This window comes from Streptomyces sp. NPDC006335, from assembly GCF_040612795.1.
In the GTDB taxonomy this organism is placed as follows: domain Bacteria; phylum Actinomycetota; class Actinomycetes; order Streptomycetales; family Streptomycetaceae; genus Streptomyces.
This window is the reverse complement of the sequence record NZ_JBEXQX010000034.1, coordinates 1-44,221: the sequence shown is the minus strand read 5'-3', so window position 1 is coordinate 44,221 and position 44,221 is coordinate 1. Positions and strand designations below refer to the sequence as shown.

The window sequence follows — 44,221 nt, the reverse complement described above, 5'->3', positions numbered from 1 at the left end:
GTGCTCAACGAAGCGGTAGCGCACGCTCGCCGTGGCGGGCACCGCGCGGGCAATGACGGGGCGAGGGTCGATGCCGCGGGCCCGGTCGGCGGCCAGGCGGCCGGCCTTTCCGCCCAGCAGGCGCTGCACCGTGGCGGGCGGCAGTGCCGCGAGCAGGCCCACGCAGTGGACGCCGTAGTCCCGCAGCACCGTGGCCTGCCGTGGGCCAATGCCGTGCAGGGCGTCGACGGGCAGCGGGCCCAGCCAGCTCGCGACCTCCTCGGGGGTGATCGCGAGGACCCCGCCGGGTCGGGGGATCTGGCCGGAGGCGGTGGCGGCGACCGTGATGGTGGGGCCGATGCCTACGCGGACGTCGACGCCCAGGCGGGAGATCGTTCTGATCCGCAGCACCTCCCCCAGCCTTACGGCGTCGACGCCGTAGTAAGGCAGGGCGCCGCGCAGGTCCACCAGGGCCGCGGTCGGCGGCAGCGCCTGCACCACCGGCGACAGCCCGGCCTGCTCTTCCAGGACCTGCCGGTAGGTCTCTTCCGGCAGCCGGTCCGGGCAGCGCACGTGCATCACCACGCCCTGCGCGCCGCCTGCCGTCGACTGCGTGCTCATCGTGCTCACCTCCCCCACCACGTTATCGAACATAGAATCGAACACGCGAGGGGACGAGGCGTGATCATGAGCATAGAATCAAAAATGTGTTCGATGACCTGCCGCCCGACCTGGACCGACTGCACACCCTGCGGGTGTGGCACGCCCTATGGCTGCACCGCATCGACGCGAAAATCGCCCGGCTCGAGCGCCGCAAGGCCGAAGAGGAACACGGGCGGAAGAACCGGCCGCAGCCGGCCGAGTGGGTCGTCGAGGTCGGCATCGGCACCGGCAAGCCGCCCGTCCAGGTCCACGCCGGCCACTGCCACATGATCGGCTCCCGCCGCCGCCCCATCAGCCGCGACGAAGCCCGCCGCCTCCTCGCCGACGGACTGCGGGCCTGCACCCACTGCCAGCCCGACCCCAGCTCCACATCATCGACTTAGCGGGGCGCGGCTCGAACGGCCGTGCCAAGACTCTGGTTACTCTGACGTGTGGACGGCTCATGCGCGCCGCCTGGAACGGGAACCACCATGACCACTCCCCCGCCGATCACCGAACCGGACCCGTCCGCGCTGATCTGTCCCGGCGACAAGATCGGCCCCTGCGCCGCCTGCCAGCGCAAGACACACAAGTACGGCAGCGGCGGCATCCCGCTGTGCCAGTGGTGCATGGAGTCGGCGAAGACCGCCTGGGGGGCGACCGTGCGCTTCGTCAGCACGCGCCCGTAGAAGGGCCGAGCACCGCTGGGCACCCTTCCCCTATCGCGAGCGTACGCCGATCACGGCCGCATGCCCCTCACCGGCCAGCAAGGGCAGCGCCGCCACGATCGCCTCATGCTGGCGGACGACGTCCTTGTCCAGGACACGCCGCCCGCGCAGACGCTGCTGCGCCAGGCACACCTCCAAAGGCACCAGGAGCACCACGACGACCGTCTCCAGGCCGTACGCAGCCGCGACCGCACGGACTTTCCCGCGCCGCTGCGGCTGGCAGTGGGTTCCGTCCACGATGACCGGCCTCCCGGCGGCGCAGTGCCCCTCCAGCTCCGTCCACGCCTTCATGAGCGCGAGGTCGCCGACCGGCTCGATGCCGGTGTCGCCGACGGTCTGCCGCTGGTGGCCGTCGTACGAGACGACCACGGCCCCCGTCGTCCCGGCGAGTTGGGCGGCGAGGGTCGACTTCCCGGCCCCCGAGGCGCCCATCATCAGCACGCACCGGCCGGACACCAGCTCGCGGACGGCCGCGCCGTCGCATAAGGGAAACAGGCTCATGTCCGACAGCCTCGCCCGGCACTGTCGCGCTTATGTCGCACGCCCGTGGCTGATCGCTCTGCTTGGCCAGTTGAGCCGACGCCGGGCCGGGTGTTTTGCGTGCCCATGCTGCCGGAAGATCGTTAAGGCAGGCATGAACTACGCAAAACGCATCATCGCCGCCCTCGCTGTCACCGGGGCCGCTGCCACCGCCCTCGTGCCCACGACCGCTTACGCCGCCCCGCTCCCGAGTGCGGACACTGTCGATTCCGCGGCAGGGCTCTATGGGCCTGTCGGGAACCTCATCGATTCGCTTCCGATCGTTGGCCCCTTGCTCACCAACACCCTTGACCCGGCGCACGCCCTTCTGACGAGTTTGGGGCTTCCTGTGCTCTAGGATCTCGCCGAGTAGGCGGTGGCTGCTCACAACGAGAATCGACCCTCCGGCCACGAGGCGAAGCCGTAGACCGAATTGCCGGTCGGCAGCTTGAGAGAGATCAAGCATCCGGCTCTTTAGGAAGTCTCCGGCTGGCAGTGGCGCGGACCACCACCGGTCCTGGGCCCACGGTCACCCCGGTGGCCGTCATCCCATGGCACCTGAGCCCCGCTACCCCCACCGCTTCCGTTCGGGGAACGGTGCGACCGTTCCCCGAACGTTTACGCAGAGCCCCTATTTCGGACTGACCACCTCCCACCTGCTGGTACAGGGGATCAGAAACAGGCACTCCACCGGCCAACTCAACTACTCACTGGCCAACGGGAGCGCTCGGTGCCACCCGTGTGGGTGATGACGGGCCTGCGGTCCGGCGAGACGCTCAGCAGAAAGTCGAGAACACCCCGCACCGCATAGACCACTTCAGGGCCCGGTTCGCTCAATGCGGCCGGGTCCGCGCGTGGGCGGGGCGGCCGTACCGCAGCGGGCGCGCCGCCCGCACCACCGTCTGCTGACCGTGCGGGAGGGTCAGCAGACGGTGGACGTCGTTCAACGCCGGCCGCTATGAGCGGTCAGGCGCTCCGTGATTGGGGTACGGCGGTCTCCTGGTCGGGGCGACCACGGCCGGTGAAGTCTGGCGGGAGCGGCGTCACGGCATCCGGTTTCCGCCGTGTGGGTTCTATGCGCGGGGTCGCGGTGGAAGGGATGGCGCGTGACCTGGATGCCGCCGGAGCCGATGCTGGCCACGCTGACCCCGTCGCCGCAGCTCAGGGCGGGCTGGGCTGCCGACCTAAGTGGGATGGTTCTCCAGACACTTGCAGTCGTCTCATCCGAGTGACATCGCGGTATCGGCCTCGGGGAACATCGGTACAGCGTTGGCGCTGGCAACGATCATGGTGGGCCTACCCCGGCTAACCCCCTTACAGGCCGGCCCCGGCCGCATTCCGCCTCCAGAACCTGGGTGCAGGCAAACGAGGTACTCCCTTGCGAGGCGGAGACTGTGTTGGCGGCCGGATGAGGTAGGGCTGTAACCGCTGGGTGATCCGTCCAGCACTGTTAAACGCACAGGAGCTGCTGTGGCACTGAAAGCCGTGACCGATGCTTCATTCGCCGAGGACGTACTCGGAAGCAGCAAGCCCGTCCTTGTCGACTTCTGGGCCGACTGGTGCGCGCCTTGCCGCCAGGTAGCGCCACACCTGGAGGCGATCGCCGCCGAGTTCAGCGACAGAATCGAGGTCGTCAAGCTCGACATTGATAAAAATCCGAACACCGCCAGGGCATACCAGGTCATGTCGGTTCCCACTCTGACCGTCTTCAAGGACGGTGAACCCGTCAAGAGCATCGTTGGTTCCAAACCAAAGGACGCGCTGGAACGGGATCTTCACGACATTCTTTACGCTTGATTGCTGGTTTTGGCGATGCTGGTACAGCCGTTCACCCTGAGAACAATCATGGCCCGGTCGCGGCGAAGGTGACACGGCTTTCCGTTCGGCGCGGGCAGGGTTACACCCTGTGTACAACCCTCGTCCCGGCCGTGCACTGTCAGCTCCTCGCCCGCTGTCAGCCGCTCGACGGCTGCCAATGCGTCTCGGCTGTTCCACCCCATCGTGTTGACAGCCTGCTGACCAGCGGGGCACGACCGTCAGTGCAGACCTCGCCAATGACTTGGCGGTAAGAGAGGCGCCGCCGGTGTCTCATGAGACACCTCGCAGTCTGGAGAAGGACGGATTCCGGGCTGTCGTGTCCGTCGACCAGGGCGAGGTGGTGCTGCGGTCGCGGCGCGGCACGCAGATGGCTGCCGCGTCCCCCGAAGTGGTCGCCGGGGCCGGGCAGCTTCCCGATGCGACCGCGTTCGACGGCGTTATGTGACCTGTACGGGCGTCTCAGACCCAAGGTGTCTCAGGCGGCGCACCCTCTGTAGACAAGGCGCGTTCGCCGCCGATGGTTCGGGGAGCCGAAGCAGGAAGTAGGCCGTGCTGCCGTCGGCGCGGCACAGATGACCTGCGCGAAGGAAACGAATTCAGCGGGCCGCTGGTGCGGTCGTGGCTCAGTCGAGGGTGACGAACCTGGGCAGCCCTTCGAGTTCGAGTCCCCAGAAAGCGTTCCCGCGCGGTTTCCTGCACCCAGTGGCGGTGGCGAGTGCGCAGACGTCAGCCGGCGGTTCCGGCTCGTCGTCTACTCGTGGCCTTTCCCGTACTGCACCCCACGTTTCCTGCTCCCTTCTCGAATCACCGGACGCGACCCTTGCCATCGACCGACGAGACCCGTATGGTCGTACAAACGTAAGACATACGTTCGTAATTCAAAATCAAGGGAGCTCGTGATGGCGACAACTCGGCCGGTGGCACTCGTGACAGGCGCGTCCACCGGAATCGGAAAGGCGGCCGCCCTCGCGCTCGCCGCAGCGGGCTTCGAGACGGTGGGAACGAGCCGGAAGACGTCGTCAGCCGACCGTCGTGACGGCGTGACGTTCCTCGCCCTCGACGTAGGCAGCGACGACTCGGTCGCTGCCGCGGTCAAGCAGGTGATCGACCGGTTCGGGCGGATCGACGTCCTGGTCAACAACGCGGGCATCGGCTCCTCGGGCGCCGACGAGGAAAACTCTCTCGCCCAGGCCCAGCGCCTCTTCAACATCAACGTCTTCGGTGTGATGCGCATGACCAAGGCCGTCCTCCCGCACATGCGCGCCCAGGGAAGCGGGCGCATCATCAACATCTCGTCCGTCCTCGGGTTCCTCCCCGCGCCCTACATGGCCAACTACTCGGCGTCCAAGCACGCGCTCGAGGGGTACACCGAGTCCCTGGACCACGAGATCCGCGAACACGGCGTCCGGGCCCTGATCGTCCAGCCGGGCGGTACCAAATCCGCGTTCGAGGCGAACACCGTCGCACCGGACATGCCCATGCAGATCTATGCGGAGCAGCGGCGTATCGCCGACCAGGTGGCGTTGTCGGTCAACGAGGACGGCGACGACCCCGCCACCGTCGCGAAGACGATCGTCGCGGCCGCCACCGACTCCAAGCCGCAGGTGCGCTACACCGCCGGCCGCAGCGCCCGGCTCCTCAGCGCGGCGCACCGCATCCTTCCCACCGGGGTCTTCGACGGACAGATCCGCAAGAGCAACAAGCTCCCCGGCTGAGACCTGAGACGGGGAACCGCTCCGATATCGGTGGAGGCTTCGGACTGCCCGAGGTGGGTGGAGCCGAGTAGCCGTGGACGCCGCCGGGGACGGCACGGTCGGGCGCTGAGTGGCTTCGTGCACATGGCGGCGGACGAGCGGCGACGCGCTGTGTCCGATGCTCGCGGTGAACTTTGACCAGGACCACCCCGACCTGTTCGTCGCACGCGAGCGGCTGATGGAACTGGTCGGGCAAATGATGCAGCGCGCCCGAGAGGCCGGGCAGTTGCGCCCCGATGTGGAGTCCGGCGATCTGAAGGTCGCCGTCAGCCAGTTCACCGGGCCGCTGCCAGGCACCGCGAGGGCATGGACCGCTTCGTGCACCGTCATCTGCAGATGTTCCTGGACGGTCTGCGGCCGCGCCCGCTCCGTAGTGCCCGGATAGGCCGTGACCGTGGAAGACATGCGCCGAGGGTGACTGATCGGGTCGGTCAGATCGATGTCGTAACCAGTCACCACCTCGTACAACGCTTTCAGCCGTCGACGATGACGAGCCGTCCCTGACCGTGTCTCGCTGTCTCGCTCTTCGTCTCCAGCTTTGTCGCTGGGAACTTCTCTCATCGTTTTTCACCACGAAGTCCCGAAGTGGGTATCCCCATGTCTGAAACAGCTCAGGCCACCGCCAAGGCGGCAGCCGACTCCCATTCCAACCGCTGGAAAGCGCTCAGCTTCATCGCGCTCGCCCAGTTGATGGTCGTGCTGGACGCCACCATCGTGAACATCGCATTGCCGTCCGCACAGCAGGACCTGGGCATCTCCGACGGCAACCGCCAGTGGGTCATCACCGCCTACGCTCTCGCCTTCGGCGGTCTGCTGCTCTTCGGCGGCCGGCTCGCGGACCTCTGGGGCCGCAAGCGCACCTTCGTCGCCGGTCTCATCGGCTTCGCTGTCGCCTCCGCGCTCGGCGGCGCGGCCACCAACGAGGCCATGATGCTCGGCGCCCGTGCCCTCCAGGGCGCGTTCGGCGCACTGCTCGCGCCCGCCGCTCTCTCCCTGCTCGCGGTGACGTTCACGGAGCCCAAGGAGCGCGCCAAGGCGTTCGGCATCTACGGTGCGATCGCCGGTGGCGGCGGCGCCGTGGGCTTCATCCTCGGCGGCCTGCTCACCGAGTACCTCGACTGGCGCTGGACGTTCTTCGTGAACATCCCGTTCGCGGTCATCGCGGCCGCGGGTGCGTACTTGGTCATCCGTGAGCCGTCCGGCAGCCGCAACCGCTCGCCGCTCGACATCCCGGGCGTCGTTCTGTCCATCCTCGGTCTGGTCACGCTCGTCTACGCCTTCACCCGCGCCGAGTCCGCCGGTTGGGGCGACTCCACTACCGTCGGCCTGTTCGTCGCCGCGGCGGTGCTGCTCGCCGCGTTCGTCTTCACCGAGTCCAAGGTCAAGGCCCCGCTGCTGCCGTTGCGCGTCATCACCGAGCGCAACCGCGGAGGCGTCTACCTCTCCCTCGGCCTGGCGATCATCGCGTTGTTCGGCCTGTTCCTCTTCCTGACCTACTACCTGCAGCTCGTGCTGGGCTACTCGCCGGTCAAGACCGGCCTCGCCTTCCTGCCGTTGATCGGCGGCCTGATGGTGGGCTCCACGCAGATCGGCACCCGCCTGTTGACCCGGGTTCCCCCGCGCCTGCTGATGGCTCCGGGCTTCCTGGTCGCCGGGACCGGCATGCTTTTCCTCACCCAGCTGGAGATCGGCACCTCGTACGCCCGCGTCATCCTGCCGGGGCTGGTGCTCCTCGGCCTCGGCATGGGTACGGCGTTCATGCCCGCCCTCTCCCTGTCCACGCACGGTGTCGAGCCGCGTGACTCCGGTGTCGCCTCCGCAATGGTCAACACCTCGCAGCAGGTCGGCGGCGCGATCGGCACCGCCCTGCTGAACACGATCGCCGCCTCGGCGACGACCGCGTACATCCAGGACCACATCGGCGGTGCCGGTTCCCAGGCCCAGCAGCAGCTGGTCCAGCTGGAGGGCCAGGTGCACGGTTACACCAACGCGATCTGGTTCGCCGTCGGCATCCTCGTGCTCGCCGCGACGATCGCCTACACCTTCATCAACACCGGCAGGCCGGAAGTCGGTCCGGCCTCCGGCGAGGGTGCCGAGGACGAGGCGAAGATTCCCGTGATCGCCCACTGACGGCCCGTACACCGGGGGCGCCCGGCACTTCGGGTACTGCGATCACTTCGGGCACTTCCCGTACTTCGTGTACGGCGAGGGGTGGGATGCCTCGCCGTACACGATGCCGGTGCTGACCCGGCTCAGACCTTTCTCGGATCGCCGGGCGTGACCACTTGCCATCGACCGACGACCCCCGTATGGTCGTATGAACGTAAGACATACGAGCGTAAGACATACGTACGTACGTCAAAATTGAGGGAGCTCGTGATGGCGGCAACTCGGCAGGTAGTGCTCGTGACAGGTGCGTCATCGGGGGTCGGTAAGGAGACCGCCCTCGCCTTCGCCGCGGCGGGCTTCGAGGTGATCGGAACCGCTCGCAACACCGCGCGGGTCACCGCGCCTGCCGGGGTGACCTACCTCGACCTCGACGTGACCAGCGACGAATCGGTCGCCTCCGTGGTCAAGCAGGTGATCGACCGGTTCGGGCGTATCGACGTCCTGGTCAACAATGCCGGCGTCGGCGCCAACGGCGCCGCCGAGGAGTTCTCCGTCGCCCGGACGCAGGAGGTCTTCGACGTCAACGTCTACGGCATCATGCGGATGACCAAGGCGGTTCTGCCGCACATGCGCACCCAGCGGCGCGGACGCGTCATCAACGTCTCCTCCCTCAGCGGGTTCGTCCCCAGCCCGTTCATGTCCATCTACACCTCGACCAAGCACGCGGTCGAGGGCTACTCCGGGTCGCTGGACCACGAGGTCCGCGAGCACGGCGTGCGGATCCTGCTCGTCGAGCCCGGCCCGATCAACACCCCGTTCGGGGACCACAGCGTGCAGGGCGACACCCCGTTGGCGCTCTACGCGTCGGGACGGCGCACCTTCGACGAGGTGCTGGCGAAGAACACCAGCGGCGGCGACGATCCCGCCACCGTGGCCAAGGTCATCGTTGCGGCGGCCACCGACAATAAGCCGAAACTGCGGCGCACCGCCGGCACGACGGCCGCAGGCATCAGCGTGTTCCACCGCGTCCTTCCGGCCCGGATCTTCGACCGCATCGTCCGCAGGTTCAACCGGATGCCGAACTGAGGCCCACCTTTCGCGTGCCCGAACCCGCCCGAACACGACGGCGCGTCTTCGGCGAGATGATCGCGGATGCGGTGGAGAAGGGCAACGCCCCCGCCGCCGTCGCCCAGGTGATCGTCACGCGGCCACCGGCGAGAGGCCGAAGCCGCGCTGCACCGCCGGCCCCGCGTCACCGCAGGGCGCCGACTCGTCCCCGCGGGAGCGTTCGGCAAGCAGATCCGCAAGAACAATCGCCCGCCCGCCTGATATCCCGGCCCGGCCTCAAAAGCGTGGCCTTTCCCCCGAGTGCCTCTGATGCAGACGCCGTCACCGGCAGCTCCGATCTTCCCGAATGTCCACTGATCAGTAACTCGTTGATTTACCGAGGAGAGCCATGCAACAGCGGCACACGGCCCGGCGCAGCGCATCGAGCGCACAGCGTTTCCTGAAGAAGAACGTCGGCATCGCGCTGGCGGTCACCGCGACGGCAGCCGTCCTGGTCTCGGCGCCGTCCGCGTCCGCAGGGACGGGACACGGCTATCGCGGCTCCGTGGTGAGCGACGTACGGACGGCGGCGACGTTCGACTTCGCGGCCGGCGAGATCCCCGAGAACATCACGGCCAACCCCGACGGCTCGGTGACCCTGTCCATGCTCGGCAGCTGCGCGGTGTGCCAGCGCACCCACGGTCCGGAGCTGATGCGCATCTCCGCCTCCGGGGAGCGCACGGTGCTCGTCACCGGGCAGGTGGGCGAGGCGATCAGCGGCAACGCCCGCGGCAGTGACGGCACCGTCTACTACGCGTTGTGGGCCCCGGGCAACGCGGACCGCAACGGCGTGTACAAGCTGCGTGCGGACGGCACCCCGCAGCGCGTCGCCGCGCTGCCCGCCGACTCGGGCCCCAACGGGCTCGCCGTCGACGCGGCCGGACGCACCCTCTACATCGCCGACAGCCTCAAGGGCACCATCTGGTCCGTTCCGGTCTCGGGCGGACCGGTGACGCCGTGGCTGACCGATCCTGCTCTCGCGCCGGTGCCGACCGAGGCCCTGCCGATCGGCGCCAACGGGCTCAGGTTCCACAACGGCGCCCTGTGGATCAGCAACTTCAACAAGGGAACCCTGCTGCGGATCACCGTCACCACCACCGGCACGGCCGGCCCCATCCGCCAGGTCGCGGGCGGCCTGCCCAACATCGACGACCTCAGCTTCGTCACCCCCCGCTCCGACATCGTCTTCGCGGCGCAGAACGGCTCCTCCTCGAACAACGGCCCGGACAGGGTCGTGGTCATCTACCCCAACGGCACCTACAAGGCGGTCCTGACCGGCGCGGACGGCCTTGCCTCGCCCTCCGCCACCGCGGTGCGCGGCGACCGGCTCTACATCACCGACGGCGGGGTCCCCGAGCCCCACAACCCGAAACTGCAGACCGCCAAGATCAACTTCCCCTCTCTCCTTGCAGGCGCGGCCCACTGACCCGACCAGGACGGCAGCCGGGGCACAGCCCCGACTGCCAGGAGGAACACATAGTGCGGTACACGAAAGAACACAAGCAGGAGACACGGCAGCGGATCATCGCGACGGCCGGCCGCCGGCTCAAGCAGGACGGCATCGACGGCTCCGGCGTCGCCACGCTCATGAAGGACGCGGGCCTGACCCACGGCACCTTCTACGCCTACTTCTCCTCCAAGGACCACCTCGTCGCCACCGCCGTCGCCGACCAGATGCGCGCCCAGCACGAGACCATCGTCGCGCAGGCGGCACCCGGCCGCGCCGGACTCGAACAGATCATCCGCTGGTACTTCTCCCCCGAACAGCGCGACAGCATCGAGGACGGCTGCCCCAACGCCGCCCTGCTCGACGAGATCGCACGCTCCACGGATCCCACCAAGCAGGCCTACACCGACGGCGTGCTGACCCTCATCGACGGCTTCGCCGCCCGCCTGGCACCGCACGACCCGCCCTCGGCACGCCTGAAGTCACTCAGCCTCCTCGGCATGCTGGCCGGCACCCTGCAACTCTCCCGCGCCCTGACCAACCGGCAACTCGCCGACCAACTCCTCGAACAGGGCATCCGCAACGCCCTCGCACTCCTGGACGCAGAGCAGCACAACTAAGACGCCATCCGCGTACCGATCAGAAGCTGGTCCGGTCGAACAAGGTCGGCGGCTCCCTCGACAACCGCATCCGCGTCGCTCCCGGCGCCGGCCACCCGCCGGGTGGCCAGACGATCCCACACCCCCTTCGACGAGGCATTCAACGCGTCACCGGGAGGGAGGCCACGGTGCCTTCCTGGCGGAGAGATTCGTGCAAGGTGGCGTTCTCCGCTTCGAGTTCGGCGTTCCGCAGGCTGAGCGTCTGGATGTGGTTGGCGTAGGCGGCGATGGTGGCGCGTGCCTCCCGCTGCTCGGCAGCGTGTTGGGAGCGCAGCGCGCGGTCCGCCTTCTTGAGACGGGCGATGTCCGCCGTGAGGGTGTCGATCTGCGGTCGAGGCGCGTCCGGTGTCCGGAGCAGTCCGGTGATGATCTTCGCCAGGGGTGAACGGTAGTAGGTGGCGCGCGAGATACCCGCTTCCGTGCACAGCGTGGAGACGTTCAGGGCGCCGCGGGTGTGTTCGGGGTTGCCGGTCACGATCCGTTCGAAGGCGTGCACGAGAGCCTGGTCGGGGCCCGGCCGTACGGGAATGCCACTGTTTTCAAGGGCGTGCCGCAGCCGCAGTGCGGCGGGGTCATTCATGCGTCGGGGCTTCCGGAGGAGGTGAGTTCTGCGATGGCGTGGTCGAGGTCGGCGATGTGGGTGGTCAGCGCGGCGGTCTGGAGGCGGGACAGCCCCGCCGGGGCGTCGAGCGGGCGCTGGGCCTGGGCGCGGGCGGTGGTCAGACGGGGCAGGTGGACGCTGGAGCGGCGGCCATTGGGACAGGTCAGGCACATGGTCAGCAGCGGCAGGGGCCGGCCCGTGTGCTGGCCCCGCTTCGCGCACAGAGCGGTGGAGGGCTGGTAGAAGCATTCAGGACGCCTGGGTGAAGGGTCTCGAAGAACTGGCCCGCATGCGCCCTGCCGATCGCGACGCCGAGCGACAGCCGGCCCGGCCCTGTTCCCGCTGCGGAGTCGACCTCCTGCTTCACATGCACGGCCCACTCGGGACCGGTGTGTGGATGGAGCTCTGTGCAGCCTGCGACGCCCACCGTCCCGCAGCCCGAGCCTTCATCCAACTGGCACCGCGACGCCGACCGTGCCCCTAAGGCCCTCCCCCAACTGTTCGAGGACTGGGAGACCGAGACCATGCGCGCCCACGGCTGGGCTCGTGCCAAGGAACCCGAGGCTCCCTTCAGTCCACCTGCCCCGCCCGGCCTCATACCGCGCGGCCGAGGCTGAGCGTGGCGCCAGAGGAGTCCAGCCTCACGGCCGTCAGCATGGCGGCGTCGGCGTGAGCCGTGCCATCGTTGCCGTACGCCAGCGGGCCCCGGCCGCAGCCGCAGCCATGGCCCTCACCGCACCGTTCCAGCTCCACCTGTCCGATGGGCGCGTTCTGCACGGGGCGGAGCCGGTGCCATATGCGAACGTCCATGGTTCAGGCTTCCTTGTCTCTAGGGTGAGTGAATGAGCTTCACAGCGCTTCACCGTGCACTCGGAGTCGCTCCGGGACCATGGACAGAGGATCTTCTCGATGCCGCGGTAGCCGCGGGCGTGACGGAATCGGATGATCTTGACTGGAAGACCGACCTGCCCCCAGTAAAGGGTCTGTCATAGACGGACTTTCCCAAAGACGTTGCAGCGATGGCTAACAGCGGCGGTGGCTTGATCATTTACGGCGTCCGGGAGTCCCAGAAGGCAGCGGCTGGGAGGATGGATTCCGGCGAGCTCACCGAGGTCTACGAGCGCTCGTTGCGAAGCGCCGCCATCACGGCCATCTCCCCGCCGGTCTTCGGACTGAACATCCATCGCCTTGACACCACGGGAAACCGCGCTGTCGTGGTAGAGATCCCCGCAAGCGTTGATGGACCCCACCTGATCTACAGAGGCGACTACTTCGGCGCACCCGTACGCAACGACGCGGACACGGTCTGGATGAAAGAGCGACAGATCGAGGCGATGTATCGCGCCCGGTTCGAGGAACGCCGCCATGCCACAGAGGCCCTGGACGCACTCTTCACCGACGTGTCCACCGGCCGGGACACGCACAACAGAGCCTGGCTCATGGGCGTCGCTCACCCGCGCGTCCCCCACCTGACAGAGCGACTGAGCCGCGACGGCGCGCGGGCGGTACTCAACCGGACTCAAGACCTTGCGCTGACGTACGCGAGCAGGCGAGGGATCCACCCGCTGGAGAACGTAGACCTGCGTAATCCACGCCCAGGGCTGCGCCGCTGGGTCTGCGTGAACACCGCGACAAGTGAGCGGTCACGGTGGAAGGAGGCGTGGCTCGCGATCCACCACGACGGTTCGGTCTCTCTTGCCGCAGCAGTCGGCGGTCATCCAACACGGGAGGTGGGTGAGGGACACTTCGGCGGGCACCAGATCGAGTCCTACGCCATCGAGTGCGCGGTAGCCGACCTGATGGCACTGCTCCGGGCCACGGCGGAGGCAACCGGGAACGACGAGTACGACCTGCGCGTCGGGATCGAATGGGCCGGCAGCGAGCCCCTCACCATCCTGACAAAAGACCAGATGGGCTTCACCTACGCCGACACGTCGACCCCCCTGCACAAATTCACGCCCGTCGCAACGACCGTCAACGCCGGAGAACCTGATCTCGACTACTTCTGGCACGTTCACGACCTGGCTCAGGACTGCGTGAATCAGGGCGGAGTCTCCTACGTGCATCTGATCCGCCCCCCGGAGCGCGAGAACTGACTCCCGCTTCCTCGTCGTCCGCGTGTACTGCGGTGTGCCCGGGCGTGAGCACGCCGGTAGCACCAGGTGAACCTGGTTGGTCTGGGGCAGCAGAACAACGGAGGCCTGTTCCTCTTGTCCGGGGCAGCCAGCGTTAGGCGGAGGCGTCCCACGGGCGTCCGACCCACACTTGGTGGCAAGGCGCCACTTTCAGGCCCTCACGCAGGCGGCCTCGTAGAACGCCGACGCGTGTTCGGCCCTCCAGGACCTCAAGACCCCCGTCCGGCGGTGCCAGGAGACGCCGGTCGATCAGGAGCGGCGGTCGGATCCAAGTGCCGTGGTCTTCCCAGTGGCAGCCGATGTGTTCGGGACGAACGCTGACCCAGTGCACCGGGTGCTCGGCAATGTGGTCGATGAGACCGACCTCGGACGCTCCGGTGGGCATGTCGCGGAAGTCTTCACGCGAGATCATCTCTAGGTGCCACACGATGCTCGCGAGATCGATGTGCCCGTAGTCCTCCTCGAAGGGCGGGTGGCTACCACCGTGTTCGTAGAGGAACTACTCGAGGACGCAGTCCGGCCAGCGAAGCTGTGACAGCGCAGGGTCGGCACGAAATTCGTGAAAGGTGAAGGCGGGTCCCCGCTTGATGTGGCGGGCGAACATCGGTCTGAGGTCGGCCAGCTTCATGTCGACCGGTGTACCGCAGAATCCTCCCCGTGTTCCCTCTGGTCTCCTCTCGGGCCGATTGGCAACAGCTGAACAGCGCCTCTCAAAGGTCGCTGGCGACTGGACGTAGCGCGCGGGCATGAGCTTCCGCTGGTTCCCGGCCGGCTTCCGCGAAGGCCTCCAACTGCCGTACGTAGGCATGCTGCTGCTCGGCGCTGACGGACTTGAGGACGCCTGCGAGGATCTCCTGCGACAGGTCGCGGTCGAAGCCCGTGTAGCCGGTCAGGGACACGAAGATCCGCTCGGCTGCCGCGAGGACGTGCTGCACCTGCTTCTCCCCCACCTGGTCGACCGGGGTGGGCAGGGAGGTCGGTTCCGACTCGGATGTGACCGGCCGTGTTTCCACGGCGGCGGCCGCCGTTCGTGCCTGCTGGACGGTGCGGTCGGCGATGTGGGCGAGTCGCTCGGAGATCGTCTCTCGACGGCGCGAAGCCAGCCCTCCTGGACCTGGTCGCTGGCGTCGGCGAGGGCCTGCGTGTCCAGCGCGATGACTTCGCCCTGAGCGCCTTCCACGGCGCCGGCGCGGATGGCCGCGATGAGGGTGTGTACCTCACCAGGGCTTGCGCCCGCGGCGCCGAGCAGCTCCGTCACCCGCTGCTCGGCGTTCGCGGCCGTCTCTGCGTGTACGGCGATCAGCGGTAAGGGCTGCCGTGATGGATGGTGGCTCATGATGTGGATTCCTCTGCTGTGGCGTGTAGTTCGGCCGCTGGTGCGGGCTGTGGCTGTTACCGGAGTTCGACGGAGTAGGAGCCGCCGGTGAACTGCCAGCCGTCGGTGCCCTCGCCGATGTCCTCGACGATGACGTCGTCGATGAAGTGGTCCTCGAACTCGTCGTCGGTGAGTTCACCGGCGAGCCAGAGCTCCTCGATCGCGTCCCAGTGGCCGCGGGTGCCGTCGATGCGCAGGGGTGCGGCGTCGCGGTGCCGCGGTCGCGTTCGTCGTCGCCGGTCGTGACGACGCCGCTGATCTCGTACTGGCCCCGTTTGATGTGCCGGGGGATGGGGTCGGCGGGGACGAGGGCGACGTTCTCGTACGCGGTGTGGATGAGGTCGCGGTAGTTGCGGCGGATGTTGTACTCGGCGTCGGACAGACCGGCGTCCGCGAGGGCCTGCTGCCCGCGGTGGGTCGCGGTGAGCTGGGAGAGCTGGGCGTGCCAGTGCTTGGCGTTGTAGGAGGACAGCCGGTGGCGGGCGGTGACCTGGGAGCGCAGCAGGTCGTTGAGGGCGGCGCCCAGGGAGGTGCCGCGTCCGGTGGGGCCTGCCATCAGTCGTCACCTTCGAGGATGGTCTCGCCGGTCTTCACGAACTTGGCCTTGACTTCGCCGAAGCCGGTCCCGATCCGGTAGGTGGACGGCGGGGTGCCGGGCGGGGTCCAGAAGATGGCCTGGTCGACGTCGCGCAGCGCGATGAGGGTGTGGCCTTCCTGGACGGCCTTGAAGGCGACGGTCCAGCGCCGGACGGAGGCCTCGGCGACCATGCTCATGCGCCAGTCCGGCCGCCAGAACGGGGAGCGCTGGGTGGGACGCTTGGGCCACAGCAGGCGCAGCGCGATGGACAGGCGGGTCTTGTAGGCCTTGTAGGGGTCGCCGCCCATCTGGACGAGCTCGGTGCGGGCCTTGCGGGTGGCTTCGTAGAACGGCTTGAACAGCGACTCGTTGGCTTTCCCGGTCCAGGAGTCATGGATGGTCGGCATCCTGTCGAGGTGGTTGTCCCGCACGAGCTTCACCAGCTGCTTGATGCGGGGGGGTGGTGACCCACGCCCGGCCGTCCTCGTCGGGCCGGTCTGCGATCCGCCCCAGGGGGTGTGGCATGTCGGTGCGCGTCCAGGCGGGGATGCCGATGAGGTAGATCCCGGCCCCGGCCTTGTCGTAGGCGTCGAGCGGGCCGGTGTGCAGGAGCTTGTTCGCGGCGATGGGGACGGCCGAACAGGCAGAGGGGAAGCTGCCGTTGCGGTCGATCAGGCACAGCACGCCCTCGCCGAAGGAGTCGGGCACGTCGAGCGACAGGGACCGTCCGCGGCAAACTCCGCGCCCCGGTGATCGCGGGGCCGCTGGCGCAGCGCTGTCTCGTAGGCGGCATCCGCCTCCGCTCCGATCCCGCAGGGCGTGGGTGGTTGTTCGGTCAGGTGGAATTGCATTCTTGAAGGGCGAGCGTCGTCCGGACTGTTCCGCCCTTGGCCGGTTGGAAATGGAAGACGTAGCAGCGGTAAGCCATTGAGGGTGAGGTACCGAGGAAGCTGGTGTCCTCATACGTCGCAGAGAACTCGACGACGGTGGTCAGGGACTGGGCTGACTGCCCGTATGAGATGAGTCTGCTGTGGTTCCGTTGGGCGATGGCACGTGTCCGGTCCTCGCTCGGGTAGCCGTTGCGCGCCTCGTTCTGCACATCGTCCTCGTACGACTGCGCATGCCTCGTTATCTGTTCCAGCGCCTCGTTCTCATGGCGTTCGTTGGCGTCATTCTGGCGGTGGGAGATGATCATGAGCGTTCCCGCGGCGAGCAGCACGAGGAGGATGGGCACCATGAGTGCCAGCATGCAGCCGGGGGCCGGTGCCCCGCCGCGGTCGGACCGCGACGGAGCACCGGTGGAGGAAAGAGACGGGTTCACTCGTCCTCTTGTCTGATCGCTGCGGGGCCTAGCGTCATGAACGCTTGCGCGTAGGCGGTGGTACCTGTCTTGTTGGGGTGGTAGCTCTCCCGGCTGAGGCAGCTGTCTCCCCAGAACCACCAGCACAGTTGGGTCGCGTCGTCGTCATGGTGGAAGTCGCCGTCGCCGTTCGGTCCGGCCACTACCCCGTTGATGCCTTCCGGCGTGTCGCAGATCCGCTTGCCCTCGAACGCCGTCTGCGGGGACCGGTAGCGCACTCCCGCCGAGGTCTTGGAGAGGGCAAGGTTCCTCTGCTTGTCCTCGAAGTACTGGGCCATGTTGTTCAGGATGACACGCTGAGATGCGCTCACCAGCGTCGAACAGGCCGCAGTGCGGCTGAACAGCAAGGGGTATCCCATCAAGGAGATCGTTGCGTTCGGTGCCGCGTTGTGGATTTCGTCCAGCAGCGCCCCGGTTTGCGTTACGGCTGCGTCGATGTCGGCCTGCATTGACGCTTCGGAAGGACATCCCTCCATTACACAGGCCTGGATCTTCTTGTCGAACCGAGCATCGTTTCCGCCAATGGTCAGCATCACCAGGGTCGTGTCCGAGCTGAGCACTCCGGAGTCGGTCTGGAACTTCTCGTGGAAGTTTCCGTCGAAGCCCCACGTCTCCTTGCCTGTGCCGTCGACGGGTGTGCCCGTCCCCGCCTGCCAGGTCTTAGCTCCGGAACAGGCGACAAACTGGAAGTCGAGGTTCGCGTTGAATCCGTCCGCGAGGGTCCCGACGGTCTGTGTCTGATTGGGGAGAGTGACCTTGCGTGGCCATGCGTTCGGGCTGCGCCGACAGGCGTTCCAGCTGGTCTTACCGTGGTCGCGGTCACTGACGTGGTAGTAGTCGCCCGAGCCTTCGCCGGACGTGTAGGAGTCGCCCATCGCGACGACCATGTCCTGCGGCTTGCCCGGGAGTTTTTGGAAGGCGATCGAGGTGTAGGCGACGTCCTCGTCGGCCGTTCCGTCGTCCGTGGTGTTCGTGAGCTCTACCTGGGGTGTTCCCGTGAAGCGGTAGACACCGAGCTCAGCCCAGGTGTTCGCGCCATAGTGGGTGTTGAGATAGCGCTCCCGGTCACCACCGGCCACGCCGTGGATGGTGTAGTGGGCCTGCTGGGTGTGGGCACCGGTGTCGGGCAGCTGCACAAAGACCCGGGCCCAGCTGTTCAGGTTCTGGCCCAGGGTCCAGGTTCCCTTGACGGTCATCGCCCCGTTGCCACCGCCGAGGTGGGCGGCGTTGCGGGTGTGGGCGTACCAGAAGTGGCCGCCGTATCCGCCGCCGATCTGGTACAAGTCGCCCTTCGCCTCGTACTGGCCGAGTCCGGAGCCGACCGAGCCGTCGGAGTTGAAGGTGAACTGGAAGCTGCCGGCGTCGGTGCCGGTCGTACCGCACCAGCTGTAGGTATTCGTGTTGTCGGGTACGGAGTTCACGATCAGTGCGCCCGAGGGCAGCTTGTTGGCGGAGTCGCCGGCGCAGATCGGGGTGCCGTACTGGAGCCGGGTGCCGCGGCCTGGTTCTGCCGCCAGGGTCTGGTACTTGATGTTCTCGAAGCCGCAACTGGTGGCGCAGTCGCTCTTCCAGGTCGTGTTGGTTTCGTGCCACCAGTACTTCGTGTAGCAGGCGGCGTTGGGGCAGTCCGGCGGGCTGGCGGCATTGCAGTTGTTCTTGGTGTTGCAGAACGTGTCGCGTGACGGCGTGGCGTGCGCCCGGTTGTACTTCGCGCTGCCCGGCATGGTGTAGGCGTCTGCCGTGCCGTTCCAGTAGGCGGGGCGAAAGCCGGCAGAGGAGAAACCGGACTCGCCCGGCCAGTCCTGCCGACCGGAGGTCGCATAGGAGTAGCCGGTGTCCATGGACCAGGCGGCCCAGCCCAGCACCTTCTCCTCGTACGGCCAGTCCTGCGGGTGCGCCGCGTCCTTGGCGGCGTACGGATCGATGTCGGTGTTCATGAAGGCCGAACGCGACTGGGGATACACGGGGTTGGCTGGATTGTTGTACCAGCCCAGGCCCCAGTTGCCATTCGTTGACTCGGCGCTGCGGGGGTTGAAGCCGAGGTTGTAGTTCCACAGCGCGGCGAACCAGTTCTCGGGTTTCGCTGAGTCGTCGTTGTTGACGGTGATCTTCTGCGCCGCCTCGTGGAGCTCATTCCACTTGTCCGCGAGGATGTACAGGGAGGCGGCGACGTTCACCGAGTAGTCCAGGGCGACCGCGCGCTGGGTGGCCGCGGGCAGTGCGGTCTCGCCCGTCTTCTCGTGTCCCGCCATCCGCATACCGTCGGTGACCTGTCCCACGCCGTAGCCGCAGTCGGAGTTCGCCCAGTTGATCTTCCAGTACTCGGCAGAGGTGTCGCCCTTATGCCCGTAGAAGCCGGCGTAGGCGGCCAGGGGGCTTCCCATCTGGCCGGGAACGGCGCCCGGTTCGGCTTGCCACAGGTTCGACTCCTGTGCCATCACGCCGAGCAGTACGTTGGCGGGGATGCGGCCGCCGCCCGTCAGGGACGGGCGGGGGAAGAGGCCCTGCGGGTCGATGGTGCCGATCCCGATCTGGTCACGCCAGCCTCCCTGTGCGATCCATCTCGAGCGCAGTTCGCCGCGGATGGCCATGTCGACAGCCCACTCGACCTGGTTCGGGGTGGGTTGCAGCGCCTGGGATTTCACGTCGTTGCGGGGCACCGAGCACCAGCGGTCGGTGTCGACCGGGTCGTTTGCTCGGCTGTCGGCCGCGGTGAGGGCGGCGGGTGCGGCAATGCCGGTGAGGGCGGGAGACACGGAGGTGTCGCCGCTGTTCGCCGTAGTCTGCCCCACCGATTGCGTGATCTTCGCACCCGTGGTGGTGGCGGTCGACGTGACGGTGGTCGGTTCATCGCTGCTGGCGGTGTCCGGCGCACCGGTGACCGGGCTCTCCGGTCCCGCGGTGCTCTTGTCGAAGTCCTTGCCCGCGTCCTTGACGCGGGTAAGGCCGCGGCGCACGCCGGGGGTGAGTACAGGGTCGACGGCGAGCCGCCCCAAGGTGGAGATCTCAGTGTCGGCGGGGGCGTCCAGGAGCGTGACGCCTGAATCCTTCAGCTGGGTACGAGCGGGCTCGCCGGTAAGGAACACCCGTCCTTCGGTGCCCTGGCGCAGGTCCACGTCACCGAGCTTGCCCGAAGCAATCATGGAAGGCGTGCCGTGCCCTTGCCACAGTTTGGCGCGGGCGGTGGAGTCGCCCTGACGGTCGAGGAAAGCGACGTGCCCGTCGCGGGTGAGCCGGATGTTGAACGGCGGGCTGTCGGCGGTGGCGAGCGTCGTCAGCCGACCGCCGGCGTCGAGGCGGACTAGATCGCGTCCGCGCGCGCCGATCGCCGCGCCGTCCTGCACTGGTATCGCGCTGGTTATCTCTCCCGCGGTTTCTAGCGAACCGAGCGTCTTTCCGGCTGTGTTGACCGTGACCACCCGGCTCTTCGTTTTCGCCGGGTCGTTCATGTCACGGAAGGCGGTGAAGGCGGCCGTGTGCGTGACCGTGTTGCAGGACGGGTCGAAGTAGGCTAACGACGCAGTGAACGGCAGCTTCACCACGCGGCCGGTGATGGTGTTGACGACGGCTGCAAAGGCGCCGCCCTGCATGAGGTCGGGCTTGTTGGTGAAGGTGCGGGGCGCGTACACGACAGCGACATGACCGGCGTCCATGACGCACTGGTTGCCGATCCAGGTGTCCGCCGACATCGTCGGCTCCGCCAGGGAGGCCACCGTCTTCCACACGTACGCCTTCGACGAGTCGGCAACGAGGATCTTCAGACCGTCGGTGTCGGCCGCACTGGTCACCGCCCGGTCCTCGGATGCCTTCCAGCCGGTGCCAAGCTTCTTGCCCGGATCATCGACCGGGGCGGGCGGCACGGTTTGGGCGGATGGTTCTGGTGATGGTTTTGGTGTCGCCTCGGCAGCGAAAGCCGGCGCGGCGGCTGGGATGAGGCCGACCACCGTCAGTGCGGCGGCCGTCAGCGCGAGAGACGGATGTGCTCTACGTCTCGATCTCAAGGATTCCCCTAGGTCCGGAAGAGAATGTGACTGGGCAGACTCCGCGACCATGCCGGTAGGTCGACACCGGCTCAGCGGCGGAGAGCTTGTGCGGGCGGGATTGGGGCGGCTCGCCAGGCCGGATATAGGCCGGCGAGATGACCGGTGAGCAACCCAATGGCGGGGCGATCGTGACCGAGGATGGGCGGGGACGGGGTTGCACTGACGGGTGACGGCCGTGACGAGGACGGTCAGGGTGCCCAAGGTGGTGCCGTCGAGTCCGTCCAGCGTGCCCAGGGACGCGGACTAGGTGAGGAGCTGCGCAGTGATGTGCCAGCCCCGGGTCGCGATTGCCTTGCGCTGCCCGATGCCGACGGTTGGTTCCAATACTGCGACCGGGGTGGTGTTGGCGATGCCAACGGCTTCGGTGATCGGGCAGGGTACGACACGTACTGATGCCCGACGTGGAAGACGACTGAGCGTCGTCAGACCAGATGTCCTTCACCCAGGGCGAGTTCACTCGGTACGGTCGCGGATCGCCGTGTACAGATGGGGCGGCCCGCCCCTTCTTGTAAGCCCGGGTAGAAGGTTCTCGGCTTCATCGGCAGATGTCGGGTGTCTCAGTGCCGCCTCCGGCTGGGACAGTGGCGAAGACGGCTTCGTGAAGGTCTTGCAGCCCGTGGTGGCAGATCGAGGTCGGGCTTCCGGCGAGCGTGTACCACTCGGCGGCGTCGGTGTACCGCCTGCAGGGAAATCCTGCAGACGACTGCAGGAGAGCGCGGCAGCTTTCCGACCCCCTGTGTTCCCCCGAGACACAATCCCCCCGTTTGAGTGCCGCGCACGAGGCTGCCTGCCTGCAGCCTGTGAGCTCTATGCGTGTAACGGGCCAGGGCTTCCTGCCCGCCGCTCGGGTCACAGTAGTTGCAGCCGTTACGGAGCAGGCACCCCTTAAAACGTCCCCGACCAGAATCGGGTGCACACGGCAGCGTTAAGCGGAATCCGCACCTCGCCTAACGCGGTAAGCACTTGCAGGCCTGCGGTGAAAAAGTGGAGGGACCTCGTCAGGGAGCATCCTGATCAGGTTGTCTGGATCCCGGCACGCGGATCTTGTTGAGGGCCGACCGCAGATGTCCACCGCCCACCGCACCTCGTAGGCCGCCTCGCACGCCGCCACGCTCAGGCCAGGATGTCGTCCTTACAGTTGACGAGATTCCTGGAGAGAACCTTTCTCTCCGCTGGCTTTGACTCCGACCGCCCAGCGATGGGCCTTGTCGGCGTCGATGCCGACCCAGATCTGCTCGTGACGTTCCGTCACCGTCGTTGCTCCGTTCCTCAGGCACCAGCACCTTTGAGGTCCGGGAACACCCCGCCGCCAAGTTCTTAACCAGCGGGAGGTCGATTGCGTCAGGATAGGAGACCAACGAGACTTCTGCGCCTATTGGGTTGAGACGTGGAACACCTCTCTCAACGGCAGAGGAGCCTCGTGCCTTACGGGAGGCCGACCCGTCACCCGACCGGTGACCACTCTGAAAACGCCCAGTGACGGAAAGCACGATGCCCGTATGTCCAGGAGGCTCCCGGGCTGTTTCGAAACGACCTGCGTCAGCCCTCTCCAGTCGGTCTCAACCGCCGGCCACGGGCTTGGAGCCGATGGCTGCGCAGGCTGCTTTCTCTGTGGGGTAGCCGTCCGCTGGGTAGACCACCGGCCCGCCGAGTGCCCCCTCGTCGCCGGTGGCCGAGGATTCGCCGCTGTCAGGCTGCGCATTGGGGAAGAAGCAGGCTACGAACCGGGTCGGCTTGGGAGTCCGCGTCCTTGTGTCCTGGGCGGGCTGGTTCCACATCCGATCCCAGGATGCCGCGCAGGAACGCGCCGCGTCCTGCGGATCGAAATCCTTCATGGCTTTGAGCGGCAGCTGGCTCAGGTCCGCTTCTGGTGACAGCGTGCGAGCGCACATGACATTGCGCCCGTCCTCGTCCCATGGCCCGAATGTGGCCACGGCAGCCGTGGTGGCGCCCCCGAGGAGTGCGGCCGTGACCGCACCCACCATGAACATGTGCCGACGCCTCCCGGAACCGGCCGTGGCACGCGGCCGCTCGGTGCGTAGCAGGATCTCCCGCAGGACGGCCTGGCCGTCTTCCGAAGCCGCCCAGCCTTCGGTGCCGTCGCCGGTGGGCCGCAGAGCGCGGACGGCGGCGAGGTCGGCCGCCCGGCTGTGCTTGGTGACGCTCTCCTTCATGCTGACTCCCGTTGGATGAATTGGGGGTGGGAAATCGCTTTATGGACCGGCCGTGCATGGCCTGCACGGAGCAGCTCTGCCCTGAACCGTTTGCGCGCCCGGTGCAGGCGCACAGCGAAGGCAGTAGCCGTGCAGCCCGCGACTACAGCCGCCTGCTTGGCCGTCAGGCCGTACCAGGCGCTCAGCACGAGTACCTCTCGGTCCTGTTCGGAAAGCGCCGACAGCGCGGCGGCCACCTCGGCACGCGTCCCTATCGTGTCCGCGATCTCCGCGGCCCCCGTCCGGTCGGCCATCACCGCCAAGTGCTCGGTCAGTGCGCGGTGCCGCTGGTCGGACCGCACGCGGTTGGCGAGCAGCCGCCGGGCCGAGGCGAGCAGCCACGGCAGGGCATCGTCGGGCACAGATCCGGACTTGCGCCAGGCCAGCATGAAGGTCTCCGACAGGATGTCCTGAGCTGTCTCCCGGTCCGTACGGTGCAGCAGGTACGCCAGGACCCGATCAGCATGAGCCGTATAGAGCGCTTCAAGGGCCCGGTGCCCGGTCAGGTCACCGTACTCCCCGGCGGTTGTTCGTCGTCGTCTCACAGCACCTCCATGGTCCGTCCATCAACGGCCGTCAACCGGGAGATGTTCGGCCGGGCCGGATCTCTTACAGCCTCTGACGGATTCAGGCTCGGGTCGACTTGGCGGGCGTGATATGGAGCACGAGCCTGCCTTGAGTACACACTGTGCGCGAGTCGCTCGTGTGCACCTCCCCTCCTGTGGGGAGCATGACCGGAGAGATAGTTGGAGGTCATGGCATCCAGGAAGTGCATCTCGACGCCGACTTCCATGACGGTGCGGTGCGGATCATGACGGAGACCGGGAGCCCGTCCCCGGGGGTGGTCGAGGAGCTGGGTATCCATCCCGGGACGCTGCACAGCTGGGTCTCGCGGGCCCGGCGCCACGGGTCGCCGTCGTCGGACCGGCCACAGGGGCGGAACGTATTGTCTTGGGCTCGGCGTCGGCCAGGTCCTCGTCGTCGTGCACTGCCAGCAGCCGCACCCAGGCGTCGAGATCGTGGGCGAGGTTCACGGCGAGCATCCATCCGCGGTTCGCTTCCCAGGAGACAGAGGGCAGGTGGTCCAGTCCCGTCGCCATGGGTGCGGACCCGGTCCTCGACGCCGGCGTGCGAGTGGTGCAGCACACCAAAACGCGCAGCGGCAGCGGATCAGTCCGTCCGCCACATCCACGATCACGCTACGGCGTGAGCCAGCGAAAGCCGTACCCCAGCGACCTGACCGACGCCCGATGGGCCTTAATCGAGCCGACGTTGACGACCTGCAGAAAGGGCCGGCTCGCCCGCAGGCCCACCGGGTAGCCGGCCAAGGTCGACCTCCCGACGTATCCTCGCCCAGCTCAACCACGACCTGCCCGGACTGGTCCACGTGGAGGACACCCATGACCCGGTCCTGCGGGTCTGCAACAAAGCCCCTCGGTCGACTGTGTGATGAGTGAGATCACCACTCCGACAACGAGGGGCTCTGCTACGTCACACTTCTCGCTGACCAGCCCGCTTCACCCGTGCAACCCAGGATGAAAGGGCTCAGTGCGGTGTGTTCATGCTCCTGCCCCGTGTCAGGAACGCTCGACCTGGAAGACGTCGACCTTGTCGTTCCAGTTGCCTCCACCTGGGTAGTCCATGTTCTTGAAGTTCGCCCAGCCGTGCGGGGGGATGAGTTCACGCTCCCGGTCGTGCAGCGGCCAGGACCGCGAGTCCCAGATCGTCGCAGTTCCGTAGTTGATCGACCAGCGGCCGACCCAGTAGAAGACCGAGCTGAGCTTGTCGCGGAATCCGTAGTCGCCGAGGTTCTTCTTACCGCTGCTCGAGAACTGTAGGCGCCTGCCACCGTAGTTGGCGTCCTGAAAGAGGCACCAGTAGTCGGCGGCACATTTGTCGTGCGGGTCAGAGGCCAGATCGGTGGTTGCTCTGAGGCTTGCCTTACGGACCTGGGCCGGAAGTTCTGGGTCTGCCAGGGATTCCTCATTGGAGTCGTAGCAGTGGACTTCGCCGTTGGGAAGTTCCGTACAGATACTGGCGCCTTCCCATGACTCGGCGAGGTTGATCTTCTTCCCGTCATAGTCGGCGATCACCGGGTTCACCGGGTCTGCGGTCGGCTCCTCGGTCGGCTCTGCCGTCGGTTCTGCAGTCGGTTCCTGAGTTGTCGTGGCCGACGGTTCCGCAGTGGGTCCCTCCGCGTGTGCCAGCGGGGCAGTACCCAGCAGAAGGGCTCCAGCAGAAGCTGCGGCTAAGACGGTGGACGTAACGAGTCTCGGTCTCAAGAGGAGTTCTCCCTGGTGGTGTCGTAATGGTGCAATCTGGTCCCGTCAGGGCCGTACACGTTGAGCACGTAGCCCTGAAGGAGGCTGACGCCCGTCGCGGTCAGGAAGGACGTCAACGTCTCGTCGAACTTGTCGAAGCCGCTCCCGTAGCCGGACTTCTTGACGGTCCATACAGTGAGGGTCAGCAGTCCATCCCGGTTCGTCGCGTGCTTGATGCCGTACACGTCCGGGTCTCCGCCGGCCCGGCGATAGCGTGCCGCCAGATCTCTGTCGCTACCGACCGGGGACGCGCTGGTGGTCGGCGGGCCGCCGGCAGCGGTCGGACCGGTGTCTGTGCTGCATCCCGACAGCAGAACCGCAACGGTCAACAGGAATGCTGGAAGGATTCTCTTCATGGCCTCAGCGTGGCAAAAGGTCAGTGGTGGACGGACGTCGGGCCCCGCTTACCATTGGGCCCTTCACTGGTGAACGGGCAGCACGACGATGCTGGGGCAGCCCTATTACGTCGGCGAGCACTATGCCCTTTCGGTCCGGAATCTCAGCGGGCGCCAGCACTGACCACGTAGGTCGTCGCCCTGGGCGACTGATCACCGAACGAGACCAGCAGAGAGGCCCACGTGGAGAAGACCCCTAGGCCGGTGACCAGCAGTTTCACGAAGGACTGGTCCGACTGCCGTACGTCGCGTTGACTAACTTCTGCGCCTGCAACACCATCTGGTCAACCAGCAGCATCCCTCCGTTTTCGGCAGGGAGCGTCGACATGATGACGCAAAGCGGCTCCCCCCGTCGCCGTTCCGATACGCGCCCCCTTGTTCGAGCGGTGGTCAGCCGCGTTCGAGGACGAGCGGGATCACTGTAGACAGGCGGGTACTGAGATATGCAAGAGAAGATCAACAAGGTGGCGTGAAACAGCAGCACTTCACTCCGGTCATCCGATCACCAAGATTCCATGCGGTTGCTGCAGTCTTTAGGTGAAGAACCGATGGTTGGCGAAGTTCGGATTCAAGTGAGATGACCGAAAGTGGGCCCGTCGGCAGCCGGGTCCCCACCCGGCCACGCACCGGTACCCGCGCGCCTGAGGTTCTTCTTCCGGGCCTGAAGCGCGTTGCAGAAGGGGATGAGTTTGCAGGTCAGCACCAGTCTACGGCTGTGCTGATCACGCGGACAGGGCGAGGTTGTGCATGTGCGCGACCGCTTGGACGGCGGGATGCAGGCCGTCGCCGTGCTGGCGGCAGTCGCGGAGGATCTTGTAGATCTTCAGGCGACCGATCGCGTGCTCGACCCGCGCTCGGACACGGCGATGTTCCGCGTTGTCGGCTTCCTCACCGCCCAGCAGCGCCCGGCCGGGTCGTTTGCGGTGCGGCACGACCAGGCCGGTATTGATGTAGGCGCCGTCGCCGAGCACCGTGACTCCCTGACACTGCTCCGGCAGACCGGAGTTGCGCCAGACATGGGCGTCGGCCTTGTTGCCCGGAGCCGGACGGGCGGTGGCCACGACCAAGCGGGTATCGGCGTCGATGATGACCTGCACGTTCGCGGAGAACCGGTAGGTGCGGCTCGAGGCGCCGACCTTTCGGTCGCGGACCGGGACAAGGGTGCCATCGACGATCCACAACCGGTCCGCGGTATCGGCCGGACGCGAGGTCGGCGCGATCGCGAGGCGGGGGCCGAGCCGCTGGATGACCCTGCACACCGTCGCCGGCGAGATGCCGAACAGCGGCGCAAGCTGCCGCATGGTGAGGTTCGTCCGGTAGTAGACCGCTACCACCAGCACCCGCTCGGCAAGCGGCAGACACCACGGCCGACCGATCCGCGGCCCATCGCCGCCTCGCTCCCGCACCGCCTTCAGTAACCGCTCGAACTGCGTCATCCGCAGCCCCGTGAACGTCTCCACCCACAATGGATCAGCCCTCAACACCCCACGCATACAAGGGAAATGCCCTGATCACGGCCTTCTGCAACGCGCTTTAAGGGCTGTCCCGTAACTGGCAGCATCCGTGGGGACTGCAACCCAGAAGGTCTGGTTGGCGCTTGTCTTGGGCGTTTCGCGCTGACGTTTGCGGGCGCCGATGTCCATGACGCTGATGTGGGCGACAGGGCTACGCTGACCCAATGATCGCGGATGGCGCTACGGACAAGGGCAGCGTGACCACAGTGCGGCGGATCGGAGAGACGATCCGCCGACCCATCGGCGAGTGGACGTCCGCGGTGCACGCCTTGTTGACCCACCTGGAAACGAAGGGTTTCACTCGGGCTCCGCGAGTCCTTGGCACTGACGGCACCGATGAGGTGCTGTCGCTGGTACACGGCGAACCCGCGTTCTCACCTTGGCCGTCGGCTCTGCGATCGGCTCTCGGAATCAACGAACTGGGGTGCTGGCTACGCGAGTACCACGACGCTGTCCGGGACTTCCAGCCGCCGGCCGACGCACGATGGCAGGGCCAGGAGGACGCCTGGAGTCCCGGCATGATCATCAGGCATGGAGACCTCGGTCCATGGAACTCCATCTGGAACGGCGACCGCCTGGCCGGTTTCATCGACTGGGACTTCGCAGCGCCCGGCCACGCCGTCGACGACCTTGCACAACTAGCCTGGTACGCCGTGCCGCTGCGCCCCGCCGAGCAGCAGCGAAGAGCATCGATCGCCGGTGTGCACACCCTTCGGGTCCGCCTCGACGCCCTTTGCGCCGCCTACGGGGCACGGCCGGTAGACGTACTCGATGCCCTGGAGGCCGTCCAGTCCCGCGAGGCAGAGCGCATCGAACGACTCGGCCGGCTGGGCCACGAACCATGGGCAACCTTCCTCGCCCGCGGCGATGCGTCCGAGATGGAGGCCGAGAGATCTTGGCTCCGATCGGAACGCACGGTTCTTCTCGGCGGTTCGGGCAGCTGAGCACGGCCCGCCCCGGCCGACCCGAGCTGGCCCGTTCCCGCGATGGCTGTTGTCGCCTCGGCGTCCGAGCCGTATCCGGGGGCGTCTCGTAGCTGTCGGCTACGAACGAGATGATCTTGCAATGGCTAGTGTGATCACGGCGTCGGAGTCGTCCTGGATGACCCCGTTCACCGGGCTGAACCCGCGCCAGTTCGCAAAGCTGGTGACAGTGTTGCGTCGCGCCGGTGTCGATACCTACCACCGGGGACGACCAGGGGCTTGTCGCTGGACGACCGGACGCTGCTGGTCACGGCGTACTGGCGCACGAACTTGACGATGCGCCAGTACGCCCCCCCCTGTTCGGCATCTCGAAGTCCGCAGTCGACCGCATCATCGATCACCTTGGGGCGCTGCTGGCACTGCAACCTCGACGCCGCTTCGCGAAGGACACCGTACTCATCGTGGACGGCACCCTGGTCCCGACCCACGACCATGAGGTCGCCGAACAGTCGAAGAACTACCGGTACTTCACCAACCACCAGGTCGTCGTCGACGCCGACACCCGCCTGGTCGTCGTGGTCGGACAGCCACTGCCGGGCAACCGCAACGACTGCAAGGCGTGGGTCGAGTCCGGCGTCAAGGCCGCGGTTGGCCACACCACGACGATCGCCGACGGCGGCCACCCGGGGACCGGACTCGTGATGCCCCACCGTCGCCGCGCCAACGAGGAACTGGCCGACTGGAACAGCAGCACAACCGCTCGCACAAACAGGTCAGAGCCCGCGTTGAGCATGCCTTCGCCCACTTGAAGACCAGGAAGATCCTTCGCGATTGCCGCCTCAAGGGCGACGGCGTTCACCACGCCATGCTCGGCATCGCCCGCCTGCACAACCTCACCCTCGTGGGATAGAGGCTGTCGCACACCGTAGATCTTTCCGGGACAGCCCTTAGGCGCTCGGCTACGGCCGTCGTGGAGCCCTTCAGACGCGTGAAGGAATTTCTCTAGGCCCGCGCGGCTTTCGGCGGAGGTCGGGTGAACGGAGCTCGTATGGCCCGTCCGAGGCCGTCGAAGAGCTTGCGCCGGAGTGGGGCCGACGCCGGGTAGGTGTCCTGATCATCCATACCCGGCAGCGTCGGGCCCCTCTCATGTGAAACATCGTGTGCCACGTGGGCCAGAAGAACGTGTGGTGGGGGCTTCGGACGGAGTGCGACTACGGCGGGTGACGCAGGGGCGCCAGCGTCCCCCTGGCTCGAAGCTCTCGAAGTCGGCTGCGGATTGGTCCGACCCTGGCGGCGCGGCTCTACGCACGCAGTTCTCCCGGGTCGTGGCCGCATTATGCTCCCAACAGGCGGCGAATGCGTTGGACGGATTCCAACCCCGAGTGCTCCGACTCTTCATAGCTTTCCAGAACCCGACGTCCGAACTCGTTACGCAGATGCCGTGAGTTACTTGCCGCCAATAGATACTTAAGGTCCGCGAAGGTGGTCCAGGAGTAGTACACAGATTTAATGGAGCCCACCTGGCCAGAGAAAGAGTATTCGTCGGTAGGCGCCGTCCCTTTTAGGTCGGCAATGATCACATCGCGCAGTGCCATCATGTGTGCGGATGACGACGAGGGACTATATATCTGGTCCACCTCCTCTACGTATTCGAACGCAGCCCTTTCCCTGTAAGCCGGGCGGGCGATTAGGCCGAGAATAATCCGCATTCCCTGCGCCGCTTCTCCCTGGATCTCAATGTCCTTCTCTCCGCTTTCGAAGGCCTCCCGGTACCTTCCCTCCCTGCTGTAGAGGCGAGTCAGGACCGCGAAGGGAGGAACCAGCGTGTTTGGTGCAGCAACCCCTGTCGGAGACATGCGGGACCACAACTGCAGCCAGGGACCAGCCTGCCGGGGCACCTGCGTCGACTGGAGGTCCAGCACCGCCTGTTCGACGTGGTGGATCAAGTCGTAGGTTCGCCATCCGAGGTGATAGCGCACGTACGCAAGATTACTGGTGACGATCGGCAGCCACCAGGCACTCGGCTCGACTGATGCACCGCATGCGCGGCTCAAGAAATCATGCGCTCGCTCGAATTGACCGTCCCAGACCGAAACGCAGGCTATATTATTTAACCATCGGCAATATTGCGCCGGGTCGCCTGCTCGATACGATTCGGTTATCGTTAAACCCATGGCCAAAGCCTTGGCGTATTCTTGATTATCGAAGTGCCAGAAGAAGCGTTCAATCTTGGCTTCAAGATCAATTCTGGAACTCGTGCTCCGGCTTCCGTAGTCTGCAAAAATTACTTCACTCACGGTTGCCGTCAGCCCAGTGGTCAGGACCAACCCAAGTGCGGCCAAGAGGTCGCGTCGGGTCCAGGATGCCTGTATCGATACATGATCTGCTTCGCCTACTACGACAGCCATGTCTTGAGCATGCACACCGGAATTGATTCGGGCACGTGGGTCTTTTCGGTCGCCGGACGAGGTCAGTGCCCGACGTGTCCCGGGCCCGGCTGGGGAGGGCGTTGGAGGTGAATACCCCCCTGGTTGGAAACTACTGCGATCGAATTTCCTTCGGTGTGAAGCGTGACATCACCTCGGACGGTGGTCGTAGAAGTCCCGTTTGCGACCCCACCTGCAGTCGGCGACCGTTCAGCGAGCAAGGCGCGGAGCAGGACAGCAACGGCCTCTTGGTCTGCTTCTCTCAAAGAATCAAGCAGGGCCGCGAACTGAGCTTCAAGTGACGCAGCCAACAGGGTGCTCGTCCGTGTGATGTCGGCAGAGCGCCCATCCTCGCTCAACGCCATGGTCGACTCGTCAATCCGGCGCAGGGCGGCCACAGTCCGTTCCCTATCGCCGCGGCCGAAGACCTCAGCCACACGTGCTCGCATTGCTGTCCAGGCATCCGTCCCAAATGCACTTGCTGCCGCGGCGCCGGCCGCCGAAGCCAGAGCCGCCAGGGTGTCAGCAACCATGTCTCCGCCTTTGGCGCCAGGGGATGGATGAGACGTCCCTTACATCATGCGGGTCGGCTCGCCTGGTTGCCAACACACAGGTCTGCTAGGCGAATCGGGACGTATCCACGAAACGCGACATGACCTCAGCCGACCCTCCGGCCGGAGAGATAATCGCTGCTTCAGCAGTGCTTGACTGAGCGCGACCTCACCGCCGTGATCCTCACGCATGCCTTTGGAACGACGTCGCCGGGCCCGAGCGACCGGACGCCCCAGCAAGCTCAGGCACGCCCTCGCGGCGGCCTCGGGCGGTGAGGAGCAGGAGTGGTAGCCGTGGCGAACACGCCGCGGAGCCCTCACGCATCGGTGTGCTTCTACCGCCGGACGGCCACCAGGAGGTCGTCGGGCGCCTCCACGAGCGCTAGTGCTGTGACCGCATAGGTTCACTGGGTTGGCGTCCTGCCGCTGTGCGATTGTTCAAGGAGTGTTCGCGGTCGCCCAGGAGCGGAACAGGGCGAGGGCTTCGGTGAGATTGCCGGGGCCGCATCTGGCGTGAAAGGTCTTCTCGGAAGTCCATGCCCAGACCCAGTCGTGAGCGCTGCGGTTGACGTCCTGGCGGGGGTATTCGCGTTGCTCCAGGTCCGTCTCCTCCAGGTCGATGGTGACGGTCCAGCCGGGGTTGTCGAGCGTGGCGATCTTCAGGCCCCACTCGTGCTCCCAGTCCTCGTTGCACTGCGCGGCGTACCAGTGCTGCAGCCAGTCAAGGACATCTTCCGAATCGCTCATGACAGGGGATGCTAGTAGTGCTCTGACCATAGGTTGGCCGGGTCGCTCAGGCCGCGGTGGCGAGTGGTCGTCCACCCCAGCGGATGCCCTTCTCGCTGCGGATGCGGGCGCGTTGCTTGCGTTCGGCGGCCAGGACGTCGCGGTGGCGGGCGTTGGCGTTGCGCCAGCGGAGGTAGGCGTGCAGGGCCCGGGTCTGCACGGTGTGGTTGGGGTGGTTCGAGTTGGCGATCGTGAACTGCCGCAGCGGTCCGAAGTGCGCTTCGATGGGGTTCGCCCACGAGGCGTAGGTCGGGGTGAAGCACAACTCGACCTTGTGTTTCTTCGCCCAGCGGCGGATGTCGGAGCCTTTGTGGGCGGACAGGTTGTCCAGGACCACGTAGATCGGGGCGCCGTCGGGCCGGGCAGCGCGGATCGACTTCAGCGCAGCCAGCGTGTTCACGGCTCCCTTCTTGCGCCGGTTCACGCCCCACAGGCGGTCGTCGCCCACCGAGTAGCAGCCGTGGAAGTACCGGACTCCGTGGGCGCGGTGGTAGGTGGTCGGCACCCGGTCGGGATGCTTCCGTTTCGCCCAGCCCGAGCCAGCGGTGGGCCGGATCCCCAGCGGGCCGGAATTCGTCGAAGGCGAAGACCCGGTCCGGGAAGCGGTCCATAACGTGCTCGATACGGTCCAGCTTCGCCTCACGGTCGGGGTCCGGGGACTCCTTCCAGGTCTTGGTGTGCTGGAAGGTGACGCCGCGGCGGGCGAGCAGGGACCGTAATGCCTCGCGGCCGATGCGGATCACCCGGCCGTGCACTTTGCGCAGGTAGGCGACCAGCTTGCGCAGCGACCAGCGGGTGAACGGCTGGTCGAGCTTGACCGGGCGGGTGGTGGCCGTCGCGATGACGAAGTCCTCGTCGTCATCGCTGAGTTGGCGGGGACGGCCTCCCGCCCACCGAGGGTCCAAGCAGGCCAGGCCGATCTCGTTGAAGCGGTGGATCACGTCCCGGACGGTGTCCTCTCGGCCTGGACCAGCTGGGCGATCACCGGCACCCGGTTCCCGCCGGCCGAGGCCAGCAGCATCATCGCGCGCCGGTAACGCACCAAACTGGTGCTGCCCCGGCGCACGATCTGCTGCAGCTTCTGCCCCTCCTGGTCGGTCAGTCTGCGCACACGGACGGGCTCGGCCACCACGCCTCCGGCCCCCAGGCCGCCCTCGACCTCCTCGGCCGCACCACCCCCTCCCCCACCCCCGCAGGCTCGCCCACCCCGCAACGCACCCTGGCCGACGGTACGGCCGGGGCCCACCTGCACCCGTACGCGGACCTCCAGCCCGCCGGCACCCGCTCAGCAGACCTGCGCCGGCTCGGCCGCAGCCAGGGAAGCGCGGGGTGATCACTATGGGCCGTCACATCCTCCACCTGCGTTTCGGCCTCCCGGTCGAACCGGACGCCGAACTTTCCGAGCGGCTGCGCCGCCTGCTCGAAGGCATCACGCCCCGCGTGCAGATGATCGAGCCGGACATGGCCGTCCTCGACCTCACCGGCGCACTCCCCTACTGGAAGCGCGACGCCCGGGCCTGACCGAAGTGGTCCAACTGCGTGTCCTCGCCCACTTCGGCCTGCCCAGTTCCGCGGGCTGTGCGGGCAACCGGATGCTTGCCGCCATGGCCTGCGCCCTCACCCCACCGGACCGGCGCACCGTCATCGACGACCGCCCCGAGGCCATCGCCGCCTTCCTGCGGCCCCGGCCGGTGCGTGAGCTGCCCGGCGTGGGCGCGAAGACGGCTGCCACGCTCGCCGAGTGCGGCCTGCACACCGTCGGCGACGTCGCCGACGTCCCCCAGGGCACACTGCAGCGCCTGCTCGGCGCCCGCGCCCCCCATGAGCACGCCCACGGCCTCGACACCACCATCGTCGACCCCACGCCGGCCCCGGCGAGTCTCAGCACGGAGCACCACTTTGCCCGCGATGAACTCGACCCGGCCGCCCACCGGCGCGTCCTGCTCGCCCTCGCCGACGACCTCGGGGCCCGCCTGCGCACCTCCAGCCAGATCGCCACGGGCGTGACCTTGACGGTCCGCAACGCCGATCTCAGTGCCACCCGACACAGCAGGACCCTGCCCGAAGCCACCCAGCACACCGTCCTCGTGGCCCGCACGGCGTACGCCGTGTACGACTCCCTCGGCCTCCAGCGCGCCCGGGCCCGCAGCATCGCGGTACGTGCCGATGCCCTTCGGCCCGACGACCGGGCCACCCGGCAGCTCACCGTCGACGCCGACGACGACAAACTCCTCGCGATCGAAGCCGTGGCTGATCGGGCCCGGGCCCGCTACGGGCACCAAGTCCTCTACCCCGCCGCCCTCGCCATCAGCGCGCGTCCCACGTCGGCACCTCACCAGCACAGAAGCGGTCGCCCAGACGACACACGCGGATGTCGCCCCACCTGAGCGCTCTGCTTTGACCGGGAAGGCCGGGGCCCGGCAGGCGGAACTCTGTGTAGTGCAGGCGCTCTGTAGGTGGTTGGCTAGGCTCCGGATCATGTGGAGAGAAGCGGCGACAGCGGTGTTTCCGGGGGTCGGATTGCGTAAGCCAGCCCAGGCTCCCGAACTGATCGCGGCGGAGACCCGGCGCGGGCAAACGCTGCCGACAGACCTTCGGGGATTGCTCCTCGAGACCAACGGGATCATCGGCCACGTCCACGTGGACACCGTCTGGTCCATCGACCAGATCGTCCAGACGAACCTTCACTTCTGGGCCGACCAGACGCTCGGGCAGCTCTACATGCCGTTCACCCCCTTCCTCTTCTTCGGGGACAACGGGGGCGGCGACCAGTTCGCCTTCGTGCATACGCCCGAGCGTCCCGACATCTTCGTCTGGGAACACGAGAGCGACAGCCGTCGATGGGTCGCCAGCAATCTCCAGGACTACCTCAGCCGCGCGCTGCAAGGCAGCGGCGACGACTGGTATCAGATGTAGCGCGGCAGTCAGCAAGCACGCCGCCCCGACGCCGGGGGCCGCCCACCTCGCCGGCCGGGGGCCTTACGTCAGTGCACCCAGTCCTGCGCGCCGCCGCCGCGCCACTCGATCAGCGCGGACTGCTGCACCCACACATCGTCCACGTCGTCCAGGCCCGCGAGGCGCAGGAACTCGGCGACGTCCAGCAGACCGTATGCGAGCCCTACGAACCGGTCGTCGACGCGTACGCGTCGGCCGCCGTCCTCTGCCGACGGATAGATGATGACGGGCTTCGTGGTGGTCATGGCACCAGCGTGCGGTGGAGGGCTCGTGCGCGCATGCGGGTCAGTGGTGGTGGTCGTAGGCTGGTGCTGCTCGGGGCTCACGCGGAGGTTCGTCATGCCCCGAACTGTGTGGAACGGTGCCATCTCGTTTGGCCTGGTCAACGTACCTATTCACGTGGTCAGCGCGACCGAGAACCAGCATCGCCTTCCATCAGTACCACCTGGAGGACATGGGCCGGGTGCGGGTGAAGAAGGTGTGCGAGCTGGAGGACCGTGAGGTCGCCCAGTCGGAGATCGGCAAGGGCTACGAGTACGCCAAGGACCAGATCGTCGCCGTCTCCGATGCGGACCTTCGGGAGCTGCCGCTGCCCACGGCGAAGGCGATCGAGATCGAAGCGTTCGTGCCGCTGGAGTCCATCGATCCGATCCGGATCGGCGACGGCTACTACCTCGCCCCCGACGGCCAGGTGGCGGCGAAGCCCTACAAACTCCTGGTGCAGGCGCTGAGCCGGTCGTCGAAGGTGGCGGTCGCCAAGTACGCGTGGAGCGGCGCGAACGTCTCGGTCTGCTGCGGATCCGCGATGACGTGATTGTGCTGCATGCGATGCACTGGCCGGACGAGATCCGCGCCCCGGGCGTTGTCGCCCGCCGCACGAGACGGTGTCGGAGGAAGAGATCGAGGTGGCGCTCGCCTTGATGGAGTCGATGTCGCGCGATGACCTCGACGGTCCCGAGTTCGAGGACACCTACACCGACGCCCTCGCGAAGATCATCGAGTCGAAGCGGGAAGACAAGCCCCTTCCGGAGGCGCCAGAGCCTGAGCAGCCGGCGAAGGTCCTCGACCTCATGGCCGCTCTCACCGAGTCGGTCGAGAAGGCCAAGGCATCGCGCGGCGAGGACGCCGACGTACACGAGCTGCCGAAGAAGACCACGGCCAAGAAGACGGCGAGGAAGCAGCCGGCCAAGAAGGCGGGCACGAAGAAGACCGCTGCGAAGAAGACCACCGGGCGCAGGGCGCGCAGCGCCTGAACAGTGCACATCGCGGTTGTGGCGGTCGAGGTGGCGCGATGGCTCGTGCGTGCAAGCGGAATGGGTGGCGCCCGGCACTCGGTGCGGTGGATGAGCAGGGCCCGCATTTCGCGGACCGGCTCACGGTGCACGGCGGCGGCGAGGGCGACGCCGTTATCTGTTCTGGCCCCGGCGAGGAGGTGCCGGTCTGCGTCGAGGCTGATTGGCGTTCGACGTCGACGTTTGCCGCGCCCCCCGTCAGCCGTTGCACGGGCATCAAGGTCAGGACAGTTTGCGAGAGCCCTCAACAGCACGGCACGTCCCGACAGTCTCGACTCGCTGCCGAGCCCCAGAAGTTCACGTGCACTACGTCGCGTCCCCAGCCGACGCCGTGCCCTACCCGTGGCGAGCGCGGCACTGCACCAAGTACCGGCGAAACACGAACACCGTCGTGACCTGCACCTCTTCGGCCTGGACACCCTGATTTTGTGGGAGCTGGGCGCCTACGGGGAGGACCACGACGTACGCGCTGGCCTCGTCCGCCTGTCGCTGGAGCGCGCCGACACGGCCGCGGACGCCGCCGTGCTGATCGGGGATACCCCGGCCGACATCGAGGGAGCCCACACCAACGGCGTGCGCGTGATCGCCGTAGCCGGCGGCCGCAGCGACGAAGCCGCCCTCCTCGGCGCCGGCGCCGGCGCCGGCGCCGGCGCCGAGGTGGTCCTCCCCGATCTGCGGGATACCGACCTGCTGGTCAAGCTCGTGCGCAACGGCACCTGAACACTCCAGCGGCTGCCAAGACCCACTCCTTGACAGCGAAAAGGGGCGGCTGGCGCGCTCAAACCGCCCCAGCCGCCCCCTCTCATGTTCCGTAAGGAGAACCCCCGTCCATGACGACCTTCCCGGCCCCCGCCACCGTCATCGACAAGAACCTGGATACCGCGTGTGCCGCTGTCACCAGCGAGATCAACCGAACGGACGGCGAGGCGTCCTTGTTCTTCGAACTACTGGAAGGCCGGATCGACTGGAGCATGGTCAGTGTGGACTCGACCCCCTGCCGCGTCCATCAGCCACGATGGTTCGACCAGCCCCTCACGGCTGGGCCATATCGTTCAGCACGTTTCCGTCAAGGCGTAGTTGCCGAAGGTGAAGTGGTAGGCCGCCCCCGAGCCCGGGGGAATGGTGAAGCAGTCGCTGTCCGGCCCCCAGCCGATAACGACCCGTGCCCGTTGCGTGTTGCCGCATGCGTTCCACACCCACGCGACCTGCCCGGAAGCCTCGTTGTAGATGTCCGTCGAGACGCACCACGGGACGTTCCCCGTCACGGATGCGTCCTGGGCAGGGGCCGCGACCGCCGGTCCTGCCGCACAGGCGAGGGCGGCCGCTGCCACCAGAGAGGTGAAGAGAACTTTGCGTGATGCCATAGGGCGTCCTCCGTTGTCGTGTGGTGGTGGCCCAGCGCCTGCGCGCCTGAGTAGGTGTCTTTCAACATCTACCCGGGCCGTCACCGGTCGTGTCCGGGTACGGCGTGTGCGGGTGACCTGGTGCAGGCAGGAACCAGTAGAGACCGAGTCAGTATGTGATCGCAGAATGCCGCAGTCCAACGTTGTGGAATTCCTCGAAAGGGTGGACGTGTTGGACGCCCTCCTGCTATAAGTGGCGCGCCTGCCCGGAGCTGGCCCGCTGGCGCGTGTCGATGAGCTTGCCGGCCTGTCACCCGACGCTGACGTCAGCCCTCTCCGTTGTGACGGTCATGGGCTTTTGCTGGGGCCCACGTCGGGGGCGTGTGCTGGTAGCTGATGGCACTCGGGCCAACGCGGAGAAGCGCCGACGGGGAACGGTGGGTTCTGCACCACTGGCAACACACCGCCTCTGACCTGCGGCATCGAGGTTGAAAAACACCTACTCAGAGGGCGTTTAGGCTGCCTCTGTCATGTTTCATGCGTTTGATGGCGAGTGATTGGTGGGGTCGGAGGGGGCGAAGGTTCGGGTGGGGTGGAGGAGACAGCGAAGTCATTGTTGCGCCCTATTTGCTCCTGTTTCATCCCGACAGGCGCTGATTCAGGCTGAATGCTTCAGCTCCGGTCCCGCGCGCCCTGCCGTTCCGCTCACGCTTGCGGCCTCCTGGCAGTATGAGCGAACGGCGGCGGTATCCCAGCGACCTGTCCGACGCCCGATGGGCCTTGGTAGAACCGCTGTTGACGAGCTGGCGGGACGACAAGGCCCGCCACGGGCTCAACATCGGCACCCCGCCCCAGCACGATCTGCGCGACCTTCTCGACGCGATCCTCCACGTCGCCCGCACTGGCATCCCCTGGCGCTACCTGCCGCACGACTACCCGCACTGGAACACCGTCTACGGCTACTTCGGCCGGTGGGAGAAGGACGGCATCTTCGAGCATCTCAACGCCCTTTTGCGGCGCCGGGTCCGCGAGGAAGAGGGCCGCAATGCGGAACCGACCGGCTTCGTGACAGACGCCCAGAGCGTGAAGACCTCGACCAACGTCCCCGCCCGTGAACAGGGCGCTGACGTGGGCAAACGAATCGTCGGCCGCAAGCGCAGCATCATCATCGACACGACCGGCCTGATGCTCACCGTGCTGGTCACCGCCGCCAGCATCCAGGACTCGTCGCCGGTGAACGCCTCCTTAACCGCCTCGCCGCCGACCACCCCGGCCTCCGCAAAGGCTGGGCCGACCGCGGCTACCGCGAATACCTCGTCGACCACGCCGCCCGCCACTGCATCGACCTCGAAGTCGTCCGACGTGCCCCCGGCACGAGGGGCTTCAAGGTCCTGCCCCGGTGGTCGAGCGCACCCTGGGCTGGCTGATGCACCACCGACGCCTGGCCCGCGACTACGAAGACCTGCCCGCCCGCTCCACCGCCATGATCTACATCGCGATGATCGCCCTCATGACCCGCCGCCTCACCCACGAATCCACACCAACCTGGCGAGGAGCCTGAAGCACAAGTACATGCCCACCCAGGAGCCGCCCGAAGGATGCTCGCTGGTACCGATTCTCGGTGTCGTCGTGGTAAGTGCTGCGCGATACTCGCCCTGTGGAATGGCGCGAGCGGGTACAAGCAGCTGAACAGACCGGTGATTGGGATGCAGCCATCTCGCTGGTGAGCGCTCGTGCCGAGTGCTACTCCACCGATTTCCTCGCGCACGACAATCATCTGTGGCACATGGATTTGCTCGTTCGTGCGGAGCGATTCGGCCAGCTCACCGAACTCGCACTCACAGACGTCCACGCGCGTCGGCGACTTAACAGATCACTTCACGAGCGGGGGATGGACACAACGCTGCGCCACCGTGCTGAGGCTGGCGACAGTAGTGCCTTGTATCACCTCGTGAAGTTGCTGTGTGGAAGAGGCCAGCTTCAGGAAGCCCACGAAGCGGTTGAGTGTCTAGGTCCTGAGGACGAGTACGCGCACCAGCTCGTGGCCGACTTCCGGACGGCCTCGGGCGGCACTCGGTAGCTCTCCGCCGCGGACTGCCGGACGTGCGTGAAACGATGCCACTTCCGGGCGAAGTATCGGCAGAAAACACCCTCTCAGCTTGTCGTTAAAGGTCGGGCGGGCGTTAGCTCAAGTATCAACTCCATGGCTCCATCGAGAAGATGCGTCTCGCTCTCGTTCATTGACGGGTCGGCCGCCCGTCTCTTTCTGGCTTCCGCAAGGCATCCGGAGTCGGTGTTGCCCAGGGTGATCGCGGGGCCGAGGTGTGTCAGCAGTGAGGCGAGTACTGCCCGGGCCAGCGCCGCCAGGGCCGTGTTGCCGACAGCGACCTGCGCCAGGATCAGGGCCGACATTCCCCAGTCCAGTCCGGGCGGCCCTTCCTCGGCGTTGCGCCAGTCGATCACCACGGGCCTGCCCGGCGTGAGCATCACGTTGTCCGGGTGCAGGTCGAGGTGGAGGATCCGATTGACGGGATCGGCGGAGACCCGTGCGGGAACCGAGTGCAGACGGTGCAGCAGATTGGCGAGCCCCGCTCCTGCTTCCTCGGCCGTGATCATGCCCTGCAACAGCGCCTGAAGCATGGACGGGCCGTGCAGCCGCTGCATCACCAGGTCGGTTCGCGGCGCCGTGCTGTGACCGGCGCCCGCCGAGTCCCGGAGGCGTGGCACCGGATACCCGTGCTCCTCGAGGTAGACCATCACAGCGGCTTCGGCGGTGACGTCGCCGCCGTCGCGGTATCGGCGAAGGACCCAGTGATCATCGATGGCGAACACGTCCGCGCTGCGGCCGGAGCCGAGTAACCCACCCGTCTGCATGCAGGGACCCTATCCGTCGGCGGAAACGCCTTCCTTCCCCGTGCGCCGTGGCTTGGTGCCCTTCTTGTGGTGGGCCGGGCGGGTGCATGCCTCACCGGTGGCGAGGACGCGTCCGACTTCTTGACGCGTTGCCGCACGACGGTTCTTGGAGCCCGGTGGGCGCCCGGGGCCGGGGCGGGAAGGTTTGGGTGCACGCGCTGGGAGGCCATTTTCGCCCGCAGGTTCCGGAGCCCTCGGCGGACGCGGGCAGGGGTGAGCCTGTTCGGCTCGGCCGGTTTCTCCCAGGGACGGCGCAGATCGGCGGCGAGCGGGCGGGCGAGCCGGAGCTGGGTGTGGGCGGCGACGACCAGCCAGGTCCAACGGTCTGCTGCTTGCGGGCTACGCTGTCTCGGCTTCGTCCAGCCGAGGGTCTGCTTGATCATTCGAAAGGTGTGTTCCAGGTCGAAGCGGCGGAGGAAGGACTGCCAGCAGCGGTCGATGTCCGCCCTGGTGGCGCCGGTCCTGGACCACCACAGCCAGACCGGCTTGTTCTCCCCACCGCTGGGGAGGCGTTCGACGCGGAGGCGGATGACAGTGCCCTCGATGAGGGGCAGCGGTCCGTCGTGGTCGAGCCAGGCCGCTCGTCTGGTGAGCCTGGGGTGCAGTCGGTCCCACGCCCGTGCGGTGGCCTTTCCGTAGAGGCGGGTGTCGGTGACGGTCACGGCCTGCTCGGTTCCCCAGGTATCCGGGTCACCGAAGACGAACTCGCCGCCGTGCTTGGGCGGCCGGCCGCCCTTGGGGTCATAGACGCGGGGCGGGATAGGCCGGCGAAGGACGCGGTCAGAGCGCATCCGGCCGAGAATTTCGACGGGCAGGCCCTCCAGGAGGTGGGCGATGCGCGGGGCGTCGTAGCCCGCATCCAGCACGATCAGGACGTACGGATCGCCGTCCGTCCACTGTCCGGCGGCGATCAGTCGTTCGACGAGGTCGTGGATCTGTGCGGTAGTGACGGCAGCGACGTCCGCGCCAGGCCCCAGACTGATGGCGTCCAGCGGCGCGGTCCACGACGTGCGACCCGTCTCCAGCGCGGCGACGACCGAGTACGGCCACCCGGGGATCATCTGGTGCCTGCCCTCGCCGCGGCCGTAGGTGTGGCAGAACGAGCGGTCCGGAGCGGTGGCAGCATCCGGCCGCAGCCAGGGCGAGACATCTGCGGCCAGGACCAGACGTCCGTCTGCCGCCTTCGGCAGCGGCAGCCCGGCGAGCGTCCGGCGCAGCCGGGCCACGCCCAGGCGGCCGTTATTCAGACCGCCGTACAAAGCGCCGTGACCACGACGATGCTCGGGCGCCAACGCGAGGTCTACCAGCGTCCGCACCGGCCCCTCCGTGCACAGCAAAGCGCCGGCCAGCTCGAACAACGCGTCCCCGCGTCCGTTCAGGCACTCGTAGAACTCCGCCCGGAAACGTGACAGCGTCGCGAACGCTGTCCGCTTCTCCATCTGTTGCAGCACACTCATCTCACGGCCCCGGTCTGATCACGTGCGTCTTTGGTCGGAGCACATGATCAAGCCGGGGCCGTCCACCCGTCCGGCGAATGCCCAGGTGAGCGCCCAAGCTCGAGTCCCATTTCGGACCGGAACCTTAAACGACAAGCTCAGCCCAGAGGCAACTGACCGAGCGGGCGCCCCTGGTCGGCCTGTGCCTCCAGCAGAGCGGCCACGTCCGGCTCACTTGTGAAGACGGGGCCGTCCCAGCATTCCGGGACAGGCGCAGGTTCCAGACGCACCCGGGTGCCATGGGTGCTGGCGGCGTCGAGGAGAGTCTGCAGAACGTTCAGTCCCTCCAGATCGAGGGCGCCGAGACGGGCCTGCCACGTCTTCGTGGTGTCATCGAATGATGCGATCGGGCGGAGCCGGTTCAGCTGCTCTTTCCATTGAGGGGCGGCGGCCGGCGCCGCCCAGATGGTGGCCTGCAACACCCAACCGCGGTCGGGAGAGTTCGGCGAACTGGTCATGCCCTGACGGTAGATGCCGGCACTGACAGCGAACGTTCACTCATAGACGGTGGCGGCCTGAAGCGCTCGCGCCAGAAAGGTCCAGTCCCCGCCATCCGGGAGCTCCTTCCCGAAGTTCCGGTACCAGCCCGGCGAGGCATGCATCCATGCCGCCAGAGCCTCAAGGAAGCGGTCGAGGGTCTGGTTCTCCCATTCGTGCCCCCTGCGCAGGTAGTCCTCGCGCAGGCCTTCAACGAAGGAAACCAGTTCGTCGCGGCTGCGGACTTCGTCGTCGGGAGTCAGTGGCATGAAGTGAAAGTACCGTGCGCCTCGTGCCTCAGTGCCCTTGGCGATCTATAGGAGCATCAGTGCCCCGGACGGGTGAATCCGTGCTTGGCGCAGAACCGGCGCCGTTCCGAGCGCGTACTGACAGACGTGGACCCGATCCGAGACACTCACCTGTCGGAACCGGGCCTGCTCGTCATCGACGTGGCAGGCCTCGACGATGACACCGTGCTCGCCTTCCACGCGGCGATCGCCCGCATCTGGACAACGACGCCCGCCGAGCCCACCACCCGGGATGGCGGACAGCCAGGTGTGCGGCTGCGGATGTATGCCGACCTGCGCCAGGTATCCGACGAACGCTTCGCAACGGAGCGGGCGCGCGGGAGCACTGAGTGAGGCTGGCTCCGTCGCTACGGGGGAAAGCGACGGAGCCAGCCTTGCGTCCACCGTGCCACACCCGACCCCCAACGCGCTCGTTATCCGCGCGTACTCGCCTTCACCGCGGCGCGCAAGGGCCGGCAGGCCTCACGCGGCGCCCGATGAGCTCGATGACATGTTCTGGAGCGAAGAGGAAACACTGGCCATGCAGCACGCGATCGAACGGGAGCGTCTTCGCCTGCACAACGTGGCGCGCACCGAAGCACGGCACCTTCGGAAGGCCTCCGGCGCCTGCGCGACCTGCCGCGGCCGCCTCAACGCCTACGGCTGGGACCCTGGTGTTCCGTCACGGTTCTGCTCAGCGAACTGCGTTCCGGCTGCTCCCCGCTCCTCCCCGAACTCGGCCACGACCGAACGCCCGGCCAATCAGCGACCGGCAGAAGAACCTGCCTGGTAGGCAGGCACCCAGGCGCCGGTGCAGGTCTGGAAGTCTGCGGTCGGTACCACGATTCCGGTACCGACCGCCCGGCTCTTCCGGAGTTCTGTCTACGTCGGCGTTGGTCTCAGAAGTGACTCCAGCTGCGCCAGGAGAGTCAGCGCTGTGAGTTCCTCATCGAGGGGCGCGTCCCCCACTGATGCTTCAGACCTTCGTGCGTGGTCGTCCAACGCGGCTTCCACCACTGCGATGAGTGCTGACCTGGCGCTCATCTTCCGGTCGGGCTCCCAGAACAGGACGGGGGTATCTCCTGACAGCCCGAGCGCCTCTCTGATCTCGGCGAGGCCGTAAAGGCAAGACTCCGAACTGCCGCGCAGGGCCAGGACGTACGGCATGCCGCAGCCGTCGAGGTAGTTGAGTACGTCGTGGCAGTCCGCCAGGCAACGGGGATCAGCCAGCACCAAGGTCCCTACCGCACCCTTGACGAGAACGTCCCACACCTGCCGGTCAGCGGAGTTGGGCAGGGCAATGTTGTACAGCTGGAGGTCCTCCGACAGCGTGATCCGGCCGAAGAACGCGGACGTCACCGACTGCTCGTCCGGCAGCGCCAATTCCGTCGCGGTACTGAATTCGCTGACCTTCCTGATGAACTCCACAGAACCCGCCCGCTCACCTCCCGCGATGAGGATTTTTCCTGTCTGCGG

General features: G+C 66.9%; 41 protein-coding genes and 9 pseudogenes. 24 read left to right on the top strand and 26 right to left on the bottom strand.

Annotated features, from left to right (window positions below; all coding sequences use genetic code 11):
- A pseudogene (locus ABZ098_RS44040) lies at positions 1-600 on the bottom strand (hypothetical protein); the annotation flags it as partial.
- Between the two features lie 86 nt (positions 601-686).
- On the opposite strand from ABZ098_RS44040, the gene ABZ098_RS44035 reads away from it, so the two are divergent.
- Together ABZ098_RS44035 and ABZ098_RS44030 are read left to right on the top strand one after the other, a co-directional pair.
- Positions 687-1,025 (top strand): DUF6233 domain-containing protein, encoded by a 339-nt coding sequence (locus tag ABZ098_RS44035; protein WP_356600560.1) that lies wholly within the window; start codon positions 687-689, stop codon positions 1,023-1,025.
- An 87-nt stretch (positions 1,026-1,112) separates the two neighbouring features.
- Complete coding sequence (locus ABZ098_RS44030) at positions 1,113-1,310, top strand: hypothetical protein (RefSeq protein ID WP_356600558.1); 198 nt, start codon at positions 1,113-1,115, stop codon at positions 1,308-1,310.
- 30 nt (positions 1,311-1,340) lie between these two features.
- Here the strand turns inward: ABZ098_RS44030 and ABZ098_RS44025 are convergent, their stop codons facing one another.
- Positions 1,341-1,850, bottom strand: coding sequence for an AAA family ATPase (locus ABZ098_RS44025; protein WP_356600556.1), 510 nt, complete (start codon positions 1,848-1,850; stop codon positions 1,341-1,343).
- A gap of 1,488 nt (positions 1,851-3,338) precedes the next feature.
- Here ABZ098_RS44025 and trxA point away from each other — a divergent pair.
- From trxA to ABZ098_RS43985, 8 genes and pseudogenes are all read left to right on the top strand, one after another.
- Positions 3,339-3,665, top strand: a complete 327-nt coding sequence (gene trxA, locus ABZ098_RS44020; protein WP_356600554.1) for a thioredoxin — start codon at positions 3,339-3,341, stop codon at positions 3,663-3,665.
- 337 nt (positions 3,666-4,002) lie between these two features.
- Positions 4,003-4,131, top strand: a complete 129-nt coding sequence (locus ABZ098_RS44015) for a hypothetical protein (RefSeq protein WP_356600552.1) — start codon at positions 4,003-4,005, stop codon at positions 4,129-4,131.
- A 454-nt stretch (positions 4,132-4,585) separates the two neighbouring features.
- A complete protein-coding gene (locus tag ABZ098_RS44010) occupies positions 4,586-5,401 on the top strand; it encodes an oxidoreductase (RefSeq protein WP_356600550.1) in 816 nt (271 codons plus the stop codon).
- A gap of 102 nt (positions 5,402-5,503) precedes the next feature.
- Positions 5,504-5,825: pseudogene (locus tag ABZ098_RS44005) on the top strand (TetR/AcrR family transcriptional regulator); the annotation flags it as partial.
- Positions 5,826-6,037: 212 nt separating this feature from the next.
- Positions 6,038-7,570: an MFS transporter gene (locus ABZ098_RS44000; RefSeq protein WP_356600548.1), complete on the top strand. Its 1,533-nt coding sequence runs from the start codon at positions 6,038-6,040 to the stop codon at positions 7,568-7,570.
- Between the two features lie 249 nt (positions 7,571-7,819).
- Positions 7,820-8,635, top strand: a complete 816-nt coding sequence (locus ABZ098_RS43995) for an oxidoreductase (RefSeq protein ID WP_356600546.1) — start codon at positions 7,820-7,822, stop codon at positions 8,633-8,635.
- Between the two features lie 370 nt (positions 8,636-9,005).
- A complete protein-coding gene (locus tag ABZ098_RS43990; protein WP_356600544.1) occupies positions 9,006-10,082 on the top strand; it encodes a hypothetical protein in 1,077 nt (358 codons plus the stop codon).
- A 50-nt stretch (positions 10,083-10,132) separates the two neighbouring features.
- Positions 10,133-10,723 carry a TetR/AcrR family transcriptional regulator gene (locus tag ABZ098_RS43985; RefSeq protein ID WP_356600564.1) on the top strand — a complete coding sequence of 197 codons (591 nt, stop codon included), beginning with the start codon at positions 10,133-10,135 and terminating at the stop codon, positions 10,721-10,723.
- 139 nt (positions 10,724-10,862) lie between these two features.
- On the opposite strand, the gene ABZ098_RS43980 is transcribed toward ABZ098_RS43985, so the two are convergent.
- Complete coding sequence (locus tag ABZ098_RS43980) at positions 10,863-11,342, bottom strand: hypothetical protein (RefSeq protein WP_356600542.1); 480 nt, start codon at positions 11,340-11,342, stop codon at positions 10,863-10,865.
- Positions 11,339-11,536: a hypothetical protein gene (locus tag ABZ098_RS43975; protein ID WP_356600540.1), complete on the bottom strand. Its 198-nt coding sequence runs from the start codon at positions 11,534-11,536 to the stop codon at positions 11,339-11,341. The genes ABZ098_RS43980 and ABZ098_RS43975 overlap by 4 nt, the downstream gene beginning before the upstream one ends.
- Before the next feature lie 116 nt (positions 11,537-11,652).
- On the opposite strand from ABZ098_RS43975, the gene ABZ098_RS43970 reads away from it, so the two are divergent.
- Positions 11,653-11,847, top strand: coding sequence for a DUF6300 family protein (locus tag ABZ098_RS43970; RefSeq protein ID WP_356600562.1), 195 nt, complete (start codon positions 11,653-11,655; stop codon positions 11,845-11,847).
- Between the two features lie 110 nt (positions 11,848-11,957).
- Here the strand turns inward: ABZ098_RS43970 and ABZ098_RS43965 are convergent, their stop codons facing one another.
- A complete protein-coding gene (locus ABZ098_RS43965; RefSeq protein ID WP_356600538.1) occupies positions 11,958-12,173 on the bottom strand; it encodes a hypothetical protein in 216 nt (71 codons plus the stop codon).
- A 200-nt stretch (positions 12,174-12,373) separates the two neighbouring features.
- On the opposite strand from ABZ098_RS43965, the pseudogene ABZ098_RS43960 reads away from it, so the two are divergent.
- Positions 12,374-13,459, top strand: a pseudogene (locus ABZ098_RS43960) (ATP-binding protein); the annotation flags it as partial.
- 749 nt (positions 13,460-14,208) lie between these two features.
- On the opposite strand, the gene ABZ098_RS43955 reads toward ABZ098_RS43960, so the two are convergent.
- The 8 genes from ABZ098_RS43955 to ABZ098_RS43920 form a co-directional block, all read right to left on the bottom strand.
- Complete coding sequence (locus ABZ098_RS43955; RefSeq protein ID WP_356600536.1) at positions 14,209-14,511, bottom strand: hypothetical protein; 303 nt, start codon at positions 14,509-14,511, stop codon at positions 14,209-14,211.
- A gap of 204 nt (positions 14,512-14,715) precedes the next feature.
- Positions 14,716-15,429 carry a hypothetical protein gene (locus ABZ098_RS43950; RefSeq protein WP_356600534.1) on the bottom strand — a complete coding sequence of 238 codons (714 nt, stop codon included), beginning with the start codon at positions 15,427-15,429 and terminating at the stop codon, positions 14,716-14,718.
- Positions 15,429-15,890, bottom strand: coding sequence for a hypothetical protein (locus ABZ098_RS43945; RefSeq protein WP_356600532.1), 462 nt, complete (start codon positions 15,888-15,890; stop codon positions 15,429-15,431). The genes ABZ098_RS43950 and ABZ098_RS43945 overlap by 1 nt, the downstream gene beginning before the upstream one ends.
- Positions 15,841-16,158 (bottom strand): hypothetical protein, encoded by a 318-nt coding sequence (locus tag ABZ098_RS43940; RefSeq protein ID WP_356600530.1) that lies wholly within the window; start codon positions 16,156-16,158, stop codon positions 15,841-15,843. Before ABZ098_RS43940 ends, ABZ098_RS43945 begins: the two co-directional genes overlap by 50 nt.
- Before the next feature lie 127 nt (positions 16,159-16,285).
- Positions 16,286-16,687 carry a hypothetical protein gene (locus tag ABZ098_RS43935; RefSeq protein ID WP_356600528.1) on the bottom strand — a complete coding sequence of 134 codons (402 nt, stop codon included), beginning with the start codon at positions 16,685-16,687 and terminating at the stop codon, positions 16,286-16,288.
- Positions 16,688-16,767: 80 nt separating this feature from the next.
- Positions 16,768-20,862: an SGNH/GDSL hydrolase family protein gene (locus ABZ098_RS43930; protein ID WP_356600526.1), complete on the bottom strand. Its 4,095-nt coding sequence runs from the start codon at positions 20,860-20,862 to the stop codon at positions 16,768-16,770.
- 1,550 nt (positions 20,863-22,412) lie between these two features.
- The gene (locus tag ABZ098_RS43925) at positions 22,413-23,027 is read right to left on the bottom strand and encodes a hypothetical protein (protein WP_356600524.1); all 615 of its coding nucleotides are present in this window, start codon (positions 23,025-23,027) and stop codon (positions 22,413-22,415) included.
- Positions 23,024-23,611, bottom strand: coding sequence for a sigma-70 family RNA polymerase sigma factor (locus ABZ098_RS43920; protein WP_356600522.1), 588 nt, complete (start codon positions 23,609-23,611; stop codon positions 23,024-23,026). The genes ABZ098_RS43925 and ABZ098_RS43920 overlap by 4 nt, the downstream gene beginning before the upstream one ends.
- Before the next feature lie 661 nt (positions 23,612-24,272).
- Between ABZ098_RS43920 and ABZ098_RS43915 the strand changes: the two are divergent.
- Positions 24,273-24,383, top strand: a pseudogene (locus ABZ098_RS43915) (IS5/IS1182 family transposase); the annotation flags it as partial.
- A 260-nt stretch (positions 24,384-24,643) separates the two neighbouring features.
- Here the strand turns inward: ABZ098_RS43915 and ABZ098_RS43910 are convergent.
- The 3 genes from ABZ098_RS43910 to ABZ098_RS43900 all read right to left on the bottom strand — a co-directional run bounded on the left by ABZ098_RS43910 (position 24,644) and on the right by ABZ098_RS43900 (position 27,275).
- Complete coding sequence (locus ABZ098_RS43910; RefSeq protein ID WP_356600520.1) at positions 24,644-25,168, bottom strand: peptidase inhibitor family I36 protein; 525 nt, start codon at positions 25,166-25,168, stop codon at positions 24,644-24,646.
- 176 nt (positions 25,169-25,344) lie between these two features.
- Positions 25,345-25,743, bottom strand: a complete 399-nt coding sequence (locus ABZ098_RS43905; protein ID WP_356600518.1) for a hypothetical protein — start codon at positions 25,741-25,743, stop codon at positions 25,345-25,347.
- A 761-nt stretch (positions 25,744-26,504) separates the two neighbouring features.
- Positions 26,505-27,275 carry a transposase family protein gene (locus ABZ098_RS43900; protein ID WP_356600516.1) on the bottom strand — a complete coding sequence of 257 codons (771 nt, stop codon included), beginning with the start codon at positions 27,273-27,275 and terminating at the stop codon, positions 26,505-26,507.
- Between the two features lie 185 nt (positions 27,276-27,460).
- Between ABZ098_RS43900 and ABZ098_RS43895 the strand changes: the two genes are divergently transcribed.
- Positions 27,461-28,240 (top strand): aminoglycoside phosphotransferase family protein, encoded by a 780-nt coding sequence (locus ABZ098_RS43895; protein ID WP_356600514.1) that lies wholly within the window; start codon positions 27,461-27,463, stop codon positions 28,238-28,240.
- A 224-nt stretch (positions 28,241-28,464) separates the two neighbouring features.
- Positions 28,465-29,129: pseudogene (locus ABZ098_RS43890) on the top strand (transposase).
- A gap of 424 nt (positions 29,130-29,553) precedes the next feature.
- On the opposite strand, the gene ABZ098_RS43885 reads toward ABZ098_RS43890, so the two are convergent.
- The 3 genes and pseudogenes from ABZ098_RS43885 to ABZ098_RS43875 all read right to left on the bottom strand — a co-directional run bounded on the left by ABZ098_RS43885 (position 29,554) and on the right by ABZ098_RS43875 (position 33,111).
- A complete protein-coding gene (locus ABZ098_RS43885; protein ID WP_356600512.1) occupies positions 29,554-30,627 on the bottom strand; it encodes a hypothetical protein in 1,074 nt (357 codons plus the stop codon).
- Between the two features lie 1,007 nt (positions 30,628-31,634).
- Positions 31,635-31,943, bottom strand: coding sequence for an immunity 53 family protein (locus tag ABZ098_RS43880; protein WP_356600510.1), 309 nt, complete (start codon positions 31,941-31,943; stop codon positions 31,635-31,637).
- Positions 31,944-31,989: 46 nt separating this feature from the next.
- A pseudogene (locus ABZ098_RS43875) lies at positions 31,990-33,111 on the bottom strand (IS630 family transposase).
- A 9-nt stretch (positions 33,112-33,120) separates the two neighbouring features.
- Between ABZ098_RS43875 and ABZ098_RS43870 the strand changes: the two are divergent.
- The 4 genes and pseudogenes from ABZ098_RS43870 to ABZ098_RS43855 form a co-directional block, all read left to right on the top strand.
- Positions 33,121-33,315, top strand: a pseudogene (locus ABZ098_RS43870) (hypothetical protein); the annotation flags it as partial.
- A gap of 5 nt (positions 33,316-33,320) precedes the next feature.
- Positions 33,321-33,503, top strand: a complete 183-nt coding sequence (locus ABZ098_RS43865; RefSeq protein WP_356600508.1) for a hypothetical protein — start codon at positions 33,321-33,323, stop codon at positions 33,501-33,503.
- 5 nt (positions 33,504-33,508) lie between these two features.
- Positions 33,509-34,369, top strand: a complete 861-nt coding sequence (locus tag ABZ098_RS43860) for a hypothetical protein (protein WP_356600506.1) — start codon at positions 33,509-33,511, stop codon at positions 34,367-34,369.
- A gap of 91 nt (positions 34,370-34,460) precedes the next feature.
- The gene (locus ABZ098_RS43855; RefSeq protein WP_356600504.1) at positions 34,461-34,898 is read left to right on the top strand and encodes an SMI1/KNR4 family protein; all 438 of its coding nucleotides are present in this window, start codon (positions 34,461-34,463) and stop codon (positions 34,896-34,898) included.
- 68 nt (positions 34,899-34,966) lie between these two features.
- Here the strand turns inward: ABZ098_RS43855 and ABZ098_RS43850 are convergent, their stop codons facing one another.
- Positions 34,967-35,182 (bottom strand): hypothetical protein, encoded by a 216-nt coding sequence (locus ABZ098_RS43850; protein WP_356600502.1) that lies wholly within the window; start codon positions 35,180-35,182, stop codon positions 34,967-34,969.
- A gap of 94 nt (positions 35,183-35,276) precedes the next feature.
- On the opposite strand from ABZ098_RS43850, the pseudogene ABZ098_RS43845 reads away from it, so the two are divergent.
- Together ABZ098_RS43845 and ABZ098_RS43840 are read left to right on the top strand one after the other, a co-directional pair.
- Positions 35,277-36,190: pseudogene (locus tag ABZ098_RS43845) on the top strand (Ku protein).
- Positions 36,191-36,571: 381 nt separating this feature from the next.
- Complete coding sequence (locus ABZ098_RS43840) at positions 36,572-36,949, top strand: HAD hydrolase-like protein (protein ID WP_356600500.1); 378 nt, start codon at positions 36,572-36,574, stop codon at positions 36,947-36,949.
- A 332-nt stretch (positions 36,950-37,281) separates the two neighbouring features.
- Here ABZ098_RS43840 and ABZ098_RS43835 read toward each other — a convergent pair whose 3' ends face one another.
- On the bottom strand, positions 37,282-37,593 hold the full coding sequence (locus ABZ098_RS43835) for a hypothetical protein (RefSeq protein WP_356600498.1): 312 nt from the start codon (positions 37,591-37,593) through the stop codon (positions 37,282-37,284).
- Positions 37,594-38,301: 708 nt separating this feature from the next.
- Between ABZ098_RS43835 and ABZ098_RS43830 the strand changes: the two are divergent.
- A pseudogene (locus tag ABZ098_RS43830) lies at positions 38,302-39,133 on the top strand (IS5 family transposase).
- A 96-nt stretch (positions 39,134-39,229) separates the two neighbouring features.
- Complete coding sequence (locus tag ABZ098_RS43825) at positions 39,230-39,652, top strand: hypothetical protein (RefSeq protein ID WP_356600497.1); 423 nt, start codon at positions 39,230-39,232, stop codon at positions 39,650-39,652.
- A gap of 74 nt (positions 39,653-39,726) precedes the next feature.
- On the opposite strand, the gene ABZ098_RS43820 is transcribed toward ABZ098_RS43825, so the two are convergent.
- The 4 genes from ABZ098_RS43820 to ABZ098_RS43805 all read right to left on the bottom strand — a co-directional run bounded on the left by ABZ098_RS43820 (position 39,727) and on the right by ABZ098_RS43805 (position 42,727).
- Complete coding sequence (locus tag ABZ098_RS43820; protein WP_356600495.1) at positions 39,727-40,404, bottom strand: phosphotransferase; 678 nt, start codon at positions 40,402-40,404, stop codon at positions 39,727-39,729.
- The gene (locus tag ABZ098_RS43815) at positions 40,329-41,924 is read right to left on the bottom strand and encodes an NF041680 family putative transposase (protein WP_356600493.1); all 1,596 of its coding nucleotides are present in this window, start codon (positions 41,922-41,924) and stop codon (positions 40,329-40,331) included. The genes ABZ098_RS43820 and ABZ098_RS43815 overlap by 76 nt, the downstream gene beginning before the upstream one ends.
- 155 nt (positions 41,925-42,079) lie before the next feature.
- Positions 42,080-42,439, bottom strand: coding sequence for a hypothetical protein (locus ABZ098_RS43810; RefSeq protein WP_356600491.1), 360 nt, complete (start codon positions 42,437-42,439; stop codon positions 42,080-42,082).
- A 36-nt stretch (positions 42,440-42,475) separates the two neighbouring features.
- Positions 42,476-42,727 (bottom strand): hypothetical protein, encoded by a 252-nt coding sequence (locus ABZ098_RS43805; RefSeq protein ID WP_356600489.1) that lies wholly within the window; start codon positions 42,725-42,727, stop codon positions 42,476-42,478.
- A gap of 84 nt (positions 42,728-42,811) precedes the next feature.
- On the opposite strand from ABZ098_RS43805, the gene ABZ098_RS43800 reads away from it, so the two are divergent.
- Positions 42,812-43,099, top strand: a complete 288-nt coding sequence (locus tag ABZ098_RS43800; protein ID WP_356600487.1) for a DUF6207 family protein — start codon at positions 42,812-42,814, stop codon at positions 43,097-43,099.
- 528 nt (positions 43,100-43,627) lie between these two features.
- Here the strand turns inward: ABZ098_RS43800 and ABZ098_RS43795 are convergent.
- On the bottom strand, positions 43,628-44,221 hold a 594-nt coding region (locus tag ABZ098_RS43795; RefSeq protein ID WP_356600485.1), incomplete at its 5' end, for a hypothetical protein.

What these genes read in the sequence shown, in the direction of transcription:
- ABZ098_RS43970 (WP_356600562.1), top strand. Translation starts at nt 11,653, where the DNA reads ATGCGCCCTGCCGATCGCGACGCCGAGCGACAGCCGGCCCGGCCCTGT.
- ABZ098_RS43850 (WP_356600502.1), bottom strand. Translation starts at nt 35,182, where the DNA reads ATGACCACCACGAAGCCCGTCATCATCTATCCGTCGGCAGAGGACGGC.
- ABZ098_RS43935 (WP_356600528.1), bottom strand. Translation starts at nt 16,687, where the DNA reads ATGGTGCCCATCCTCCTCGTGCTGCTCGCCGCGGGAACGCTCATGATC.
- ABZ098_RS43810 (WP_356600491.1), bottom strand. Translation starts at nt 42,439, where the DNA reads ATGACCAGTTCGCCGAACTCTCCCGACCGCGGTTGGGTGTTGCAGGCC.
- ABZ098_RS43905 (WP_356600518.1), bottom strand. Translation starts at nt 25,743, where the DNA reads ATGAAGAGAATCCTTCCAGCATTCCTGTTGACCGTTGCGGTTCTGCTG.
- ABZ098_RS44025 (WP_356600556.1), bottom strand. Translation starts at nt 1,850, where the DNA reads ATGAGCCTGTTTCCCTTATGCGACGGCGCGGCCGTCCGCGAGCTGGTG.
- ABZ098_RS43965 (WP_356600538.1), bottom strand. Translation starts at nt 12,173, where the DNA reads ATGGACGTTCGCATATGGCACCGGCTCCGCCCCGTGCAGAACGCGCCC.
- ABZ098_RS43925 (WP_356600524.1), bottom strand. Translation starts at nt 23,027, where the DNA reads ATGAAGGAGAGCGTCACCAAGCACAGCCGGGCGGCCGACCTCGCCGCC.
- ABZ098_RS43980 (WP_356600542.1), bottom strand. Translation starts at nt 11,342, where the DNA reads ATGAATGACCCCGCCGCACTGCGGCTGCGGCACGCCCTTGAAAACAGT.
- ABZ098_RS44000 (WP_356600548.1), top strand. Translation starts at nt 6,038, where the DNA reads ATGTCTGAAACAGCTCAGGCCACCGCCAAGGCGGCAGCCGACTCCCAT.
- ABZ098_RS43900 (WP_356600516.1), bottom strand. Translation starts at nt 27,275, where the DNA reads ATGCGTGGGGTGTTGAGGGCTGATCCATTGTGGGTGGAGACGTTCACG.
- ABZ098_RS43895 (WP_356600514.1), top strand. Translation starts at nt 27,461, where the DNA reads ATGATCGCGGATGGCGCTACGGACAAGGGCAGCGTGACCACAGTGCGG.
- ABZ098_RS43805 (WP_356600489.1), bottom strand. Translation starts at nt 42,727, where the DNA reads ATGCCACTGACTCCCGACGACGAAGTCCGCAGCCGCGACGAACTGGTT.
- ABZ098_RS43815 (WP_356600493.1), bottom strand. Translation starts at nt 41,924, where the DNA reads ATGGAGAAGCGGACAGCGTTCGCGACGCTGTCACGTTTCCGGGCGGAG.
- ABZ098_RS43950 (WP_356600534.1), bottom strand. Translation starts at nt 15,429, where the DNA reads ATGGCAGGCCCCACCGGACGCGGCACCTCCCTGGGCGCCGCCCTCAAC.
- ABZ098_RS43880 (WP_356600510.1), bottom strand. Translation starts at nt 31,943, where the DNA reads ATGAGCGATTCGGAAGATGTCCTTGACTGGCTGCAGCACTGGTACGCC.
- ABZ098_RS44010 (WP_356600550.1), top strand. Translation starts at nt 4,586, where the DNA reads ATGGCGACAACTCGGCCGGTGGCACTCGTGACAGGCGCGTCCACCGGA.
- ABZ098_RS43865 (WP_356600508.1), top strand. Translation starts at nt 33,321, where the DNA reads ATGGGCCGTCACATCCTCCACCTGCGTTTCGGCCTCCCGGTCGAACCG.
- ABZ098_RS43990 (WP_356600544.1), top strand. Translation starts at nt 9,006, where the DNA reads ATGCAACAGCGGCACACGGCCCGGCGCAGCGCATCGAGCGCACAGCGT.
- ABZ098_RS43930 (WP_356600526.1), bottom strand. Translation starts at nt 20,862, where the DNA reads ATGGTCGCGGAGTCTGCCCAGTCACATTCTCTTCCGGACCTAGGGGAA.
- ABZ098_RS43995 (WP_356600546.1), top strand. Translation starts at nt 7,820, where the DNA reads ATGGCGGCAACTCGGCAGGTAGTGCTCGTGACAGGTGCGTCATCGGGG.
- ABZ098_RS43885 (WP_356600512.1), bottom strand. Translation starts at nt 30,627, where the DNA reads ATGGCTGTCGTAGTAGGCGAAGCAGATCATGTATCGATACAGGCATCC.
- ABZ098_RS43835 (WP_356600498.1), bottom strand. Translation starts at nt 37,593, where the DNA reads ATGGCATCACGCAAAGTTCTCTTCACCTCTCTGGTGGCAGCGGCCGCC.
- ABZ098_RS43975 (WP_356600540.1), bottom strand. Translation starts at nt 11,536, where the DNA reads ATGTGCCTGACCTGTCCCAATGGCCGCCGCTCCAGCGTCCACCTGCCC.
- ABZ098_RS44030 (WP_356600558.1), top strand. Translation starts at nt 1,113, where the DNA reads ATGACCACTCCCCCGCCGATCACCGAACCGGACCCGTCCGCGCTGATC.
- ABZ098_RS43855 (WP_356600504.1), top strand. Translation starts at nt 34,461, where the DNA reads ATGTGGAGAGAAGCGGCGACAGCGGTGTTTCCGGGGGTCGGATTGCGT.